We start from the raw sequence: 42,035 nt of genomic DNA, 5'->3' as shown, positions 1-42,035 counted from the left end.
CCAGCCGGGCACCGGGCCGACCGGTCCAGCACCGACCCGATGACCGTGCCACCGACCGACGGCGTCGGCCGGCTCCCGGATCCCACCGCTCACGGGGGCGGTGGGATCCGGGGGTTCACGGTCCTGTTCGACGCGAGCTGCCCGCTCTGTCGGGCCGCCCGCCGATGGCTGGCGTCGCGCGCCCAGCTCGTACCCCTGGAGTTCGTGCCGGCCGGGTCGGCCGAAGCGCGGCGGCGCTTCCCCGGCCTGGACCACGACGCGACGCTGCGCGACCTCACCGTCATCGCCGACACCGGCGAGGTGTACGCGGGCGACGGCGCCTGGTTCGCCTGCCTCTGGGCGCTGGCCGACCACCGCGCCGCGGCCGAGCGGTTGGCCCGCCCCCACCTGATGCCGCTCGCCCGGCAGGTGGTGGCGGCCGCCTCGGCGATCCGGGAACGGGTTCGCGACCCGTGGGCCGAGCCGACGGACGAACTGGCGGGATACGGTGGCCCCGATGACCGACCAACCTGCGCCGACGACCACTGCGGGTGACCCTGCCACCGCCCGAGGCGAGCAGACCCGGCAGCTGATCAGGGACACCGCGATGCGGCTGTTCCGCGAGCGCGGTTACGCCCAGACCACCATGCGGGCGATCGCGCAGGAGGCCGGCGTGGCGGTCGGCAACGCCTACTACTACTTCGGCTCCAAGGACCACCTGATCCAGGAGTTCTACGCCCAGTCCCAGGTCGAGCACCGGGCCGCCGCGCAACCCGTGCTCGACCGGGAGGAGGCGTTCGGCGCCCGGCTGGCCGGGGTGCTGCACGCGGGGATCGACGTGCTCACGCCGTCGCACGAGTTCGCGGCGACCTTCTTCAAGACGGCGGCGGAGCCGACATCCCCGCTCAGCCCGTTCTCCGCGGAGTCGTCCGGCCCCCGGCAGGCCGCCATCGACCTCTTCGCCGAGGTGCTGACGGGCTCGACCGCCAAGGTCGACGCCGATCTGCGCCCGCAGTTGCCCGAGCTGCTCTGGCTCGCGTACATGGGGGTGATCCTGTACTGGGTGCACGACCGGTCGCCCGGGCAGACCAAGACCCGGCAGTTGATCGACGGCGCCGTTCCCCTGATCGACCGACTCGTGGCGCTGTCCCGGCTCCGGCTCCTGCGCCCGGTGACCCGGCAGGTCCTCGACCTGATCCGCACGCTACGTCACTGACCCGACCGGCATCCTCTGCCAGCTCAGCCGCAGGTCAAGTCCACTATTAGACACTCCGAACCGACAGCTCGCACCTTGCACCGCGCTTGCTCGATACGTAGCGTGATCGGCACGAACCGGCCCGCCCCGTGCGTGGACGGTCGCCCGAAACCGGGACCTGGGGGGAGGTTGCGGACCGTGGATCCGGCCCGGGATCCACGGTCCGCGCCGACGAGGGTCGGGCGTCAGCGCGGATAGACCCCGTACGCGCGCCAACCCCGGTCCGGGAAACCCGCCGCCTCGGCGACCCGGGCCGAGGCCACGTTGTCCCACTCGTGCAGGTAGGTGGGCACCGCGCCCTCGTCGAGCACCCGCCGCGCCGCCTGCGCCACCAACCGGCGGGCGAGGCCACGACCCCGCGCGGCCGGCACGGTGCCGATGGCCAGCTCGTGCCCGTACGCGTCGTGCCGCTTGATGCCGGCCCCGGCCAGGTAGGTGCCGTCCGCGTCGCGCACCACCAGCACCGGCCGGTCGAACAGTCGCAGCCAGGGTGGCAGTCCGGGGGCGGTGGACGCGGTCCACTCCCCCACGTCGGGCAGCGGCGCGGGTGCCACACTCCACCGGAACGGCCCGTCGTGCAGGCAGAACTCGGGCCGCCCGACGGCCTCCGGCAGCGCGGCGAGCAACCGGTCCGGTGCGTCGTGCGCCAGTGCGCGGATCGCGGCCACCCGGTCCGGCGCCACGGAGAGCACCCCGCTGCGTCCGGTGTCCACGGCGAGCGCCGGGCGCAGTCGACCGTCCCAGGCCGGCCTGGCCCGGCGGTGTGAGCCGACCACGTGCAGGCCCGGCCCGGCCGGCCACTGCCCGAGCCAGGCGGCCAGGTGCAGGCCCGGCCCAACCGCGCCACCGGGGACCTCGCGAGACGGGTGACGGCATGTCGTGGGCCACGGTGAACAGGCTGCCCGTCGGCAGCTCCGGCAGGCACGGCCTGAACACGCGCTGACGCACCAACGTCCTACATCGCAGCGACCGCGGAGGAGCACGGCGCAACCGTGCTGCACTACGACGCCGACTACGACCGGATCAGCGCCGTCACCGGCCAGCCCACCGAGTGGGTGGCGCCGACGGGCAGTCTCTGAGTTCGCGCCGGACGACACACCGGCGGAGGTCCAGCGGCGGCATTCGCACACCTGTCGGGTAATTTCTTGTGGTCCGGCATCCGGCCTACGACAGGAGAAGCTCCGCGCATGGGCAAGAAGACGATCCACGTCTCCGACTTCACCGGCACCGTTCTGCAGCAGGACGACGAGGCGGTGCGGGTCGTCGTCCTGGAGCACCCGGACCTGGTCGCCGGGCCTGTGCAGTTGGACGCCACCCCCGCCGAGGTGGAGAACATCGACGACGCGGCCCTGGACGTGGCCGTGGTCGAGATCTACGACCGCCACGGTGGTGGCGAGCCGCGTCGGGTGGTGTTGACCGCCAGCGAGTTCGACGCGATGGCCACCGACGTGCCCATGGCGCAGTTGCTGAAGACGGCCGAGCGGGTCCGCCCGCCCAAGGCCCGCAAGAGCGCTGAGAAATTCGACTACGGCACGCTGGAGCACGCCGGCAAGCCGCACCGGGGCCGGGTCACCGAGGAGGAGGCCCGGCTGGTGCGCGACCAGCTCGACGAGGTCAACAAGCGGCTCGCCGACGCGGGCGTGCGCCAGATCGACCCGGCCGATCCGGAGCACGCCCTGCGTTACGGCTTCCCCGGGGTCTCCTGACCCGACGGGTCACTCCTGCCCGACTGCGGCGGCGAGGGCGGCGGACAGGTCGGCCTCGACGGTCTCCTTGCTCAGGCCGAGGTCGGTGAGCACACCCGTGCCGTCCTCCTGCTCCAGCAGGGCGAGCAGGATGTGCTCGGTGCCGATGTAGTTGTGCCCGAGGCGCAGCGCCTCCCGGAAGGTCAGCTCCAGGGCCTTCTTGCCGCGCGCGTCGTACGGGATGAGGTCCGGGACCTGGTCGGCCGGCGGCGGGAGGGCCGCGCCCACCGCCTCCCGTACCGCCTCCGGGGTGGCGCCGCGATCGGTCATCACCCTGGCGGCCAGCCCTTCCGGCTCGGCCAGCAGGCCCAGCACCAGGTGCTCCGGGCCGATCTCGGCCTGCCCGGCGGCCCGGGCCTCCTCCTGCGAGGCCATCACCACGTTGCGGGCCCGGGGGGTGAAGCGGCCGAAGCCGGCGTTCGGGTCGAGCGCCGCCGCGTCGGTCGCCTTCGGCACGAAGCGCTTCTGGGCGGCCTGCTTGGTGACTCCCATGCTGCGGCCGATGTCGGTCCAGGAGGCACCCGAGCGCCGCGCCTGGTCGACGAAGTGCCCGATCAGGTGGTCGGCGACCTCGCCGAGGTGATCGGCGGCGAGGACCGCGTCGGTGAGCTGGTCGAGGGCGTCGGTGTGCGCCTTCTTGATGGCCTGGATGAGGTCGTCGAGCTTGATCGTGTTGCCGATCTGGATGGGTTCCGTCATGCGTCAACCATAAGTTGACGCGTGCGCTTACGTCAACCGTAAGTTGACGATCGATCCCGCGATGATCACTTGACGCTCAGCAGCGGGGGACGGCCCGAGGGGACTGCTGAGCATGACGTGATCACGACTGGGGTTCAGGCGGCCGCGGCGTACTCCGGCAGGTGGTGCGCGACCGTCGCCGGGGAGGGCATGGCGGCGATCTCCTCGGCGAGCGCGCGGGCGGCGTCGCGGTGCTCGCCGTCACGCGGCAGCAGCCTGCGCGCCTGCTCGGCCACGGCACCCGGACGCACCTCGGCAGGCAGCAGCCGCAGGGCGGCGCCCGCGGCGGTCACCGCGTCGGCGTTGGCGAACTGGTCGGTGCCCTGCGGCAGCATCAGCTGCGGTACGCCCACCGCGAGCGCGCTGAGGGTCGTGCCGCTACCGCCGTGGTGCACGACGAGGTCCACCTGCGACAACAACTCCGCCTGCGGCAGCCATCGATGCACCGTCACGTGGTCGGGAATCTCGCCAAGCTCCTCCGGCGCCACCCGACCAGCGGCGACCACCACCTGGGCGCCCAGCGCCGCCAGTCCGGCGATGACCGTGGTCAGCAGCTCCGACGTGCCGAACGCCGTACCGAGCGTCAGATAGACCAGCGGTCGGGAGCCGTCACGAGCGGCGGACGGGGGCAGCGGACCCGACGGCGAGAACGGGACGGGTCGCAGCTCGATGCGCCGTTGCGTGGCGACGAAGCCCTTGTCCTGCAACGAGGGAGGGCAGATGTCGAGGTGCGCTCGACCGGCGACCTCGGGGTTTTTCGTGGGCGGTTCGAGGCCGATGTCGTCGGGGAACAGCCGGCCGAACCCGTGCCAGATGCCGGGTATGCCGGCCCGCCGAGCCGCAATGGCCGCCCCCGGCAGCCCCCACTCGTGCACCACCAGATCCGGGCGCAGCCGGGCCAGTTCGGGTTCCAGATCCTCGGCGTACACCTCGTAGAAGGCGTCGCCGGGTCGGAACGGCCGCAGGCCGTTCGCGGCCAGCGGCGCGTGCACCGCCGGACCGGCGGCGAAGTGCACCTCGTGACCGGCGTCCCGAGCGGCGACCGCCAGCGGGATCAACGGATACGTGTGACCGACGGACGCGAGGCTCGCGAACAGCAGGCGCATGGCGTGCGACCCTACCTGCCACACCGCCGCTGCCGTCGTTGCCGGCGCGCGTATACCGTGGGCTCCGGCCGGGGCCCGGTGCGGCGGAGGGAGGGCGGTCGTGCGGCTAGCCGTGGGATGCGCGATGTGGACCCACCGGGCGTGGCAGGGCCGGCTGCTGGCGCATCCGCTCGCACCACAGGAGCGACTGCGGCACTACGCGGGCTGGTGCGACGCGGTGGAGGGAAACACCACGTTCTACGCCACACCGACCCGGGAAACCGTCGCCTCGTGGGCCGCGCAGACCGATCCGGGTTTCCGCTTCGTCCTCAAACTTCCCAGGGTCGTCACGCATGAGCGCCGGCTCACCGGCACCGACGAGCCGCTGCGCGCGTTCCTGGACGCCATCGAGCCGCTCGGTCCGCGTACCCATGCCCTCTGGGTCCAGTTGCCCGGCTCGTTCTCTCCCGCCGACGTCCCGACCCTGAGCCGCTTCCTCGGCCAACTCCCCCGATCCCACCGGTACGCCGTGGAGGTCCGCCACCCGGCGTTCTTCACCGATTCCCGCGCGATCCGGCTCCTCGAACAGACCCTCGGCGAGGCGGACGCCGGGTGGATCCCGTTCGACACCACCGCGTTCTTCACCACCCCTCCGACCAGCGACGCGGAACGGGACGCCTGGATGAAGAAGCCGCGTGTGCCGCAGCGGTCGGTGGCGCTGACCGACCGGCCGATCGTCCGCTACCTCGGCCGCGACGACACCACCCGGACGGTCGAGGGGTGGCAGCGCTGGGTCGACGTCACCGCCGACTGGCTGCGGGAGGGGCGCTCGCCGACGGTGTTCGTGCACACCCCGGACAACGCCGACGCGCCGGTGCTCGCCCGCCGTTTCCACGACGAGGTACGGGCCCGGGTGCCCGGCCTCGACCCGCTGCCCGAGCCGGTACCGGTCGAGCCGTTGACCCTCTTCTAGGGGCGGCGCTCGTCGAGCAGTTCGTCGAGGTGGGTCGCGGTGCTGATCAGCGAGAGGTGGCTGAACGCCTGCGGGAAGTTGCCGATCTGCTCGCCGGTGGGGGCGATCTCCTCGGAGTAGAGGCCGAGCGGGTTGCTGTAGGTGAGCATCTTCTCGAAGGTCAGCCGGGCGTCGTCGATCCGGCCGGACTGGGCGAGGGCCTGGACGTACCAGAAGGTGCACATGCTGAAGGTGCCCTCGGTGCCGGCCAGGCCGTCCGGGGAGGCCCGGGGGTCGTAGCGGTAGACGAGGCTGTCGGAGACCAGATCGGCGTCCACCGCCCGCAGCGTCGACTCCCACATCGGGTCGGTCGGCGCGATGAGGCCGAGCTCGGACATCGCGAGGAGCGAGGCGTCCAGGATGTCGGTCTGGTAGTGCTGCACGAACGCCTGACGCTTCGGGTGGAAGCCACGAGCCATGATCTGCTCGTAGATGGCGTTGCGTTCGGTCGTCCAGCGGGTGGTGTCGCCGGGTCGCGCACGGCGCTGGGCGAGGCGGATGGCCCGGTCCAGCGCCACCCAGGACATCATCCGTCCGTAGGTGTAGTCCTGCCGACCCGACCGGGTCTCCCAGATGCCGTCCTCGGGTTGATCCCAGTGATCGCAGAGCCAGTCCATCAGCCCCGCCGTCTTGCGCCACCCCTCGTACGGGGCGATCAGCCCGTGCCGGTCGGCGAGTTCCAGTGAGTTGAGCGCCTCACCGTAGATGTCGAGTTGCAGTTGGCCCGCCGCGCCGTTGCCGATCCGTACGGGTGCCGAGCCGCGGTAGCCCTCCAGGTGGCCCAGCACCTCCTCGGGAAGGTCCGATGAGCCGTCGACCCGATACATGATCTGCAGGGGAAGGTCGCCGTCGCGGGCGTCCCGGATACGCGCGTCGAGCCAGCACAGATACTTCGCGGCCTCGTCGGTGAAGCCCAGTCGCAGCAACGCGTGCACCGAGAAGGAGGCGTCGCGGATCCAGGTGTAACGGTAGTCCCAGTTCCGCTGCCCGCCGACCTGCTCCGGCAGCCCCGCGGTGGGCGCGGCCACGAGGGCGCCGGTCGGGGCGTACGTCATCAGTTTGAGAGTCATCGCGGACCGCTCGACCATCTCCCTCCAGCGGCCGGTGTAGTGGGACCGGTCCAGCCACCGCCGCCAGAAGTCGCGGGTCTCGGCGAGCAGTGCGCACGCCTGCTCGGTGCTGATCGCGCGGGGCGCGTTCGGGCAGGCCGTCTCCAGGACGACCCCGCCGATGTCGTTCGCCTGCAGCGTGAACCGCGACGACAGGCCCTCCGCGTCGCGGCGGATGTCCTGCGCGTCGATGAGCCGTTTGGTGTCCCGGAACGGGGTGAGGGTGAGGCTCATGGTCGAACTGCGAAAGACGTCACCCTCGGGGTGGGCCTCAAGCTCGTACGGGTCGCGGGCGTAGTTGAACCGGGGTTGGCAGTCGACGCGGAACCGCATGCTGCCCCGGACCATCCGGACCAGCCGGATCAACCGGTGCCGGTCGGTGGCCTGCGCACCGGTGACGGGCATGAAGTCCAACAGCTCCCCCACGCCGTCCGCGCCGTGGAAGCGGGTGATCAGGATCGGCGTGCCGGGGAGGTAGAGCTGCTTGCTCGTGTAATCGACCCCGTCCGGGGCGAGCTGGAAGTGGCCGCCCTTGCGGGCATCCAGCAGGGCGCCGAAGACGCTCGGCGAGTCGAAGCGGGGCGCGCAGAACCAGTCGACCGTGCCGTCGGCGCTGATCAGGGCCGCGGTCTGCAGATCGCCGATCAGGCCGTGCTCCTCCACCGCGGGGTAGGGCTTCACACGAACTCCCGCCACTCGGTCCGACGGCGGTGGCTACCCGGCGAGCGGCGTCTCACACACCGGGTACGGGGCCGGGGGCGCCACCCGCTGAGTGCCGCACCCCGGTCCGCTGACGTCGAGGTGGCGAGCATCGCGGAACCGCTCCCTCCGCAATGCTCGCTAGCGTGCACGGGGGAAGCCACACACCGACGAGAGGAACACCATGAGCCTGCGGGGATTCGCGACCCTCAACATCTGGGCGGACGACGTCGCCGCCGCCACCGCCTGGTACGCGGAGTTCCTGGGCCAGGAGGCGTACTTCCGGCGCTCGGGCCCGGACGGACGCCTGGCGTACACCGAGTTCCGCGTCGGCGACTACGAGGCCGAGTTGGGCATCATCGACCGCAGGTACGCGCCACCCGGCACGGCCGACGCGCCCGGCGGCACGATCATGCACTGGCACGTCGACGACCTCGACGCCACCGTGCAGCGGCTGCTGGCGCTGGGCGCCACACAGCACCAGCCGATCACCGCGCACGGCGACGAAGGCTTCGTCACGGCCTCGGTGGTCGACCCGTTCGGCAACCTGCTGGGTGTCATGACCAACCCGCACTACCTGGACATCCTCGCGTCCCGAACGAGCGCCTGACGGGGTCGTGGCGGGGGGCGCGATCAGGTGCCGACGTACGCCGCCAGGTGCTCGCCGGTGAGGGTGGAGCGGGCGGCGACCAGGTCGGCGGGTGTGCCCTCGAAGACGATCCGGCCGCCGTCGTGCCCGGCACCGGGACCGAGGTCGATGATCCAGTCGGCGTGCGCCATGACCGCCTGGTGGTGCTCGACGACGATGACCGACTTGCCCGAGTCGACGAGCCGGTCGAGCAGACCGAGCAGTTGCTCGACGTCGGCCAGGTGCAGGCCGGTGGTCGGCTCGTCGAGGACGTAGACGCCGCCCTTCTCGGCCATGTGGGTGGCCAGCTTGAGCCGCTGCCGCTCGCCACCGGACAGCGTGGTGAGCGGCTGGCCGAGGCTGAGATACCCCAGCCCGACGTCGGCGAGCCGGTCGAGGATGGCGTGCGCGGCCGGCGTCCGCGCGTCGCCGGCGCCGAAGAACTTCTCGGCCTCCGACACCGACATCGCGAGCACCTCGCTGATGTCCCGACCGCCGAGGTGGTATTCCAGCACCGACGCCTGGAACCGCTTGCCCTCACAGTCCTCGCAGGTGGTGGCGACGCCGGCCATCATCGCCAGGTCGGTGTAGATGACGCCGGCGCCGTTGCAGGTCGGGCAGGCGCCCTCGGAGTTGGCGCTGAACAGCGCCGGCTTCACGCCGTTGGCCTTCGCGAACGCCTTGCGGATCGGATCGAGCAGACCGGTGTACGTGGCCGGGTTGCTCCGCCGTGAACCGCGGATCGCACCCTGGTCGATCGACACCACGCCCGCGCCGGCCGGGATCGAGCCGTGGATCAGTGAACTCTTGCCGGATCCGGCGACGCCGGTGACGACGCAGAGCACCCCCAGCGGAACGTCGACGTCCACGTCGCGGAGGTTGTGGGCGGTGGCGCCGCGGATCTCCAGTGCCCCGGTCGGGGTACGTACCGCCGGCTTGAGCGACGCCCGGTCGTCGAGGTGGCGACCGGTGATGGTGCCGCTGCCGCGCAGACCCTCCACGGTGCCCTCGTAGCAGACGGTGCCACCACCCGTGCCGGCGCCGGGACCGAGATCGACGATGTGGTCGGCGATCGCGATCGCCTCCGGCTTGTGCTCCACGACCAGCACGGTGTTGCCCTTGTCGCGCAACTGCAACAGCAGCTCGTTCATCCGTTGGATGTCGTGCGGGTGCAAGCCGATGGTCGGCTCGTCGAAGACGTAGGTGACGTCGGTGAGCGACGAACCGAGGTGGCGGATCATCTTGGTGCGCTGCGCCTCACCACCGGACAGGGTGCCCGAGGGCCGGTCGAGCGAGAGATAGCCCAGGCCGATCTCCTCGAACGAGTCGAGGAGGTGTTGCAACCCTTTGAGGAGCGGGGCCACCGACGGCTCGTCGAGACCTCGGACCCAGGCGGCCAGGTCGCTGATCTGCATCGCGCAGACATCGGCGATGTTGCTGCCCTTGATCTTCGACGAGAGTGCTTCCCGGCTGAGCCGCGTGCCGCCACAGTCGGGGCAGGTCGTGAACGTGACCGCCCGCTGCACGAAGGCGCGGATGTGCGGCTGCAACGCGTCGACGTCCTTGGTCAGGAACGACTTCTGGATCGACGGGATCAGACCGGCGTACGTCAGGTTGATCCCGTCGATCTTTATCTTGGTCGGCTCCCGGTGGAGCAGGTCGTCGAGCTCCCGCTTGGTGTACTTGGCGATCGGCTTGTCCGGATCGAAGTAGCCGCAGCCGCGGAAGATCCGGCCGTACCAGCCCTCCATGCTGTAGCCGGGGATCGTGATCGCGCCCTCGTTGAGCGACAGGGTGTCGTCGTACAGCGCGGTCAGGTCGATGTCGTTGATCGACCCCATGCCCTCGCAGCGCGGACACATGCCGCCGAGGCGGGTGAAGGTCGCCTTCTCGGTCTTCGTCCTGCCCGCGCCGCGCTCCACGGTGATCGCGCCGCTGGCCCGCACCGAGGGGACATTGAAGGAGTACGCGTTGGGCGAGCCGATCTGCGGCTGCCCGAGCCGGCTGAACAGGATGCGCAGCATCGCGTTCGCGTCGGTGGCGGTGCCCACCGTGGAACGGGAGTTCGCGCCCATCCGCTCCTGGTCCACGATGATCGCCGTGGTCAGGCCGTCCAGCAGGTCGACGTCCGGGCGCGCCAGCGTCGGCATGAAGCCCTGCACGAACGAGCTGTACGTCTCGTTGATCATCCGCTGCGACTCGGCGGCGATGGTGCCGAACACCAGCGAACTCTTGCCGGAGCCGGAGACGCCAGTGAACACCGTCAGCCGGCGCTTCGGGATCTCGACGCTGACGTCTCTGAGGTTGTTGACGCGCGCACCCTGCACACGGATCAGGTCGTGACTGTCGGCTGCGTGCGTCATCGTGTCTCCATCTGTCGCCCGGCCCGGCCGACCGCTCAGCGCTTCTCCTGAATCCTGACCATGTTGCCAGCCGGGTCGCGGAAGGCGCAGTCCCGAACGCCGTACGGCTGGTCGGTCGGCTCCTGCACGACCTCCGCGCCACTGCCGGCCAGCTTGCCGAACGTGTCGTCGAGGTCGGAGGCGGCCAGGTTGACGCCGAAGTAGCTGCCCTTGGCCATCATCTCCGCGATGACGCGGCGCTCGTCGTCGGTGAGCCCGGGGGTGGCGGTCGGCGGGTGCAGGACGATCGCCGTGTCGGGCTGATCGACGGGACCGACCGTGATCCAGCGCATCCCCTGGTAGCCGACGTCGTTGCGGACCTCGAAGCCGAGGACGTCGCGGTAGAAGGCCAGGGAGGCGTCCGGGTCGGTGTGCGGCAGGAAGCTGCTGTGAATGCTGATGTCCATGACAGTCAGGCTAGGTGCGGCTCGAGGTGCGCCGCTTCTCGATTCCTGATCGGTCTGGTCACCTGCTTCGCCACGCAGGAGGGCATCCCCGCCGTCGCGCGTACCGCCTCTCGTCGATAGACGCTCGGCGGGACACCCACCAGCTCGGTGAATCGGGTGCTGAAGGTGCCCAGCGACGAGCAGCCGACCGCGAAACAGACATCGGTGACGCTGAGGTCACCCCGGCGCAGCAACGCCATCGCACGCTCGATGCGCCGCGTCATCAGGTAGCTGTACGGCGACTCGCCGTACGCCTGCCGGAACTCGCGGCTGAGGTGCCCGGTCGACATGTGGACGCCCCGGGCGAGCGCCTCGACGTCCAGCGGCCGCGCGTACTCCCGGTCGATCCGGTCCCGGACGCGGCGCAGCCGCGCCAGGTCGCGCAGGCGCTGCTCCTCGGCAGGTGTGCTGGTCACAGGCCAAATCGTGCCACATAGCGAGGGCGGTTTGGCAAGCGGAACAATGTTCCGTATAGTTCCTAGCGGAACAGCGCTCCGCTTATCCGAATCTACCCGCTCGTGGAGGGCAGTCATGCAGTACCGCACCTTGGGTCGCACCGGCGTCCAGGTCAGCACACTCGCGCTCGGCGCGATGAACTTCGGCAGCCTGGGGCGTACCACCCAGGACGAGGTCACCACTCTGGTCGGTGCCGCCCTGGACGCCGGGATCAACCTCATCGACACCGCCGACATGTACAGCCAGGGCGAGTCGGAGGAGATGGTCGGCAAGGCCATCGTCGGTCGCCGCGACGACCTCGTGCTGGCCACGAAGGCCGGCATGCCCATGGGCGACGAGCGCAACCACCAGGGCAGCTCACGGCGCTGGCTGGTCACCGAACTGGACCACAGCCTGCGCCGCCTCGGCGTCGACCACGTCGACCTCTACCAGATCCACCGGTGGGATCCGCGCACCAGCGACGAGGAGACACTGTCGGCGCTGACCGACCTGCAACGCGCCGGGAAGATCCGCTACTTCGGCTCGTCGACGTTCCCCGCGTACCGCATCGTGCAGGCCGAGTGGGCCGCCCGGGAACACCACCTGGGCCGGTACGTCACCGAGCAGCCCAGCTATTCGATCCTGCAACGCGGCGTCGAGGCACACGTCCTGCCCGTCACCGAGCAGTACGGGCTCGGCGTGCTGGCGTGGAGCCCGCTGGCCTCCGGCTGGCTGTCGGGCGCGATCCGGGCGGGCCGGGAGATCACCACCAGCCGCTCGGCGATCCTTCCGCAACGCTTCGACACCACCATCCCGGCGAACCAGGCCCGGCTCGACGCCGTCGAACGGTTGGCCACGGTCGCCGACGAGGCCGGCCTCACCATGATCCAACTCGCGCTCGGCTTCGTCACCACGCACCCCGCCGTGACCAGCGCGATCATCGGCCCCCGCACCATGGAGCATCTGCGCTCCCAACTCGACGCCGCGGACACCACACTCTCCGCCGACGTGCTCGACGCGATCGACACGATCGTCGCCCCCGGCGTCGACCTCGCCGCCCACGAGAAGTTCGACACCCCGCCCGCCCTGCTCGACGCGGCGCGACGACGTCGCTGAGGCGCCCCCTGCGCTCAGGGGAGGATCGGGATCACGTCGTCCACCCGTCCGGTCTGCGGTAACCCCGCCGTCGTGGCGATGGTCTCGACGGCCCCCTCCAAGGTGGTGCTCTCCGGTAGGACGAGTTCGTCGGGCCAGCCCAGGACGTCGTGGGCGGCATAGATCCCACTCATGAATTCGGCGGTGAACTCGGTGACCTGCGGGCGGGTGAGGTGCCGGCGCAGGGTTTCGGGCAGGGACACGTCGAGGTAGCAGAACAGCGACCGTCCACGGTGGCCGTCCCGCAGAGCCGTCAGCATCGGCCGGTAGCGGCTGGAGTGCAGGATGCCCTCCAGCACCACGTGGTAGCCGTGGTCCAGCGCGAACCGGACGGTCTGCCCGATCAGCGCCGGCGCCACACCGCCGGGCCGGTCCCGCTCGCGCAGGAGGATGCGGCGCAGGTAGTCCTGCTCGACCAGCGCACACCCCCGGCCATGCCGCAGCCGCAGCTCCCGAGCGATGCTGCTCTTGCCCGAGCCCGAGTTGCCCCGGACACAGACCAGAATCGTGTCCGGGCTGCCGGTCGGGGAGGCGTCAACGGTCACGATGCCGCGTTCCGTCCTGCGGCAGCCATCGTAGTGCCGCGTCGGCGGTGTCCTCCGGGCTGCTGTTGAAGGCGATGGCCGCGCCGGGGGCATGCTGCCGGACGAGGTTGACCACGGTCTCGAAGAGCGGGAGCAGCGGCTCGTGCTTGCGGATGCCGCCGCCGACCACCACGCAGGCGTACTCCTTCCTGGTGAGTGCCTCGACGATGGCCGCCTCGGCGGTCTCGTCGGGCACCACCAGGCACAGGTCGGCCTCGATGCCGTGCTCCCCGAACCGGGCCTGACCACGCGCGATGGCGGCCACGACCGGCTCCGGATCCCAACCCGGGATCCTCTCGGGATCGAGACCGACCACCAGCACAGGTCCCAACGCCATGCGTCCTCCCGCAGAAAGGCCAGCACCGTCGATGCTGCCACAGGAGGTGCCAGATTGAGTACGAGCACTCATCCCGCCGTGTTGGCTGGCCGGCATGCTCGACGCCATGGCTCTCTCCCGCCGGATCAGCGTGCTGCCGTTGGTGGTCTGTCTGCTGCTGAGCGGGTGCGCGCAGCAGCGCGACGGCGACACGCTGGCGGAAAACCACGCGGCGGCCGAGGCGAAGCGCCTCGATGATGATCTCACTCGCGACCGGGTCCGGGACGCCGAGTGGCTCGTCGCGACCCACGTCCCCAAGGCGGTGGAGGGCGACAGCTCAACCATCCGCCGCGAAGCATTCGCCAGGTCGGGGCGAACCGGCATCAACGAGCAGGCCGTCATCGACGTACGGATCACGGTGACGGTGGCGCAAGCCGACGGGGCTACCTTCGGCGACCTGGGCAACTCCGCCGGCCAGGCCACGCGGTGCTACCGCTACCGGCTCGAACTCCATCACTACCTGCCGTACCAGGAGATCGACTGCCCGTCGGGGGCCGCTCCGCCGGTGCCCAGCGCGGCACCGTTCCCGGCGCTGCCCACGGACGCGCGTGACCGGCTCAGCGCGGCGCTGCGCACCGCCACACCGGACACGCTCGCGGGCGCGGTGCGGGCCGCCTTTCCCGCGCAGTACGTCACCGTCGACACGGCCACCCACGAGGGCGTGCTCGTCGCCGCGGTGGGCGTACCCGCCGAGCGGGAATGCCTCCTGTTGGTCCGGACTCCCGCCGGAACGATCGAGTCACCCGAGTACAACCTCGGGTGGTTGGAGCCGGGCGAGACGGGATGCCGGGTCGGGCTGTACGTCTCACCGCCACGCTAGAGCTGGCCCGACCTGCCCCTCGCTCACGTGGTCGAGTCACCGGCGCCGCCGGAGCGGAAAGGTTCCGGCGAGATGTCCCCCGGCGCCGCCCCTGCCGTGGTCGCCGTCGGTGGCGCACGCCTGCCCGCACGGACCAGCAGCGAGACGAGTGGCCTTGGGGAGATCGGTGCGGTGCCCGTTCTCACCGAGAGCGAAGGTAGCCGTTGACGGGGTGAGGGTTAGCCTCTTGGGCCATGTCCGCCCCTGCGCCGCGCAGCAGAATGCGGCGCAGGTAGTCCTGCTCGACCAGGGCGTAGCCCCGGCCGTGCCGGCGTCGTAGTTTGCGGGCGATGCTGCTCTTGCCGAAGCCGGAGTTGCCCCGGATGCAGACGAGCATCGTGTCCGGGCTGCCAGTGGGTTCAGCAAGCACGATGCCTCCTCGGCTTCAACTGTTGCGGACGGTGAGATCCAGCGCAGCGACGGCCAACTGGGTGAGGTCATAAAGTTGGTCCTCGCTGAGGGTGACGCCGCGCAAGTTGTCCAGGACCTTCACGTCGCCGATCGTGATGGTGCGCATGTGACTTCAACCAGTCTGGGCGCGGGGTGGGCACGCCACCAGGTGCGACCGCCGGCTGGCCGGTGACGTTGATGAGGCCGATGCCGTTCACGAGGAGGCCTCTTCGATGCTGGCGGCCGTGGTGGTACTGACGCGGTAGGCGTGGGTGTGGCGGGCGGGCCAGCCGAGGAACCGGTCGAACATGTCCCCGGCGCTGCCCGTCACGCTCGGGTTCAGCCGGTGCAGGTCGTCGATGGCGTCGTGCAGGCAGCCGGCCAAGTAGAGGAACAGACTCACCGGCACTTCTCGGTACTCGGCGAGGAGCGCGAGCTTCGCCGCGCCGCAGGGCCACGGCTGCCCGCACCGTCGGCACAGCCACAGCGGGCGCATCGACAGATGCTCCACCTCGGCTGGCGCGAGCCGGTTCGCCGCGAGACGGCGCTGCTGCCCGGTCACCGGCGACCACCCTCGCGGGCCTGCTGCGCGAACAGCCGACGCCACACGAAGGTGAGCAGCGGAGGATCAGCGCGCCGCACCTGCCCCAGTGAGGACGTCCACCTGGGCTCGGGGCGCCGGGACTGGCTGGCCATTGCGTTACGCGAGACGTACACCGTCATGCCTCCACCCCCACCAGGAACGATGGGCGGCGGGCTCGCCGGGGGAATGGCGAGCCCGCCGCCGCATCACGGCGGCTGGGAGCAGGCCGCCGATCACCCACCCACGCAGCCCTCATGGCGGTACGCAGGCGGGGAGAACACCGAGACAGTTCGTTCCAGGACGGGCCGAGCCTGCGGCCCAATCCGTGGTGTGGTGCGCCGCTCATCGATCCCTCCATCTGCAGCTCCCTGTTAGTCATCCCTGACACCGGCATCGACGCGCGCCGGTGATCTGGGGTGAACTGAACGTAGGGGCGGTCCGTACGGAGGACCGGGAAAATCCGTACCGGGTCCGGCGGCCTTCAGCGGGCAGGGTGATGGTGTGCGAGGGATGACGGACGACATGACCATCGGCCAGCGCGTCGCCTTCTACCGACGTCGACGAGGCCTCTCCCAGGAGGTGCTGGCCGGTCTGGTTGGCAAGACCCAGGAGTGGTTACGCAAGGTCGAGACGAACCGGGCAGACCTCGATCGGCTGTCGGTCATACGCGCGATCGCCAAAGCCCTCGACGTGTCCCTCGGCGACCTGATCGGCGCACCGAGCCTGTTCGAGTGGTCGGACGAATCAGGGCGCGAGACCATCCCGGCCTTGCGGGCCGCGCTTCACGACTATCGTCACCTCGCGCCGACGCTGGCCAGCACGGGGGACGTCGAGGCCCCCGCCCTGCGCGAGATCGAGAACGACGTCGCCGAGATCTGGACCGCCTACCAACACTCGCGATACGGCACCCTCGCCCGCCGGCTGCCCTACCTCATCCACGACTGCCTCACCGCCACCGAGGCGTACGACGGAGACGATGGCCAGCGAGCGCACGCGATGACCGCCTACGCCCACCAGCTCGCCGCGTTGTTCCTCACCAAGCTCGGCGAAGGTGACCTCGCGTGGACCGCCGCCAGCCGTGGACTGGCCGCCGCCAACGCCAGCCACGACCACGTCGTCATCGGCTCGCTCAGCCGCTCCGCCGCGCACTCGCTGGCGTCCATTGGCGAATATGCGCAGGCTCGTGGCCTCGCCGCCACGGCGGCGCAGTTCCTGGAACCACGGCTCGCCAAACCCACTCCGCAGCTGCTGTCGGTCTACGGCAGCCTGCACCTCGTCTGCGCGCTGGCCGCAGCCCGAGACGACGACCGCGCCTCCGCCGACACCCACATCGCCGAGGCCGACGCCGCCGCACAGAGACTCGGTGCCGACGGCAACCACGTGTGGACCGCGTTCGGGCCGACCAACGTGTCGATCCACAAGACGACCGTGGCGATGGAACTCGGCGACGTGCAACGCGCCATCGCCATCGGCGCCCCACTCGACACCAGCACCGTGCCCGTCGAGCGGCAGGTTCGACACGCCATCGAAACCGCCCGAGCCCTTGCCCGGTGGAACCGCATCGACGACGCGCTCGCCGCGCTCCTGAACGCAGAGATCATCGGCGCTGACCAGGTGCGCTACCACCAGCTCTCCCGCGACCTCGTTCGGGATATCCTCACCCGCCCTCGGCCGCCCCGACTGGCCGTCGAACTCAGCGACCGGATGGGCGTCCGGTCGGGAGGGCCGCGCTGGTAACTGAACTCAGATCAGCCGGCTCGTGTAGCCAGCCGCCACCAGGCGCTCAAACGCCGCCCGTACCTCGTCCGGCATCTCCTGCGGGATCGCGAAGCCGCGCTCGGCGTACACCTCGATCCGCTGCGTGTCGCCGACCAGCATGTCCACCACCCGCCGCGGGTCGCCGATGCTGCGCACGTAGTCGTTTAGTTCGAGGGGGTTCGACGCGCACACCACATCAACCTCCGGCCACATCAGCCTGCACGTGGCGTAGGCCCGACGCTGCTGGTAGGGCCGCGACATGATCAGCACCGACTGCACCGGGATCCGGTGTTCAGTCAGGATCTGACGCGAGTACTCCAGGTTTTGAGCGGTGTTCGTGGCACGCGGCTCCACGAGAATTGCTTCCGCGGGTACGCCCTGCTCGATCGCGTACTCGCGGTAGTGCACCGCTTCTCCCCTAGGAAACCGTTCGACGGTCGTCGGGGCGTTCGCGCCGGTGAACACGATCCTTGGGAACAGGCCCTCGCGGAACAGTCGCGTCGCGATGACCGCGACGCCGAGGTCATGACTTCCCAGCCCGATTCCCACGGTGCACGGGCGCAACTCGTGGTGCAGGTCGTGGTAGCGCCACAGCCTCTCCACGTCCGCCCGGATCGCGTCAGGGATCACCTCGGCAGGTGCCGCCGCACGCCGGTTCATCAGCACCTACCAGTCCGGTCCGCGCTGGGTTCCCTCATGGCGCCAGCGTAGGGCAACGGCGGAGGCTGAGAGGTGGACCCTCGCCCTACCGGCTAGCGCCCAATCCCCTCAGATGTGAAACTGTCTATGTAACTAAGTGTGTCCTGGTAGCCGCACTCTGCGACGTGGGTGGTGCCGTTGGAACAGCTTCCGTTGTGGGGACTGAGCACCGACGAAGATCCGAGACCGAAGCCGGTCCTGGCACGACCAGCAAAACTCCGCCTCCTGATCACAGTGAAGGCGGCACCCAACCTCTCCGCGCGGTACGGGGAGACGGTCTGCGTGGGGGCACTGGGCATGGACCCGCCCTGGACCGGTTGGATCCGCCTCTACCCGTTCCACTACCGAGACCTCGACGACGACGGCACGTTCCACAAGTACGACATCATCCACGTCGAGGCACTGCCAGCCAGGCAAGACCAGCGGCGCGAGAGCTGGAAACCGATCGTGGACACCATCACCACCGAGCGGCACCTTGCCAGTCGGCAGGCGCGTCGAAACCTCCTCGATCCGCTCGTCGAAGACTCCATGTGCCGGCTCAACAAACAGGCCCGCGACGACCGGAGCGCACGATCGATCGCGCTGATTCGCGTGGTCGACATCTCGGCGCTTCAGGTCAGGCGGCATCCCGGCTGGTCGGCGGAGGATCGCAAGAAGATCGCCGCGTATTTCAACCAGCTCGACCTGCTGGAACCGGCCAAGCGCGGCCCACTTCAAGCACCACGCTTCACCGGCGCCTACCGCTACCGATGCGCAGACCGTCATTGCCGCGGTCACCGGCAGACACTCTGGGACTGGGAGTTCGTCGCCCTACAACGCCGTCTGAACCAGCTCAGCGACGCGGAGGCTGCTGAGCATCTGAGAAACAAGTTCCTCAACCAGCTCAGCGCCGCTGACCGCGACGTTGCCTTCTTTGTAGGCAACCAAGCGGCAAGACCCCAGTCCTTCAGCATCGGCGGTGTCTACGCACCGAGGCGCCCAGTTGCTGGACGCCGACTGCACCTCAACCGATGATGTCGGCCAGCACGTCGGCATGACACGCATCCTCGACGCGGCACCAGCACGCCAACTGCTTCCCCGTGAGCTCTCGACGCGCCCGGTCAACCAGGGCCGGCTGCCCCACAAGCCACTGCCGATAGAGGCGTAACGCCTCCGCCCGATCATGCTTTCGCAGGCTGAACGGATTGGCCCAGGGAGAACGCCGCAACCCGAAGCCCTGCCGCCCCACATACACGGCACCGGGCGGCACCACCGGGTGATAGAGGTCCCCCTGCACGCGAACCCGCAGCTGTCCCCCCACGCCACCAGCGTAATCACCAACGACTGAATGCTCGAAGAAGCGCAGCGGATGCCCCAGCAACGCCAGCCCGGTCCAACCGCTTGCGAACTCGCGCCGAGCGACCCACCCGGCGTACGCGAAAAAGGCCCCCACCCGGGTGTGAACCACCAGGTCAGGGCCTTGATCGTTGGTGCGCCGCCAGGGACTCGAACCCCGAACCCGCGGATTAAGAGTCCGCTGCTCTGCCAGTTGAGCCAGCGGCGCTCGCTGACAACGACGAGCACGCTAACACGCCTCGGATCGCTCAGTGCGCGGGGTTCGGCGTGTGCGGCAGTCGACCGAGTTGGTGCCAGTTCGTCTCCGCGACCTCGACGCCGTAGTGCGCCGCGGCGGCGAGGATGTTCTGGAAGGCCAGGTCGCGGTCCTTGTCGGTGACGCCCTGCACCTGGTCGAAGCGGGCGATGGCGTTGCGGACGTGGCCCGCGTCGGTCATCGGCTCCTTGCGTTTACCGGGAAACGCGAAGACGGTCTCCGGCAGCTCGCGCTTGTCCTTGTCGGTCAGGCCGCCGTGCTTCTCGTGGGGCTTCCAGGTTGACTTCATCGTCCACCATTACCCACTTGTCGTCCGGTCGCACCACCGGACCCCGAGGTCGGGCCGGGTTCTTTAAGGGAGGTTTAAAGACCTGTCTCGCGCGGGCGGCGAGCGTCTACCATACGGCGGCCGTGACCGTTCGGGTCAGCCTGTCGTCTGCTCTGTGGGAGTGACCCGTGTCGTACGAAGGCCCGCCGCCGTCACGTCATCGTTCCCCGGGGTGGCTCGCCCGCAAGAAGCTGAGCGTGGCCGCGGGCGCGGCTGTCGTGCTCGTCGTCGCGGCCGGGGCCGTGTACCTGGGCAACGGCGCGGCGCAGCCCGAGCCGTCGAACGCGGCCAACGCCCTCGAATACCCATCGCCGTCGGCCGGGCAGGCTCAGTCGCCCGGAGCGGCGGTGTCGGCCGCCGCGACACCGTCGGTCTCCACGACACCATCGACCGGCGCGACGCCGACCGCTGCCACACCGACAACCCCCAGGACCGGCTGGGTTCCCGTCGACAGTACGGCCTGGAAGGCGCAGGCCGACGCGTACCGGGCGTTGAAGATCGACCCCGCCCCGGCCGGCGTCGGCAACCTCCCGGAGTTCCGGGCGGACTGCCAGTACAGCCACCGGCTGCCGGACGACCCGATCGTCGCTCCCGGCCTCCCGGGCGCCTCACACATGCACTCGTTCGTCGGCAACAAGGCCGTCGACGCGAACACCGTCGCCGGGGACCTGACCACGTTCACGGCCACGTCCTGCAAGCCGGTCCAGGATCACTCCGCCTACTGGGTGCCCACCCTCTACGACAACGCGACCGGGAAGCCGGTCGAGACCACGGGTTTCCGGGTCTACTACCGCTCGCTCGCGAAGAACTCGACCGGCCAGATGCCGATGCCCAACGGCCTGCGCATGATCTCCGGTGACGCCAAGAAGAAGAAGCCGACACCGCGTGGCGCGACCGGCCAGTTCTACTGCGCCTTCTACGGCCCCGGCGACCTCGACGGCGTCGCCCGCAGCACCAACGGCAACTGGCCGATCTGCGGGGGCGACGCGACGCTGCACTTCATGCTGCAGTTCCCCGACTGCTGGGACGGCACGCACCTGGACAGCCCCAACCACAAGGACCATGTGGCGTACGGCAGCGGCAACTCCTGCCCGACCAGCCACCCGGTGCGGATCCCGGCGATCACCTTCGACATCCAGTACCCGGCCAAGGGCACCCCGGCGGGCTACTACCTCTCCTCCGACAAGGAGGGCAAGAGCGCCTCGTCGATGCACGGCGACGCCTTCGTCATGTGGGACGTCAACACCATGAACAAGCGCACCAAGAACTGTGTCCTGGGACGCCGGACCTGCGACAACTACGGCTACCAGAAATAGCCGGGGCCAGGCCCGTGTCGGCCTGGCCCCGCGTTCCGGTGGTGCTCAGCTACGCAACGTCCACTGCTGGTTGGTGCCTCCGTTGCAGCTCCACAGGATGAGCTTCGTGCCGTTGGCGGTGGCGGCGCCGTTGGCGTCGAGGCAGAGCCCGGACTGGGCGTTCGTCAGGGTGCCGTTGGCGTTGACGTTCCACTGCTGGTTCAGACCGCCGTGGCAGTCCCAGATGATGACCGCGGTGCCGTTTGCCGTACCCGCCCCGGAGGCGTCCAGGCACTTGTTGCCGTACACGGTCAGCTGCCTGCTGCTGGTGTGGGTCCACCGCTGGTTCGTGCCACCGGAGCAGTCGTAGAGCTGCACCTGGGTGCCGTTGGTGGTGGTGGAGTTGGGCACGTCCGCACAGCGGCCGGACTGGCCGCCGACGAGCTGCCCGCTCCCGGTACCGCTGCCGCCGCCCTGCTGCTGCCGGACGATCGAGGTCGACTCCGCCGACCGGTTGCCCTGGGCGTCGACGACGAACAGCCGGTACTCCCCCTGGTTGGTCGGCACGGCGATGGACGTGGCGGTGCCACCCGCCCTGGTCATCGTCGGCCCGGCGGTGAAGGTGGTGGTGCCGGAGGGCGCCAGCCACACCGACCTGGTGGCATCGCCGGTGCTCCGGATCGGGATCGATGCCGTGGCGCTGGCGACGAACGTGCTGGCCGGCAGGACGTAGTTCGGCGCGGAGAAGGTGCTCGCCGGGATGATGTCCCGGTAGGCGTCCTCCAGGCCGGAGTTCACCGCGATGCCGTACGCCGTCGCCGGCCAGACGTAGTCGGAGGAGACCAGGATGTCGCCGATCGTGCTGTTCGGCAGGTTCTTGTTCGAGACCTTGTTGATCGGGCCGTAGATCTGCGTGATGGTCAGATCGTGCTTCCGGCCGAAGTCGTCGGAATTGATCATCCAGGTGACGTTCTTGTCGATGCTCAGGACGTTGTCCCGGAACGTCATGAACGCCGATCCCTCATCCGGGTGCAGCCCGTACTTGTGACCGGAGGGCACGCCCTGGAGGTAGTTGTTGGTGATCGTCGTACCGGGCTGAGCGCCGAGGGTGTAGATCGGTGCCGTGTCGCTCAGGCGCTGCACCGTGTCGATGATGTGGTTGTAGCTGATGGTGTTGTTCCGGGCCGTGGTGGTCGGCCGGTTCGGTGTGATCGAACCCGACGACCCGTCGAAGTTCCACCAGCCCCAGCCGAGGGTGATGCCCGACCACGGGGCCTTCTCGATCCGGTTGCGCTGGATGGTGAGGGTGTCGGCGAAGTACGCCGAGATCGGGCTGTGCCCGTTGAACAGCACCGCGCTGTCGTAGAGGTAGTTGTTCCTGATGTCGATGTTCTTCGGCAGCCCCTCGACCTGGGCGGAGTACTTCTCGTTGTTTGTCGACGTGCCGTCTCCGATGAAGACGTGCTGGGGATGCCCCACGGTGATGGCGGACCCGGCGATGTCACTGGTGTGGTTGCCGATCAACTGCGAGCCCTGCACGTCGTTGACCATGTTGATCCCGTCCGCGCCGGTGTGCTGGATCCGGTTGCGGTGCAGGAGGATCCCGTCGGCGTTCTGCAGCTGGACGATGCCGGGAGTGACGTCGACGTTGCGGTAGAAGTAGACGTGGAAGTTGCCCTTGGCGTACACCTGGGCGCCGAGGTTGCCCTGCTGCGCCTGCTTGAAGGACGAGCCGGCGACGGTGAACAGGTTCCAGTCGGAGTGCCGCACCGTCAGGCCGGAGAACGTGATGTTGCGGGCGTGGTTGCTCGTCGAGGTGCCGGCGACGCGCAGCACGGTGGTCACGTTGTTCGGCGCGTAGACCGTCGCGGTCGCCATGTTCTCGCTGCTGGCCTTGTAGTAGTAGACCGTCCGGCTGCTCTTGTCGAAGTAGAACTCACCGGGGGTGTCCAGGAACTCGTAGGCGTTCATCAGCTTGTGGGTGCCGCCGACCTGGGCGTTGCCGTTGAACGCGCCCTGGGCGATGGCCGCGCCCGGCTGCTGGAACAGGGCGACCCGGTTCGCGCCGTCGGAACTCGTGGTCACCTGCCGGACGCCCACTATCGCCGTGGTCCAGGTGGTGCCCGTCTCGATCTCGATGTCGTCGTGGTTGCGGGCGATGGCGGGAAAGTCGTTCAGGTTGTATTTGGCGCCGTCACACTGCGACCCCGACTCCCACGCCCACGAGGCCTGACCGGCGGTGATGGTGTACGTCCCGTAACAGCCCGCCGAGCTGACCGTCTTCGACGCCATGTACGCGCGCTTGTCATTGACGTAGAGCGCCCGCAGCTTGTTGGCGCGGTCCAGCGGGGCCTTCCAGATGTTGCCGCTGTGCTGGGTCCATCCGGTGACCTGCACACCGCCGTCGAGGACCGGCGTCTCACCGTTGTAGGCGGCGTAGCTGACCCGGAAGCCGTTGTAGCCGGAGTCGCTGGCACCGAACTCGATGGTGCTGCCGACCGGGTAGGTGCCGCCGCGCAGATACACGTTGATGTCGCCGGTCATGCTCGCGTTCATCGTGCGAACGACGTCGCGCGCGCGTTGGATCGTCCGGAACGGGGACGCCAGCGTGCCGGGGTTGGTGTCATTACCGTCGGGGGCGACGTAGTAGGTCGCCTGCACCGCTGCCGAGGCCGGCAGCTGATTGGCCAGCACGGCCGGCACCGTGGCGGCGACGAGAGCCGCCACCGCCAGCAGTGCCGTTCGAGCAGTCGACACGATTGACCTCACGGACTGTTCCTCTCAGGTGCCGTCGACAGGGGACCCCGTGCGTATCGGGCGATGAGTACGGAAACAGCGACACCATCTCGGTCGGCGGGGCTTGTCGTCGCCCAACCGCACTCTCTTGTTAATCGCCTCGAAATCTTCCCGAAGCGTAGGTCACACGTGTGATGAATGCAACCATTGATCGTAGGACGTCTATGTATTTATGTGGACGTATTGCGTGAATCACCCATCGCGGCGGTGCCCGGCCGATCGGTCGTCGGATGAATGCGCGGACGCCGGGCACGACACCGGGCCGGGGCGCGACCTCCGCCCCGACCCGGCCCTCCTCATCGGACGGTGAAGGTCGCCAGTCGCAGCGGGGAGTCGAGCACCAGGTACACGTCGTGGGTGCCGGCCGCCCGGGCCACCTCGGCGACGCCTGTCCGGATTACTGAATTGCCGCTTCATTTCTTACCGAGGTGTTGACAGGTACTGCATTAAAGTGTCCGTCCAGTGCCGAGCACAGGCCACCTGACCAGCGCCGGAGTCCTCCCGAATAGACTTCTCGTGACCGTCGTCGCAATGCCGGTGACACCGCCGGCCGCCTGTTTAAAATCTCTCTCCGGGCTGGGACTCGACGTTCGGCCGGTGCACATTTCCCCATTGTTGCGTGACGAATCCCGTCACCACGCTTCGACGAAACGAGATGCCATCATGAGTGAACCGCCCGTGACACCGGAGCCACCCGGCGCCGCGCCGCCGTCGCGCGAGGCGACCGACCGCAGCCCCTGGAACTGGCTGCTCTTCCTCCCGATCGTGGTGCCGCTGGTCCCCGCACTGTTCAACATGGACTCGCCCCGCCTGTTCGGCTTTCCCGCCTACTACTGGCTCCAGTTGGCCTTCATCGTGCTCGGTGTGGCCACCACGAGCGTTGTCTACCGGATGACCAGGGTGCGGGCGGTGACGTCGTGATGTGGCGGGATCACCTCACCGAGATCATCGTCTTCACGGTGCTCTTCCTGCTGGTCAGCGGGATGGGCTTCCTGGCGGCGCGGTGGCGGGCCCCGAAGGACATGGCCCATCTCGACGAGTGGGGTCTGGGTGGGCGCACCTTCGGCGGCTGGATCACCTGGTTCCTGGTCGGCGGCGACGTCTACACGGCGTACACCTTCGTGGCGGTGCCGGCACTGCTGTTCGGTGCCGGTGCGGCGGGGTTCTTCGCCGTGCCGTACACGATCATCGTCTACCCGTTGGTCTTCCTGGTGCTGCTCCGGCTCTGGTCGGTGTCGCACCGGCACGGGTTCGTCACGCCGGCCGACTTCGTCCGGACCCGGTTCGGCTCGCCGACCCTGGCGCTGATCATCGCGATCACCGGTATCGCCGCGACCATGCCGTACATCGCGTTGCAGCTGGTCGGCATCGAGGCGGTGCTCAAGACGATGGGCGTCACCGGCGACAGCACGGTCGCCCGGCACCTGCCGATCATCGTCGCGTTCGCCATCCTCGCCGCGTACACCTACCAGTCGGGGCTGCGCGCGCCCGCGTTGATCGCGTTCGTCAAGGACAGCCTGATCTACATCGTCATCCTCGTGGCGGTGATCTACCTGCCGTACAAGCTGGGCGGCTGGGGCAAGATCTTCGACGCGGCGGACGCCAAGTTCGCGGCGACGCCCGCGCCGGGTGACGGCATCCTGCTGAACCAGAACAACCAACTGCAGTACGTGACGCTGGCGCTGGGCTCGGCACTCGCGCTGTTTCTCTACCCGCACACCCAGACCGGCGTCCTGGCCAGCCGCAGCCGTGCCGTGATCAAGCGGAACATGTCGGCGCTGCCCGCGTACACCCTGCTGCTCGGGCTCATCGCGCTGCTCGGCTACATGGCCATCGCGGCCGGGGTGAAGCCGCTGCCCGGGGCCAAGGAGGGCACGGTCGACAGCAACACCGTCGTACCGCTGCTGTTCGACCACACCTTCCCGGACTGGTTCGCCGGCGTGGCGTACGCGGCGATCGGCATCGGCGCGCTGGTCCCGGCGGCGATCATGTCGATCGCGGCGGCGAACCTGTTCACCCGCAACATCTACAAGGAGTACCTGAAGAAGGACGCCTCGGCGGCCCAGGAGGCGAAGGTCTCCAAGGTCGCCTCGCTGGTGGTGAAGGTCGGCGCGGTCGCCTGCATCGTCTTCCTCGACCCCCAGTTCTCCATCGACCTCCAGCTCATCGGCGGCGTCATCATCCTGCAGACGCTGCCGGCCGTGGCGCTGGGCCTCTACACCCGCTGGTTCCACCGCGGCGCGCTCATCGCCGGCTGGGTGGCCGGCATGGGCCTGGGCGTCTGGATGCTCTACCAGATCCCGAACGCGGCGACGAAGCGCGCGCACTTCGGCGGGTCGGCGTTCCCGCTGGAGAAGTTCGGCTTCGACACCCCGAAGACGATCTACGTCGGCATCGTCGCCGTACTGGTCAACCTGGCGGTCGCCGCACTGGCGACGCTCGCGCTGAAGGCGGGCCGGGTGCCCGACGGCACGGACGGCACCAGCCGCAGCGACTACTTCGCCGACGAGGGCGACGAGAAGCTCGTCCCGGCACCGCGCCAGGACAGCGACGAGGTGACGGTCGAGCCTGCTCCCCAGGTCTGAACCACCGATGGGGTGCCCGTGGCGTCCGCACGGGTGCCCCATCGCCCCGGCCAGGGGGCGTCGACCTGCGCGTCAGCGCGGTTTCAGCACGCTTTCAGGCCGCTCAATACGTTCGCGGCATGACAATCATGCATTCCCCGCGCGCGAGGCGCGGGACCGCGGTGGTCGCGATGATCGCGGTCACGGCGGCAGGCGTGCTGGTCGGCGGACCCGCGTGGGCCGACCCCGTCGGTGTCCCCGTCCCCCAGGCGGCGCTCACCGACCGGGCCTTCGGTCAGGTCGCCGAGATCCACATCCAGGGACCCGATCGGATCAAGGCCGTCGCGCTGTCGGCCGAGTTCGTCCAGTGGCACCGGCTGCACCCGAACGCCACGGCCGAACAGGCACAGACCCAGCTCACCGCACGCAAGCAGCTGCTCGACAGCTCGCTGACCGCGTTCGACCTCCTGGCACCCGAACAGGATCTGCTGCTCAGGTCCGTCGACATCCTGCTCGGCACCCCCGGCGGCGACACCCGGACCGCACCGGAGATCACCGGCCTGGTCGGGTCCGTGATCGGCAGGACGGTCGAACCGTGGGACACCCGCGAGGAACTCGCATCCGGAGCGCTGCGCACCGCCCAGTGGCTGCGCGGCCGCGACGACTCTCTCGCCGCGGTGTGGACGGCCCTCCGACAGGCGGGAGCAGCCAGCGCGCCGGTCGCCACCGCCTGGAACGCCGTACTCGGTGCGCCGTTCGGGGTGGACGTCACCAGCACCTACGAGGAACTTGAGCAGGATCCCGGGCTGTCGCGCGTGGACCTCGACGCGATCCTGGCGTTGCAGGGCGACTCGGTGGCGTACGTCGCGGCGGCGAAGCAGCAGTTGGCCTCGCTGCACGCGCAACTGCTCGGCCTGAGCCTGGAGATCCGCCTCGAGATCGGCGAGAACAACCGCAAGTGCCCGCCAGAGGGTCCGCCGAGCGCCGAGTGCACCGCGGCGGCCAAGAAGGCCGCCGAGGATCGGAACAAGGACCGGCAGCAGACCATCTCCGACATCAAGGCCGGGGTCGGCATGGTGTCCACCATCATCGGGTTCGCCGACCCGGACGCCGGCAAGAAGTCCAAGGTGATCGGGGAGGCGGTCCTCAGCACGATCAGCGCGATCTCCACGTACGCGGCGGCGATCGCCGGCCGTGGCCTGGCGGGCTCGATCTTCAGCACCGCGACGTTGGCGATGACCGGCAACATCTTCGGTGCCGTGATGTCCGTCGTCGGCCTCTTCGGCAGCAGCGCGCCGTCGCTGGACGCGCAGATCCTCGCCCAGGTCAAGGCCCTGCGCGACGAGGTGCGGGCGCTCGGCGACGAGATGCGCGCCAGCTTCGCGCGGGTCGAGGCCCAGATCAACACGGTGTACGCGAACATGATGGCCCAGTTCGACAAGCTGAACGCCGCCATCGCCGGCAACACCGCGCAGATCACCCTCGTCCAGCAGCAGGTCGCCCAGCTCGGTCTGCGGCTGGAGGACATCGCCGCGACCGTTCTCGCCGCGATCGGCGACGCCACCCTGCACGACGCCCGCGCCGACATCAACAAGTACGTCGGCTACCTGGAGAACTTCGGTCAGCCGATCCCGACGTACAACGAGTTCGTCGGCCCGGAGAACGAATTCCATCTGACCGCCACGCAGCTGGCCAGCGGCGCCGCCTTCGTGGTGCCCAAAACCGACGCCGACAACCCGGCGATCGACCCGACCACCGTGCTCAACAGCTTCGGCGAGGCCCGGTCGATCAACTACCTGGGCCGGATCGCCAGCGGCCGTGACCCGTCGATGGTCGAACCGTCCACGCCGGTCGGCAACCCGACGGTGTGGAACCTCGGCGCGCAGGCGTACGCGATGGTGATGCTGCAGAACCCGACGTACGCCGCCCAGGTCAGCGCCGGCCGCGCGGCGCAGATCGAGGCGGAGGGCACCCGCATCGCCGACCTCGCGGCCAGCTTCGGTCGACCCGTCAACGGCAACGCCAACGGCCTGATCACGGGGCTGGTCGACGAGTACGTCGGCGCCACCAACGAGCTGTCGACCGCGTTGGCCGCCTTCCGGACCAACGAGGTCCAGGTCCGCTGGGAGCCGGACGCCAACGGCGTGCAGGTGAGGACGCCGAAGAACTACGACCTGTTCTGGGACGAGGACAAGCCGCTCGCTCCGGCACCGGCGAAGGCCGACGAGGCGATGGTGCCGTCGTGCAGCGGCACCAGGCAGATCGACCGGCCCAGCAACGTCCGCTACGACCTGATGTCGAACGTGGTACGGACGCTCCACTACGCGTACACGCCGCGCCTCGACGAGCCGCCGGCGGGCGTACGGGAATTGCCGGAGGTGGGGTACTGCTACACGCCGAGCTGGGTCTACACGCGTACGACGGGCTACGGCACCGGAGTGATCCGCCACTACGGCAAGCTGCGGTTGCAGATCCACAGCCGGTTCCGGCTGAACTCGACCGGGACCTGGCAGAACTCGCGGACAGCCGACTACACCTGGCCCGACGAGCAGGTCTACCAGGTCGACTGCGAGCTGTTCAACTGTGACAGCGAGACCCCGCCCGAGCAGGCGCTGACCCAGAAGTGGCCGTCCGGGCGGTGGACCTTCGCGAGCGCCGCGACCGCCGTGGACAACACGGCGCTCAACGCCTCGCTGACACCGACCCTGCGCGGTTTCCTGCAGGCCCGGCAGAAGTCCATGTACGACCGGGTCCGGGACCTGAGCACCCAGGTGAGCGGGCCGGTGCCCGCCGCGCTGAAGAAGCTGAACACGGCGGCGCGGCTGCTCCAGGCGTACACCCGGTTGGGTCTGCCCAACGCCCTCGACTCGGACGACGTGCTGTCCGCGAACCTGTTCGGGCAGTACCAGATTCCGGTGAACATGCCGACCGATGCCAAGATCGGCAACGCCTACGCCAGGGCGAGTGGGAACTACACGCTCTGCGGGCCGCCCCCGTGTGCACCCGACCCCAGCCGCCCGCTACGCGACCAGGTCAGCCTCAAGCTGCCCTGCGAGCCCGCCGTCGACTCGTCCAACCTGCCCGGTGACCCCCTCGGCGACTGTCTGATCACCAGCGCGCGGTCCCGCGCCACCGCGCTGACGCAGCGGTACGAGGTCTGGGCGGACCAGATGACCGCCGGTCTGCACCACGAGCGGGTGCCGTGGATGAACGACACCCTCATGGGTCTGCGCATCACCACGCGTCTGACCCACGCCAGCTGACACCCGTGGTGCCGGCGCCTCCGGGCGCCGGCACCACTCGTGCCGACCGCCCTGGGCCCGGGTACACGAAAAAGGCCCCGGCCGGTGTGAACCACCAGGTCAGGGCCTTGCTCGTTGGTGCGCCGCCAGGGACTCGAACCCCGAACCCGCGGATTAAGAGTCCGCTGCTCTGCCAGTTGAGCTAGCGGCGCTCGTCGGCAACGGAGAGAACATTAGCACCCGGCTGAGCCGGGCTCCAATTCGGTTACCCGACTCCCCCCTTCGGTCGAGCTTACCGGGCATACAGCCACAAACCGTCCAGGATGCGGAAGACGGGAGCGTGGGTCTGGGCGCCGATACGGCACGATGTCCGCCAGGTACGCGAGAACAGAGGTGGGGATGGCACGGTTCAGGCGAGCCGGGGCGGTGGTGGGCGCTCTGACCCTGGCGGCGTCGCTGGCACTGACCGGGTGCGGCGACGAGCAGAAGAAGCCGGAATTCGTGGGCGGCACGTCGTCCGACGTGAGCGCGGGCGCCGAGCCCGGCTCGGCGGCACCCTCGACGTCGGCGACGCCGAGCGGGCCGGCGCTCACGTTGAGCCCGGCCGACGGCACGAAGAACAAGCCGGTGAGTACGGAGATCAGCGCCAAGCTCCCGGACGGCACGAAGGTGTCCGCGGTGACGCTGACGGCCGACGGCGGGGGCGCGGTGGAGGGCAAGCTGCGCACCGACGGTTCCTCCTGGGTGCCGTCCGCTCCGTTGAAGTACGGGACGAAGTACACGGCCACCCTGACGGCGAGCGCGTCCGACGGCACCAGCAGTCAGGGCACCAGCAGCTTCACCACGATGGCCAAGCCGAAGTCGACCATCGGGTCCGGCCTGTACCTGTTCGACGACAAGAGCTATGGCGTGGCCATGCCGGTGGTCACCGAGTTCCACCCGGGCATCCCGAAGAAGGACCGGGCGGCGGTGCAGAAGCGGATGTTCGTCAAGACCGACCCGCCGCAGCCGGGCGCCTGGCACTGGGTGGACAACGGCACGCAGGCGTACTACCGGGCACCGGAGTACTGGAAGCCCGGTACGACCATCACGGTGCGGATCGCGCTGGCGGGGGTACCGCTGAGCAACGGCAAGTACGGCGACGTCGACCGCAAGGCCACCGCGAAGATCGGCCGCTCGCTCGAGATGAAGGTGGACAACGCCACCAAGAAGATGTCGGTGTACGAGAACGGCGCGTTGGTCCGCAGCATCCCGGTGAGCCTGGGCAAGAAGAGCACGCCGTCGTCGAGCGGCACGTTGATCGTGATGGACAAGAAGGAAGCCACTGTCTTCGACACCCGCAGCGATCCGAATCCAGCCAACCGCTACGTCACCGACATCCAGTTCGCCCAGCGGCTCACCTGGGGCGGCGAGTACATCCACGCCGCGCCCTGGTCGGACCACGTGCAGGGGCGGCAGAACGTGTCGCACGGCTGCGTCAACATGTCGATGGCGAACGCCGAGTGGCTGTTCGACAAGACGCGGATCGGTGACCCGATCACGATCAAGGGCACCGAGCGCAGGATCGCCGCCGGCAACGGCTGGACGGCGTGGAGTCTGAGCTGGTCGGAGTTCGTGAAGGGCAGCGCGCTGCCGGTGCCCAAGGGTGGGTCCGGCCCGGCGCTCTGAGCGTCGGCGTCCTCGCGCCGGCCCCCGCGAATGCGGGGGCCGGCGCGTACCCTTGCACTGCCCGCGACGCGACGACGGCGGCGGCGACCCCTCAGTCCTCGGCACGAAGACGAGCCCCAATCACGAAACGCCGGATAGTAGCAAAATTCCGGCATCCTGGTCGGCGTGTTCCGGTTCACCCTCGGCAACCGGGGCCCGCTCCGGCGCGTCAGTAGGGGACGATGGGTCAGGGACCACGACTGTGAGGACATCATGCGAGCTAGCCAGGACCAGCTGATCCGACCCCGTGGGCGACGCCGCGTGCTCGCGGCGGGGCTTCTCGCCGTGGCGCTGGCCGTGACCTCCGCCTGCACCGACGGCAACGGCGGCAAGCCGTCCTCGTGGCAGGGCGGCGGTGAGAGCCCGCCGCCCAAGGCGGCGGCGACCATCAGCGAACCGGCGGCCGACGCCAAGGACGTGCCGGCCTCCACCGGAATCACCTTCACCACGAAGGACGCCGAGGAGACCTCGGTCGAGCTCAAGGACGCGGCCGGCAAGGCGGTCGAGGGCACCCTCGCCAAGGACGGCAAGACGTGGCTCCCGGCCGGGGCGTTGGCGTACGGCACTAGCTACACCGCCACCGTGACCGCTACCGGGGACGACGGCCGCCCGGCCACCGCGACGAGCACCTTCACCACCATGGCCAAGCCGGCCAAGCAGATCCGGGTGAGCAGCTTCCTCGGTGACGAGCAGGTCGTCGGCGTCGGGATGCCGCTGATCGTGAAGTTCGACCGGGACGTTCCGCAGGACTACCGCGACGACGTGCAACGCCGGATGACGGTGACCTCGACGCCGGCCCAGGAGGGCATCTGGCACTGGGTCAGCCCGACCGAGGTCCGGTACCGGCCCAAGGAGTTCTGGAAGGCGAACAGCACGGTCCGCTACCGCGTGCAGACCGGTGGCCTACCGATGGGCAACGGCTACTACGGCCGCGCGGACCTCGCGGTGGACATCAAGATCGGCCCATCGCTGATCATGACGGTGGACAACAAGACCAAGCGGATGACGGTGACCCGCGACGGCAAGGCGATCAAGACCATCCCGGTCAGCCTGGGCAAGAAGAGCACCCCCTCGTCCAGCGGCACGATGGTCGTGATCGAGAAGCTGCGCAAGACGGTCTTCGACACGTACGCGGAAATGGGCCCCGAGGAGGGTTACCGCACCAAGATTGACTTCGCGCAGCGCCTCACCTGGGGCGGCGAGTTCATCCATGCGGCGCCCTGGTCCGATGGCCAACAGGGCAGCGTCAACACCTCCCACGGCTGCGTCAACGTGTCGATGGCGAACGGCGAGTGGTTGTTCAACAACACCCAGGTCGGCGACCCGATCATGGTCAAGGGCACCGAGCGCAAGCTCCAGAACGGCAACGGCTGGACCGACTGGAACATGAGCTGGGACGAGTACGTCAAGGGCAGCGCCCTGCCGTACGAGCCGCCGGCCGACCCGGACGCCTCGCCGACCCCGGACGGGGCGGACACGCCCTCTCCGACGCCGACCGCCTGAGCAACGCGGACGACGAAAGCCCCCTCCACGGAGGGGGCTTTCGCGTGAGCCCCGCAAACGACTCAGGCCCCCTCGCGTGAGGGGGCCTGAGTCTTGCTGGGGTGACTGATGGGAATTGAACCCACGACAACCGGGACCACAACCCGGTGCTCTGCCAACTGAGCTACAGCCACCATGCCGCCGTCACCCGGTCGATCGCCCCGGGCGGGGTGCGGACCAATAATAGCCACACCGCCGCCGGGGCCGTCCAGCGGGTTCCCGGCTCAGCGGACGGGGGGTCAGAGTTCGGCGGCGATGCCCTTGGCGGTCTCGACGTCGGGGCCCGGCAGCGGGACGAAGATGGTGCGCCGGTAGTACTCCAACTCGCGGATGCTCTCCCGGATGTCGGCGAGCGCCCGGTGCGCGAGGCCCTTCTGCGGCTGCCCGAAGTACACCCGGGGGTACCAGCGGCGGCACAGCTCCTTGATCGAGGAGACGTCGATCATGCGGTAGTGCAGGTGCGCGTCGAGGCGGGGCATGTCCCGGGCGATGAAGCCCCGGTCGGTCGCGATCGAGTTGCCGCACAGCGGAGCCGTACGCGGATCCTTGACGAAGGTGCGCACGTAATCCAGCACCAGGTCCTCGGCCTCGGCCAGGGTCACCGCCGAGCGGCGGACCTCCTCGGTGAGGCCGGACCTGGCGTGCATCGTCTGGACGACCTCCGGCATTGCCTCCAGCGCGGCCTCGTCGGCGTGGATCACCACGTCGACCCCGTCGCCGAGCACGTTGAGGTTGGGGTCGGTGACGAGTGCCGCGACCTCGATCAGTTTGTCTCTGCCGAGGTCCAAACCGGTCATCTCACAGTCGATCCAGACGAGGAGTTCAGCCACCGGCACAGCCTACGCGCAGCCCACGCCCCGCGGCTGCGCGCTGTCGGCGGAGCAGACCGCTAGGGTTTCGGAGTGCCAGCAGAACCCGTCGCACCGCCCGCCGTCACCGAGGACGACCCCGGCGGCCGTACGGTCCGTCGGTTGGTCACGGTGGTGGCCCTGATCGCCGTGCTGCCGGCGCTCTACCTACCAGGGCTGGTGCACAACTTCTTCGACCTGAAGATCTACATGTCCGCGATGGACTGGTGGACGGCCGGCAACCCGCTCTACGACTACGTCCAGCCGGACCGGGTGCAGGGCGAGCTGTACTTCACCTATCCGCCGTTCAGCGCGCTGCTGCTGTGGCCGTTCGGGCTGCTGAGGCTCGGCGCCACCGTGACGATCTTCACGGTGCTCACCGTGCTGGCCGTGGTGCTGACGACCCGCTGGCTGGTGACGCCGGTGATCGCCCGGCACGACCTGCCGAGGGCGTTCACGCTCACCGTCGCCGTGCTGCTGGTGCTGGCGGTGGAGAGCACCCGGGAGACGATCACCTTCGGGCAGATCAACATGCTGCTGGTCGTGCTGATCCTGGCCGACCTGCTGTTCGCCGTACCGCAGGCGCGGCGCTGGGCCGGCGTCGGTGTGGGGCTGGCGACGGCGCTCAAGCTCTTCCCCGGCATCTTCATCGTCTACCTGCTGGCCACCCGGCGGTGGCGGGCCGCGGCGGTGGCGAGTGTGACCGCCGCGGCGGCGACCCTGCTCGCGGCGGCGGTCGCTCCGCGGGACTCGTGGCGGTTCTGGACGCACGAGCTGTGGGCCACCGAGCGGGTGGGCCGGACCGACTACACCGGCAACCAGTCGTTGTTCGGGCTGCTCAGCCGCTTCACCGCGCCGGAGAAGCCGGACCGGCTGCTCTGGCTGCTGGTGGTCGCCGTGGTGGCCGGCTACGGGCTGTGGCGGGCGGTCCGCGCCGCGCGGGCCGGGGATCCGTTGACCGGCCTGACCCTGACCGGCCTGGTCGGCGCCCTGGTCAGCCCGATCACCTGGACCCACCACATCTACTGGTTCGTGCCGGCGGTGGTGCTGCTCGCCGACGCGGCGTTGCGCGCCGACCGGCCGGACGAGGTCCGCTGGCGGCGGTGGCTGGCCGCGCTCGCGGTGGCCACCGGTGCCCTGATCATCTACGGCGTCGTGTCGTTTCACGACTGGGGTGTGGCACCGGTCCGCACCGACGATCCGGTGGACTTCGTGCTGCGCAACGGGTACGTGCTGCTGAGCCTGCTGCTGCTGGCGGCCCTGCCGGTCCGCTCGGACCAGGTCGAGGAAAAGTCGTATCAAATGGACAGACTTCCCCAGTAGCGTCGATCGGGGTTAATCTGGTCTCATCTACCTCAAGCTTCGCTCGGGTAGCACCGATCCCCCGGTGAGGGCGGCCCTCCGCGTCGGCAGCGCGGAGGGCCGCTCATCGTTTGTCCTCCACCGTCACCGGCCGGGCCGTCGCCTCCGCCGCCACGGGAGGCCAGGCCAGGCTCAACGTCACCTCGGGCGGGCCGGGCTGCCCGGCTGGCGCGTCCAGGTCGGCGAGGGTGGCCGGCCGGGCCGGCTCGGCACCGATCGCCGAGCGGGGTCGCTCACCCGAGCCGACCGGGGCGAGCTGCCGCACCGTGGTCATCGGCGGGGCCGCCGCGGGATCCCGGACGCCCAGGCCACTGAGCGAGGTGACCCCCAGCCGGCCGGCGAGCACCGGCACCTGGTCCGGTTCGACCACGAAGACCACCTCGCGCGGGCGCTGCGGTCGCAGCAGCAGCAGCACCGCGCCCACCACCAACAGGACCCCAACGGTCAGCAGGCCCCAGGTGGCCGGGCCGGTCCAGGCGGCCTGCAACTCGGCGCGCAGATCCAGGGCCAGGTCGCCGCCGCCGTCCGGACGCATCACCACCAGACTCATCGGTTCGCCGGCCACGTCGTCGGCGCTCCACTCCAGCGAGCCGATGCCCTCGCGTACCCAGAACGGGCGGCCCAGCGGGCTGGCCGCGTCGGCGGCGACGGCCGGGCCGGCCGGGTCCAGCCGGACCGGCAGCGGACCCCGGGCCAGCGCGACCCGGCGGACCGTGGCGTGCGGCACCGGCTCCAGCCAGCGACGCACCTCGGCGGTGGGCGCCAAGCCCACGAACGCCGGGCCGTCGGGCGTGCGGGCGTCCACCCGCAGCCGGGTCTGCGGGGTACGCGCGAACGGCGCCTCCTCCCGCAGCAGCCGGTCGAGGTCGCCGACCACGACGGCGTGCCCCGGTGTGCGGACCGTCTCGAACCGGGCGGCGAAGGCCCCACCGGGGTCGGCGTGCCGGGTCACCAGCCAGAGCGCCCCGCCGGCGAACAGCGCCGGAATCCCGATGACCAACAGCAGCATTCCGGCGATCGCCCGCACGAACCGCATTCGCACCGTCCCCCTCCGTAGCCAGATACCCGGCCGACCTTACCGACGTACGCCGTCTGATCAGGGGATATCCACAGCACGGGCGGCTCCCGTCCCCGGAAAGCACGCTGGCCCGCCGGGTGGTCCGGCGGGCCAGCGGATGTGCGGGGGTCAGGACTTGGCGACCGGCTCCCGACGGGTCCGGGCGAACGCCAGACCGCCCAGTGCCAGGCCGGCCAGGCCGGCGGCGAGACCGGCCACGCCGAGGCCGACCGCGAGGCCGTCGCCCTCGTCGTCATCGTCGTCGTCGGTCGACGCCACGGCGGCGGCCGGCGTGGCCGACGCCGACGGTGCCGCGGCGGTGAGGGTGAGCACCGGCGCCGGCTTCTCCGGCTCCTCGCCGCCCGGCTGCGGCTCGTCGATCCAGCGCGACACGTTGCCGTCCGAGTACGTCTGGAGGGTCTTGAAGACCATCGACTCGACCTTCGGCAGCGGCCCCATCGAGACTCCGAACTCCTGGAACTGACCGGGCTTCACCGCGGCGTCGCCGGCGGCCGTCCAGGTGATCTTGGCGACCGCCTCGGTGATCTGGCTGCCGTGCACCTCGATCGGCGGGTCCACCTTGCGCTTCTCCACCGCCACCGTCCAGCCGGGCACCGGGATGGTCGACACCGAACCGACCGGGGCGTTCTCCGGCATGACCACCTCCAGCTTGGTGGTCGACGCGGTGTCGCTCTCGTTGGGCACCCGGAACGCCACCCGGGCGTAGCCACCCTGGGTCGCCTCCTTCGGGTTCACCGTGACGTGGGCGGAGGCCGGCCCGGCAAAGCCGAGGACGGCGACGGCGGTGAACGCCAGGGCGGCAGCGGCGGTTGCGGTACGCCGGAGTCGGGTCATGGGTTTCGCGAACCTCTCTAACGGATGGGCACGGTGGCGGTCACCGTGGCCTGGTCGATGTCGGTCGTACGGACGGTGATCTTCAGTTGCCAGTCGCCGGCGGCCGGCAGGCTGACGTCGCCGTACGCGTGGTTGTCCACCAGTGGCAGCAACGGGACGTCGATCGGCTCGATCCCGGCCGAGGGCAGCGCCACGGTGGCCTTCCACTCCTCCACCGGCAGCGGCTGCGACTGGCCGCCCGGGGCGTACGCGTACAGGTGCACCGAGTTGTTGCCCCGCTGGGCCGGGTCCAGCTCGACCCGCAGGGAGTAGAGCGGGCTGGACAGGGTGGTGCTGAACAGGCCGGCCTGGGTGCCCGAGGGCTCCGCCACCGCGGTCCGCGCGGGTGTGGTCTGCACCAACGTCGCGGACAGCCCCAGCACCACCGCGGTGACGGCCAGCTCCACCAGGACCGCTCGGCGCACCGGCACCGGGCGCTGCGCGGCGGTGCGTCGACGCACCAACTGCCGGGAGTACGCGGCCACGGCGATCACGATCGCGAACAGGCCGATCTTGGCCAGCAGGAGCCGTCCGTAGGTGGTGCTGAACAGGGCGTCGGGGGTGGCCACCTCGATCAACGCCTGGACGGTGCCGGCCAGCAGCAGTGCCGAGACGGCGAGCGCCGCCCAGCGGGACCAGATCGGCAGGATCGCGCCCAGCTCCCGCTCGTCGGCCCGACGCAGCAGGAAGGCGCCGAGCATCAGCAGACCGCCCAGCCAGACCGCCATGCTGCCGAGGTGGACCGCGTCGACGACCACCGACACCGCCGGCGCCGGAGACGCCGCCGGGTGCCCGGCCAGTGGCCAGGTCAGCAGCGCGGCCCCGCCGAGCACGCCCAGGATGATCGCGTCGGTGCGCCGGGACGGGCGGGCCAGCATCGGCCGCAGCAGGAACGCCGAGGCCGCCAGCAGGCCGAGCCGGACCAGGTGGGCGGTGCCGAAGGCGCTGCCGAACACGCTGCCGAACCCCTCGCCGGTCACCTCGAAGAGGCCACCACCGGCGGTGTACGGCACCTGCAGCCACAGGTCGGCGAGGGTGGCGACGGCCACCAGGCCGAGGCCGGTCCAGGCCAACCGGCTCGGCCCCCGGCGGGAGAGCCGCCGCGGCCACAGCGCGGCGAGCACCAGCACCGGCCCGACCAGCAGCACCAGGCCGGCGTAGCCGAGGAAACGGGCCACCTTCACCGCGTTCTCCACCACCGGGTTCGCGCGGCTGTCGCTGCCGGAGTCGACCGGTGGGGTCGACGGTGCGCCCACCGAGTAGGTGAACGCGCCGGAGACGGGGTGGCTGTCGGCGGAGATCACCCGGAAGCTGACCAGGTAGGTGCCCCGACCGCCGGCCGGGTCCACCGGGATGGTCACCACGGCACCCTCGAACGACGGCTCACCCCGGTCGGCCCGGGAGCCGTCCGGCGCGATCACCCGGACCTTGTCGGGGACCTTGCGGACCGACTCGGTGAAGGTGAGAACCACCGCGGACGGCCCGCTCGGCACCACCGCCGAGGCGGCGGGGCTGCTGCTCGACAGCACCGCGTGGGCGCTGGCGGGGGTGCCCGGCGCGATCAACAGGGCGACGAGGGTGACCAGGAGGCCGGCGGCTGCGGCCAGCCGGGCGATCCAACGGCGGGGGGCGACAGTCATGCCGGCCATGGTCGCCGACCGACCTGGATCTCGGCGACCCGAGGCGGATGAACGGCTCACCTGCACCCAGCCACCAGTGCCGCGCGTACCTGGTCGCGTGTCATGAGCAGGTAGTCGGCCGGGCGCGGCGAAAAGTTCCCGACGTGGCGCAGACCATCCAAGGGCCGAAGGACCCTGACGCTGCGCCGGGCGCCGCGTAACCTGGTTTTTCGTGATCCCCGTCCCGCGTGACACCGGCGCCTCCGGTCCGGCCCAGCCGACCGGTGACGCCGTCCGGGACCCGGCGACCGAGTGGGCGCTGACCGCCCGCGACGGTGACCCCGCCGCCCAGGCCGCGTTCGTCCGGCTGACCCAGGCCGAGGTCTGGCGTTTCGCCGCGGCCCTGGTCGACACCGACAGCGCCGACGATCTGACCCAGGAGACCTACCTGCGGGCGTTCCGGGCGCTGCCGGCGTTCGAGGGTCGCTCCACCGCCCGCACCTGGCTGCTTGGCATCGCCCGGCGGGCCTGCGCCGACCACCTGCGCACCGTGGTCCGCCGTCGCCGTCTCGACGAGCGGTTGGCGGCGAACGCGTACACCGACCGGCCGCACCCCGACCCGGCCGGGCAGTTCGGCGCCGCCGACCTGGTTCGCCGGTTGAGCGCCGAGCGGCGCGCCGCGTTCGTGCTCACCCAACTGCTCGGCCTGTCGTACGCCGAGGCCGCCGCCGTCGAGGGGGTGCCGGTGGGCACCATCCGATCCCGGGTCGCCCGGGCCCGCGACGAGTTGGTCGAGGCGGTCGGCGACGCCCTGACCGGCTGAGCGCGGAACTTCCGGCGCGGACGGGACGACAAATGAGCGTGACTGCATCCCCCACCCGGGCCGGCCGCTGGCCCGGCGTCCGGCCGTGGCTCGGCGTCGCGGCCCGGCTCGGCCTCGCCGCCGTCTGGCTGATCGCCGGCGCGTCGAAGGTCGGCGACCTGGCCGCGTCCGGTCGGGCCGTCAACGCCTACCAGGTGCTGCCGTACGACGTGGCGACCGTCGTCGGCGCCGCGCTGCCCTTCGTCGAGCTGGCGCTGGGCGTACTGCTGCTGCTCGGATTGGCCACCCGGCTCGGCGCGGGGGTGTCCGCCGTACTGCTGGTGGTCTTCATCGCGGGGATCGCCTCGGCCTGGGCGCGTGGGCTGTCCATCGACTGCGGCTGTTTCGGCAGTGGCGGGCAGCTGGCGCAGGGGCAGGCACCCAGTTACCTCCCGGAGATCCTGCGGGACCTGGGATTCTTGATGCTGGCCGGATTTCTGCTGATCTGGCCGCGTACGCCCGTGTCGGTGGACGGATGGCTGTCCGGCGAACCCGCTGTGGAGGACGAGGATGAGTAGTCGCAAGGGGCAGCGGGACGCGGCCCGGGTGGTCCGCGAGCAACTCGCCCGGGAACGGCGTCGCCGCCGCACGATCTGGGTCTCCGCCGCCGCCGTCGCCGTCCTGGTCATCGCCGGCGTGATCGGTTGGAGCGTCTGGTCCAGCCAGAAGTCGGACACCGTCACCACCCCGCCCGGCGCGAACGCCGACGGCACCGGCATCGTCACCGGCGGCGGGCCGGTAACCGTCGACGTCTACGAGGACTTCCTCTGCCCGGCGTGCAACCAGTTCGAGCAGACCAGCGGGGCGACCCTGGAGCAGTTGGCGGCCGGGAACAAGGCGACGGTCGTCTACCACCCGGTGGCGTACCTCAACCGCTTCTCCACCACCGAGTACTCGACCCGCTCCTCGGCCGCCTCCGGCTGCGCCGCGGCCGGCGGCAAGTTCCGGGAGTACGCGAAGGCGCTCTTCGCGAAGCAGCCGCCGGAGGGCAGCGCCGGGCTCAGCAACGACGAGCTGATCGACATCGGTGCCGGGGTGGGGCTGGACCGGGGCTCGTTCGGCGGCTGCGTCTCCGACGGCACGTACCGGACGTGGACCGCGCACGTCACCGACGAGGCCAGCCGCAGCGACGTCACCGGCACGCCGACCATCCTGATCAACGGTCAGCCGCTCGCCGACCGCACCCCGCAGGGCCTCAGCGCAGCCGTGGCGGCGGCCGGCAAGTGATCCGTACCCTGCTGGCCCGCGCCGGCCTGGTCGCCACCGCCGCCGGCCTGGCGACCCTGCTCAGCGCGGCGCCCGCCGCCGCGCACGGCGCGGACGCCCCGGACGGCACCGACTACCGCACCCGGGCCACCGGCGTCACCCCGGCCCGGCCCGGCCTGGAGGTACGCGTCGTCGAGGCCGGCGCCCGCCTGGAGCTGACCAACCACACCGGCCGGCCGATCGAGGTGATCGGCTACTCCGGCGAGCCGTACCTGCGGATCGGCCCCGACGGCGTCTTCGAGAACAGCCGCTCCCCCGCCACATACCTGAACCGCACCCTCGCCGGTGACACCGCGCTACCCGCCGACGCCGACCCGGCGGCGGCTCCGTCGTGGCGGCGGATCGCCGACGGCAGCACGGTGCGCTGGCACGACCAGCGCGCCCTGTGGCAGGAGTCGGCGCCGCCGGACGCGGTACGCGCCGCACCGGATCGCGAGCACCGGGTCCGGGACTGGACGGTCCCGCTGCGCGACGGCGCCGACCCGGCGCGGATCGACGGCACGTTGGACTGGGTGCCGCCGCCGGACACGTACACCTGGTGGGCGGTGACCATCGTGGGGCTGCTCGCCGTGGGGGCGCTCGGCCTGCTCGCCGCCGCCTCCCCCGCCGGGTCCCGGGCGCTGTCCGCGCTCGGGGCGCTGCTGATCGTCGGCGGTGCGATCGCCGTGGTGTACCCGGTCGGGCGGGAGGTGGACGCCGGCGCGCGGGGCGTGGGGGGTGTGCTGATCGGGTTGCTGTCCGGGCAGGTCTGGTCGTTGCTCACCGGCCTCGGCGCGATCGCCGCCGGTTGCTACGCGCTGGCCCGCCGCCCGGGTGCCGACTTCGTGGTCGCGCTGGGCGGAGCCTGCCTGGCGCTGCTCGCCGGAACCGGCAACGCCGCGGTCTTCGCCCGCTCCATCGCCCCGGTGCCCTGGCCCCCCGAGGCCGCCCGGGTCATGGTGGCGGCGCTGCTGATCACGGGCGCGGGTGCGACCGCAGCCGGCATCCTCCGCCTGCATGCCACCTCCCGCGCCGCCGCGGCAGCCCTCACCCAGCCTCGCTGACCATCCGCGATCTTGCAGTTTGTGGTGCACTCTTGTGGCTTTCGCGGCAAAAGCGGGGACCCGGGGGGGGCTAGGCCGGGGG

38 protein-coding genes, 3 tRNA genes and 3 pseudogenes are annotated in these 42,035 nt (G+C 70.2%); 20 read left to right on the top strand and 24 right to left on the bottom strand.

The window, feature by feature from the left end; genetic code table 11:
- Positions 1 to 39: 39 nt before the first annotated feature.
- Positions 40 to 534, top strand: a complete 495-nt coding sequence (locus F8271_RS08220; protein WP_151489043.1) for a thiol-disulfide oxidoreductase DCC family protein — start codon at positions 40 to 42, stop codon at positions 532 to 534.
- Positions 497 to 1,195, top strand: a complete 699-nt coding sequence (locus F8271_RS08215) for a TetR family transcriptional regulator (protein WP_151489041.1) — start codon at positions 497 to 499, stop codon at positions 1,193 to 1,195. Before F8271_RS08220 ends, F8271_RS08215 begins: the two co-directional genes overlap by 38 nt.
- A gap of 224 nt (positions 1,196 to 1,419) precedes the next feature.
- On the opposite strand, the gene F8271_RS08210 is transcribed toward F8271_RS08215, so the two are convergent.
- Positions 1,420 to 2,061, bottom strand: a complete 642-nt coding sequence (locus F8271_RS08210; protein ID WP_151489070.1) for a GNAT family N-acetyltransferase — start codon at positions 2,059 to 2,061, stop codon at positions 1,420 to 1,422.
- A gap of 360 nt (positions 2,062 to 2,421) precedes the next feature.
- Between F8271_RS08210 and F8271_RS08200 the strand changes: the two genes are divergently transcribed.
- Entirely contained in the window at positions 2,422 to 2,940 is a 519-nt protein-coding gene (locus F8271_RS08200) for a hypothetical protein (protein WP_151489040.1), read from the top strand.
- Positions 2,941 to 2,949: 9 nt separating this feature from the next.
- Here the strand turns inward: F8271_RS08200 and F8271_RS08195 are convergent, their stop codons facing one another.
- Together F8271_RS08195 and F8271_RS08190 are read right to left on the bottom strand one after the other, a co-directional pair.
- Positions 2,950 to 3,678, bottom strand: coding sequence for a Clp protease N-terminal domain-containing protein (locus tag F8271_RS08195; RefSeq protein ID WP_151489039.1), 729 nt, complete (start codon positions 3,676 to 3,678; stop codon positions 2,950 to 2,952).
- A gap of 134 nt (positions 3,679 to 3,812) precedes the next feature.
- Positions 3,813 to 4,823 (bottom strand): glycosyltransferase, encoded by a 1,011-nt coding sequence (locus F8271_RS08190; protein WP_151489038.1) that lies wholly within the window; start codon positions 4,821 to 4,823, stop codon positions 3,813 to 3,815.
- A gap of 124 nt (positions 4,824 to 4,947) precedes the next feature.
- Between F8271_RS08190 and F8271_RS08185 the strand changes: the two genes are divergently transcribed.
- Positions 4,948 to 5,775, top strand: a complete 828-nt coding sequence (locus F8271_RS08185; RefSeq protein ID WP_225854257.1) for a DUF72 domain-containing protein — start codon at positions 4,948 to 4,950, stop codon at positions 5,773 to 5,775.
- On the opposite strand, the gene F8271_RS08180 is transcribed toward F8271_RS08185, so the two are convergent.
- On the bottom strand, positions 5,772 to 7,604 hold the full coding sequence (locus F8271_RS08180; protein WP_151489036.1) for a glycoside hydrolase family 15 protein: 1,833 nt from the start codon (positions 7,602 to 7,604) through the stop codon (positions 5,772 to 5,774). The two genes, F8271_RS08185 and F8271_RS08180, sit on opposite strands and share 4 nt — an antisense overlap.
- Positions 7,605 to 7,806: 202 nt before the next feature.
- On the opposite strand from F8271_RS08180, the gene F8271_RS08175 reads away from it, so the two are divergent.
- Positions 7,807 to 8,232, top strand: a complete 426-nt coding sequence (locus tag F8271_RS08175; RefSeq protein ID WP_151489035.1) for a VOC family protein — start codon at positions 7,807 to 7,809, stop codon at positions 8,230 to 8,232.
- A 23-nt stretch (positions 8,233 to 8,255) separates the two neighbouring features.
- Here the strand turns inward: F8271_RS08175 and F8271_RS08170 are convergent, their stop codons facing one another.
- The 3 genes from F8271_RS08170 to F8271_RS08160 are packed head-to-tail and all read right to left on the bottom strand — an operon-like array spanning position 8,256 to position 11,514.
- Positions 8,256 to 10,613 carry an excinuclease ABC subunit UvrA gene (locus F8271_RS08170; protein WP_151489034.1) on the bottom strand — a complete coding sequence of 786 codons (2,358 nt, stop codon included), beginning with the start codon at positions 10,611 to 10,613 and terminating at the stop codon, positions 8,256 to 8,258.
- 35 nt (positions 10,614 to 10,648) lie between these two features.
- The gene (locus F8271_RS08165) at positions 10,649 to 11,059 is read right to left on the bottom strand and encodes a VOC family protein (protein WP_151489033.1); all 411 of its coding nucleotides are present in this window, start codon (positions 11,057 to 11,059) and stop codon (positions 10,649 to 10,651) included.
- A 5-nt stretch (positions 11,060 to 11,064) separates the two neighbouring features.
- On the bottom strand, positions 11,065 to 11,514 hold the full coding sequence (locus tag F8271_RS08160) for a helix-turn-helix transcriptional regulator (RefSeq protein WP_151489032.1): 450 nt from the start codon (positions 11,512 to 11,514) through the stop codon (positions 11,065 to 11,067).
- 115 nt (positions 11,515 to 11,629) lie between these two features.
- Here F8271_RS08160 and F8271_RS08155 point away from each other — a divergent pair, with 115 nt between their 5' ends.
- Positions 11,630 to 12,649 carry an aldo/keto reductase gene (locus tag F8271_RS08155; RefSeq protein WP_151489031.1) on the top strand — a complete coding sequence of 340 codons (1,020 nt, stop codon included), beginning with the start codon at positions 11,630 to 11,632 and terminating at the stop codon, positions 12,647 to 12,649.
- A gap of 14 nt (positions 12,650 to 12,663) precedes the next feature.
- Here the strand turns inward: F8271_RS08155 and F8271_RS08150 are convergent, their stop codons facing one another.
- Both F8271_RS08150 and F8271_RS08145 read right to left on the bottom strand, forming a co-directional pair.
- Entirely contained in the window at positions 12,664 to 13,233 is a 570-nt protein-coding gene (locus F8271_RS08150; protein ID WP_225854255.1) for a kinase, read from the bottom strand.
- Entirely contained in the window at positions 13,223 to 13,609 is a 387-nt protein-coding gene (locus F8271_RS08145; RefSeq protein ID WP_151489029.1) for a hypothetical protein, read from the bottom strand. Before F8271_RS08145 ends, F8271_RS08150 begins: the two co-directional genes overlap by 11 nt.
- 106 nt (positions 13,610 to 13,715) lie before the next feature.
- Here F8271_RS08145 and F8271_RS08140 point away from each other — a divergent pair, with 106 nt between their 5' ends.
- Positions 13,716 to 14,468 (top strand): hypothetical protein, encoded by a 753-nt coding sequence (locus F8271_RS08140; RefSeq protein ID WP_225854252.1) that lies wholly within the window; start codon positions 13,716 to 13,718, stop codon positions 14,466 to 14,468.
- 250 nt (positions 14,469 to 14,718) lie between these two features.
- Here the strand turns inward: F8271_RS08140 and F8271_RS08135 are convergent.
- The 4 genes and pseudogenes from F8271_RS08135 to amcA all read right to left on the bottom strand — a co-directional run.
- Positions 14,719 to 14,877: pseudogene (locus F8271_RS08135) on the bottom strand (kinase); the annotation flags it as partial.
- A gap of 15 nt (positions 14,878 to 14,892) precedes the next feature.
- Positions 14,893 to 14,991, bottom strand: a pseudogene (locus F8271_RS08130) (pentapeptide repeat-containing protein); the annotation flags it as partial.
- A 120-nt stretch (positions 14,992 to 15,111) separates the two neighbouring features.
- Positions 15,112 to 15,459, bottom strand: a complete 348-nt coding sequence (locus F8271_RS08125) for a hypothetical protein (protein ID WP_151489028.1) — start codon at positions 15,457 to 15,459, stop codon at positions 15,112 to 15,114.
- Positions 15,456 to 15,620, bottom strand: a complete 165-nt coding sequence (gene amcA / locus F8271_RS32245; RefSeq protein WP_192580194.1) for a multiple cyclophane-containing RiPP AmcA — start codon at positions 15,618 to 15,620, stop codon at positions 15,456 to 15,458. The genes F8271_RS08125 and amcA overlap by 4 nt, the downstream gene beginning before the upstream one ends.
- Positions 15,621 to 15,990: 370 nt before the next feature.
- Between amcA and F8271_RS08120 the strand changes: the two genes are divergently transcribed.
- Positions 15,991 to 17,217: a helix-turn-helix domain-containing protein gene (locus F8271_RS08120; RefSeq protein WP_192580193.1), complete on the top strand. Its 1,227-nt coding sequence runs from the start codon at positions 15,991 to 15,993 to the stop codon at positions 17,215 to 17,217.
- A 6-nt stretch (positions 17,218 to 17,223) separates the two neighbouring features.
- Here F8271_RS08120 and F8271_RS08115 read toward each other — a convergent pair whose 3' ends face one another.
- Entirely contained in the window at positions 17,224 to 17,904 is a 681-nt protein-coding gene (locus F8271_RS08115; RefSeq protein ID WP_192580192.1) for a YdcF family protein, read from the bottom strand.
- A gap of 162 nt (positions 17,905 to 18,066) precedes the next feature.
- On the opposite strand from F8271_RS08115, the gene F8271_RS08110 reads away from it, so the two are divergent.
- Positions 18,067 to 18,951, top strand: a complete 885-nt coding sequence (locus F8271_RS08110) for a hypothetical protein (RefSeq protein WP_151489026.1) — start codon at positions 18,067 to 18,069, stop codon at positions 18,949 to 18,951.
- Here F8271_RS08110 and F8271_RS08105 read toward each other — a convergent pair.
- The 3 genes from F8271_RS08105 to F8271_RS08095 form a co-directional block, all read right to left on the bottom strand.
- Positions 18,941 to 19,237: a DUF4326 domain-containing protein gene (locus tag F8271_RS08105; protein WP_192580191.1), complete on the bottom strand. Its 297-nt coding sequence runs from the start codon at positions 19,235 to 19,237 to the stop codon at positions 18,941 to 18,943. The genes F8271_RS08110 and F8271_RS08105 overlap by 11 nt on opposite strands.
- A gap of 167 nt (positions 19,238 to 19,404) precedes the next feature.
- A tRNA-Lys gene (locus tag F8271_RS08100) sits at positions 19,405 to 19,480 on the bottom strand.
- A gap of 40 nt (positions 19,481 to 19,520) precedes the next feature.
- Positions 19,521 to 19,817 carry a DUF6582 domain-containing protein gene (locus F8271_RS08095; RefSeq protein WP_151489024.1) on the bottom strand — a complete coding sequence of 99 codons (297 nt, stop codon included), beginning with the start codon at positions 19,815 to 19,817 and terminating at the stop codon, positions 19,521 to 19,523.
- A 167-nt stretch (positions 19,818 to 19,984) separates the two neighbouring features.
- On the opposite strand from F8271_RS08095, the gene F8271_RS08090 reads away from it, so the two are divergent.
- Positions 19,985 to 21,172: a DUF1996 domain-containing protein gene (locus F8271_RS08090; RefSeq protein WP_151489023.1), complete on the top strand. Its 1,188-nt coding sequence runs from the start codon at positions 19,985 to 19,987 to the stop codon at positions 21,170 to 21,172.
- A 45-nt stretch (positions 21,173 to 21,217) separates the two neighbouring features.
- Here F8271_RS08090 and F8271_RS08085 read toward each other — a convergent pair whose 3' ends face one another.
- Positions 21,218 to 23,920 carry a ricin-type beta-trefoil lectin domain protein gene (locus F8271_RS08085; protein ID WP_151489022.1) on the bottom strand — a complete coding sequence of 901 codons (2,703 nt, stop codon included), beginning with the start codon at positions 23,918 to 23,920 and terminating at the stop codon, positions 21,218 to 21,220.
- Positions 23,921 to 24,610: 690 nt separating this feature from the next.
- Here F8271_RS08085 and F8271_RS08080 point away from each other — a divergent pair.
- The 3 genes from F8271_RS08080 (at position 24,611) to F8271_RS08070 (ending at position 29,774) form a co-directional block, all read left to right on the top strand.
- A complete protein-coding gene (locus F8271_RS08080) occupies positions 24,611 to 24,868 on the top strand; it encodes a DUF3311 domain-containing protein (protein WP_151489021.1) in 258 nt (85 codons plus the stop codon).
- Positions 24,868 to 26,532, top strand: coding sequence for a monocarboxylate uptake permease MctP (gene mctP, locus F8271_RS08075; protein WP_151489049.1), 1,665 nt, complete (start codon positions 24,868 to 24,870; stop codon positions 26,530 to 26,532). The genes F8271_RS08080 and mctP overlap by 1 nt, the downstream gene beginning before the upstream one ends.
- A 119-nt stretch (positions 26,533 to 26,651) precedes the next feature.
- Positions 26,652 to 29,774, top strand: coding sequence for a hypothetical protein (locus F8271_RS08070; protein WP_151489020.1), 3,123 nt, complete (start codon positions 26,652 to 26,654; stop codon positions 29,772 to 29,774).
- A gap of 115 nt (positions 29,775 to 29,889) precedes the next feature.
- On the opposite strand, the gene F8271_RS08065 is transcribed toward F8271_RS08070, so the two are convergent.
- A tRNA-Lys gene (locus F8271_RS08065) sits at positions 29,890 to 29,965 on the bottom strand.
- Positions 29,966 to 30,152: 187 nt separating this feature from the next.
- On the opposite strand from F8271_RS08065, the gene F8271_RS08060 reads away from it, so the two are divergent.
- On the top strand, positions 30,153 to 31,421 hold the full coding sequence (locus F8271_RS08060) for an Ig-like domain-containing protein (protein ID WP_151489019.1): 1,269 nt from the start codon (positions 30,153 to 30,155) through the stop codon (positions 31,419 to 31,421).
- A 252-nt stretch (positions 31,422 to 31,673) separates the two neighbouring features.
- Positions 31,674 to 32,963 (top strand): Ig-like domain-containing protein, encoded by a 1,290-nt coding sequence (locus F8271_RS08055; RefSeq protein WP_151489018.1) that lies wholly within the window; start codon positions 31,674 to 31,676, stop codon positions 32,961 to 32,963.
- Between the two features lie 97 nt (positions 32,964 to 33,060).
- On the opposite strand, the gene F8271_RS08050 is transcribed toward F8271_RS08055, so the two are convergent.
- Together F8271_RS08050 and orn are read right to left on the bottom strand one after the other, a co-directional pair.
- A tRNA-His gene (locus F8271_RS08050) sits at positions 33,061 to 33,136 on the bottom strand.
- A gap of 105 nt (positions 33,137 to 33,241) precedes the next feature.
- On the bottom strand, positions 33,242 to 33,838 hold the full coding sequence (gene orn / locus F8271_RS08045; RefSeq protein ID WP_151489017.1) for an oligoribonuclease: 597 nt from the start codon (positions 33,836 to 33,838) through the stop codon (positions 33,242 to 33,244).
- A 66-nt stretch (positions 33,839 to 33,904) separates the two neighbouring features.
- On the opposite strand from orn, the gene F8271_RS08040 reads away from it, so the two are divergent.
- Entirely contained in the window at positions 33,905 to 35,173 is a 1,269-nt protein-coding gene (locus F8271_RS08040) for a glycosyltransferase 87 family protein (RefSeq protein WP_151489016.1), read from the top strand.
- A 103-nt stretch (positions 35,174 to 35,276) separates the two neighbouring features.
- On the opposite strand, the pseudogene F8271_RS33025 reads toward F8271_RS08040, so the two are convergent.
- The 3 genes and pseudogenes from F8271_RS33025 to F8271_RS08025 all read right to left on the bottom strand — a co-directional run.
- A pseudogene (locus F8271_RS33025) lies at positions 35,277 to 35,732 on the bottom strand (hypothetical protein); the annotation flags it as partial.
- 666 nt (positions 35,733 to 36,398) lie between these two features.
- The gene (locus tag F8271_RS08030; protein ID WP_151489015.1) at positions 36,399 to 37,124 is read right to left on the bottom strand and encodes a YcnI family protein; all 726 of its coding nucleotides are present in this window, start codon (positions 37,122 to 37,124) and stop codon (positions 36,399 to 36,401) included.
- A gap of 17 nt (positions 37,125 to 37,141) precedes the next feature.
- Positions 37,142 to 38,812 (bottom strand): copper resistance CopC/CopD family protein, encoded by a 1,671-nt coding sequence (locus F8271_RS08025; protein ID WP_151489014.1) that lies wholly within the window; start codon positions 38,810 to 38,812, stop codon positions 37,142 to 37,144.
- Positions 38,813 to 39,014: 202 nt separating this feature from the next.
- On the opposite strand from F8271_RS08025, the gene F8271_RS08020 reads away from it, so the two are divergent.
- From F8271_RS08020 to F8271_RS08005, 4 genes are read left to right on the top strand one after another with little or no spacing between them, the layout of a single operon-like run.
- Complete coding sequence (locus F8271_RS08020) at positions 39,015 to 39,605, top strand: sigma-70 family RNA polymerase sigma factor (protein ID WP_151489013.1); 591 nt, start codon at positions 39,015 to 39,017, stop codon at positions 39,603 to 39,605.
- A 32-nt stretch (positions 39,606 to 39,637) separates the two neighbouring features.
- A complete protein-coding gene (locus F8271_RS08015; RefSeq protein ID WP_151489012.1) occupies positions 39,638 to 40,162 on the top strand; it encodes a MauE/DoxX family redox-associated membrane protein in 525 nt (174 codons plus the stop codon).
- Entirely contained in the window at positions 40,155 to 40,871 is a 717-nt protein-coding gene (locus F8271_RS08010) for a thioredoxin domain-containing protein (RefSeq protein WP_151489011.1), read from the top strand. Before F8271_RS08015 ends, F8271_RS08010 begins: the two co-directional genes overlap by 8 nt.
- Positions 40,868 to 41,953, top strand: a complete 1,086-nt coding sequence (locus tag F8271_RS08005; RefSeq protein WP_151489010.1) for a hypothetical protein — start codon at positions 40,868 to 40,870, stop codon at positions 41,951 to 41,953. Before F8271_RS08010 ends, F8271_RS08005 begins: the two co-directional genes overlap by 4 nt.
- Positions 41,954 to 42,035 lie beyond the last annotated feature (82 nt).

Origin of the sequence: Micromonospora sp. ALFpr18c, from assembly GCF_008868155.1 — a bacterium.
Taxonomy (GTDB): domain Bacteria; phylum Actinomycetota; class Actinomycetes; order Mycobacteriales; family Micromonosporaceae; genus Micromonospora.
The sequence above is the reverse complement of the archived record's forward strand: the minus strand, read 5'-3'. Positions and strand labels throughout refer to the sequence as shown.

Excerpts from the sequence above, each read along its gene's own strand:
- F8271_RS08220 (WP_151489043.1), top strand. The coding sequence starts at position 40 with ATGACCGTGCCACCGACCGACGGCGTCGGCCGGCTCCCGGATCCCACC.
- F8271_RS08215 (WP_151489041.1), top strand. The coding sequence starts at position 497 with ATGACCGACCAACCTGCGCCGACGACCACTGCGGGTGACCCTGCCACC.
- F8271_RS08200 (WP_151489040.1), top strand. The coding sequence starts at position 2,422 with ATGGGCAAGAAGACGATCCACGTCTCCGACTTCACCGGCACCGTTCTG.
- F8271_RS08195 (WP_151489039.1), bottom strand. The coding sequence starts at position 3,678 with ATGACGGAACCCATCCAGATCGGCAACACGATCAAGCTCGACGACCTC.
- F8271_RS08190 (WP_151489038.1), bottom strand. The coding sequence starts at position 4,823 with ATGCGCCTGCTGTTCGCGAGCCTCGCGTCCGTCGGTCACACGTATCCG.
- F8271_RS08185 (WP_225854257.1), top strand. The coding sequence starts at position 4,948 with ATGTGGACCCACCGGGCGTGGCAGGGCCGGCTGCTGGCGCATCCGCTC.
- F8271_RS08175 (WP_151489035.1), top strand. The coding sequence starts at position 7,807 with ATGAGCCTGCGGGGATTCGCGACCCTCAACATCTGGGCGGACGACGTC.
- F8271_RS08170 (WP_151489034.1), bottom strand. The coding sequence starts at position 10,613 with ATGACGCACGCAGCCGACAGTCACGACCTGATCCGTGTGCAGGGTGCG.
- F8271_RS08165 (WP_151489033.1), bottom strand. The coding sequence starts at position 11,059 with ATGGACATCAGCATTCACAGCAGCTTCCTGCCGCACACCGACCCGGAC.
- F8271_RS08155 (WP_151489031.1), top strand. The coding sequence starts at position 11,630 with ATGCAGTACCGCACCTTGGGTCGCACCGGCGTCCAGGTCAGCACACTC.
- F8271_RS08145 (WP_151489029.1), bottom strand. The coding sequence starts at position 13,609 with ATGGCGTTGGGACCTGTGCTGGTGGTCGGTCTCGATCCCGAGAGGATC.
- F8271_RS08140 (WP_225854252.1), top strand. The coding sequence starts at position 13,716 with ATGGCTCTCTCCCGCCGGATCAGCGTGCTGCCGTTGGTGGTCTGTCTG.
- amcA (WP_192580194.1), bottom strand. The coding sequence starts at position 15,620 with ATGACGGTGTACGTCTCGCGTAACGCAATGGCCAGCCAGTCCCGGCGC.
- F8271_RS08120 (WP_192580193.1), top strand. The coding sequence starts at position 15,991 with ATGACGGACGACATGACCATCGGCCAGCGCGTCGCCTTCTACCGACGT.
- F8271_RS08095 (WP_151489024.1), bottom strand. The coding sequence starts at position 19,817 with ATGAAGTCAACCTGGAAGCCCCACGAGAAGCACGGCGGCCTGACCGAC.
- F8271_RS08080 (WP_151489021.1), top strand. The coding sequence starts at position 24,611 with ATGAGTGAACCGCCCGTGACACCGGAGCCACCCGGCGCCGCGCCGCCG.
- mctP (WP_151489049.1), top strand. The coding sequence starts at position 24,868 with ATGTGGCGGGATCACCTCACCGAGATCATCGTCTTCACGGTGCTCTTC.
- F8271_RS08070 (WP_151489020.1), top strand. The coding sequence starts at position 26,652 with ATGACAATCATGCATTCCCCGCGCGCGAGGCGCGGGACCGCGGTGGTC.
- F8271_RS08060 (WP_151489019.1), top strand. The coding sequence starts at position 30,153 with ATGGCACGGTTCAGGCGAGCCGGGGCGGTGGTGGGCGCTCTGACCCTG.
- F8271_RS08055 (WP_151489018.1), top strand. The coding sequence starts at position 31,674 with ATGCGAGCTAGCCAGGACCAGCTGATCCGACCCCGTGGGCGACGCCGC.
- F8271_RS08030 (WP_151489015.1), bottom strand. The coding sequence starts at position 37,124 with ATGACCCGACTCCGGCGTACCGCAACCGCCGCTGCCGCCCTGGCGTTC.
- F8271_RS08025 (WP_151489014.1), bottom strand. The coding sequence starts at position 38,812 with ATGGCCGGCATGACTGTCGCCCCCCGCCGTTGGATCGCCCGGCTGGCC.
- F8271_RS08015 (WP_151489012.1), top strand. The coding sequence starts at position 39,638 with ATGAGCGTGACTGCATCCCCCACCCGGGCCGGCCGCTGGCCCGGCGTC.
- F8271_RS08010 (WP_151489011.1), top strand. The coding sequence starts at position 40,155 with ATGAGTAGTCGCAAGGGGCAGCGGGACGCGGCCCGGGTGGTCCGCGAG.